At 71.7% G+C, this 57,671-nt stretch carries 47 protein-coding genes and 2 pseudogenes (2 of these 49 cut by a window edge); 18 read left to right on the forward strand and 31 right to left on the reverse strand.

Annotated elements, in window-relative coordinates; translation table 11 throughout:
* Positions 1-133, forward strand: the 3' portion of a protein-coding gene (locus JMF97_RS10400; RefSeq protein WP_203221353.1) for a hypothetical protein. 1,370 nt of this gene lie to the left of the window's left edge; only the last 133 of its 1,503 coding nucleotides appear in the window; the start codon falls outside the window, past its left edge; its stop codon occupies positions 131-133.
* A gap of 22 nt (positions 134-155) precedes the next feature.
* Here the strand turns inward: JMF97_RS10400 and JMF97_RS10405 are convergent, their stop codons facing one another.
* The 12 genes from JMF97_RS10405 to JMF97_RS10460 all read right to left on the reverse strand — a co-directional run bounded on the left by JMF97_RS10405 (position 156) and on the right by JMF97_RS10460 (position 12,576).
* The gene (locus JMF97_RS10405) at positions 156-653 is read right to left on the reverse strand and encodes a DinB family protein (protein WP_203221354.1); all 498 of its coding nucleotides are present in this window, start codon (positions 651-653) and stop codon (positions 156-158) included.
* A gap of 166 nt (positions 654-819) precedes the next feature.
* Complete coding sequence (locus tag JMF97_RS10410; RefSeq protein WP_203221355.1) at positions 820-2,190, reverse strand: glycosyl hydrolase family 18 protein; 1,371 nt, start codon at positions 2,188-2,190, stop codon at positions 820-822.
* Between the two features lie 183 nt (positions 2,191-2,373).
* Positions 2,374-3,360, reverse strand: coding sequence for an LLM class flavin-dependent oxidoreductase (locus JMF97_RS10415; protein ID WP_203221356.1), 987 nt, complete (start codon positions 3,358-3,360; stop codon positions 2,374-2,376).
* Positions 3,357-3,701, reverse strand: coding sequence for a TIGR04076 family protein (locus JMF97_RS10420; protein ID WP_013733581.1), 345 nt, complete (start codon positions 3,699-3,701; stop codon positions 3,357-3,359). The genes JMF97_RS10415 and JMF97_RS10420 overlap by 4 nt, the downstream gene beginning before the upstream one ends.
* Complete coding sequence (locus JMF97_RS10425; protein WP_013733580.1) at positions 3,698-4,072, reverse strand: nuclear transport factor 2 family protein; 375 nt, start codon at positions 4,070-4,072, stop codon at positions 3,698-3,700. The genes JMF97_RS10420 and JMF97_RS10425 overlap by 4 nt, the downstream gene beginning before the upstream one ends.
* A gap of 32 nt (positions 4,073-4,104) precedes the next feature.
* Positions 4,105-5,760 carry a DUF885 domain-containing protein gene (locus JMF97_RS10430; RefSeq protein ID WP_203221357.1) on the reverse strand — a complete coding sequence of 552 codons (1,656 nt, stop codon included), beginning with the start codon at positions 5,758-5,760 and terminating at the stop codon, positions 4,105-4,107.
* Complete coding sequence (locus JMF97_RS10435; RefSeq protein ID WP_203221358.1) at positions 5,757-6,995, reverse strand: amidohydrolase family protein; 1,239 nt, start codon at positions 6,993-6,995, stop codon at positions 5,757-5,759. Before JMF97_RS10435 ends, JMF97_RS10430 begins: the two co-directional genes overlap by 4 nt.
* Before the next feature lie 10 nt (positions 6,996-7,005).
* Positions 7,006-7,971 (reverse strand): ABC transporter ATP-binding protein, encoded by a 966-nt coding sequence (locus tag JMF97_RS10440; protein ID WP_203221359.1) that lies wholly within the window; start codon positions 7,969-7,971, stop codon positions 7,006-7,008.
* The gene (locus JMF97_RS10445) at positions 7,968-8,948 is read right to left on the reverse strand and encodes an ABC transporter ATP-binding protein (protein ID WP_126712037.1); all 981 of its coding nucleotides are present in this window, start codon (positions 8,946-8,948) and stop codon (positions 7,968-7,970) included. The genes JMF97_RS10440 and JMF97_RS10445 overlap by 4 nt, the downstream gene beginning before the upstream one ends.
* Positions 8,949-8,950: 2 nt before the next feature.
* Positions 8,951-9,865: an ABC transporter permease gene (locus tag JMF97_RS10450; RefSeq protein WP_203221360.1), complete on the reverse strand. Its 915-nt coding sequence runs from the start codon at positions 9,863-9,865 to the stop codon at positions 8,951-8,953.
* Positions 9,862-10,953 carry an ABC transporter permease gene (locus tag JMF97_RS10455; protein WP_203221361.1) on the reverse strand — a complete coding sequence of 364 codons (1,092 nt, stop codon included), beginning with the start codon at positions 10,951-10,953 and terminating at the stop codon, positions 9,862-9,864. The genes JMF97_RS10450 and JMF97_RS10455 overlap by 4 nt, the downstream gene beginning before the upstream one ends.
* 12 nt (positions 10,954-10,965) lie before the next feature.
* On the reverse strand, positions 10,966-12,576 hold the full coding sequence (locus JMF97_RS10460) for an ABC transporter substrate-binding protein (protein ID WP_203221362.1): 1,611 nt from the start codon (positions 12,574-12,576) through the stop codon (positions 10,966-10,968).
* A 280-nt stretch (positions 12,577-12,856) separates the two neighbouring features.
* On the opposite strand from JMF97_RS10460, the gene JMF97_RS10465 reads away from it, so the two are divergent.
* Together JMF97_RS10465 and JMF97_RS10470 are read left to right on the forward strand one after the other, a co-directional pair.
* Positions 12,857-13,393, forward strand: a complete 537-nt coding sequence (locus JMF97_RS10465; RefSeq protein ID WP_013733572.1) for a cupin domain-containing protein — start codon at positions 12,857-12,859, stop codon at positions 13,391-13,393.
* A 47-nt stretch (positions 13,394-13,440) separates the two neighbouring features.
* Positions 13,441-15,000, forward strand: coding sequence for a glycoside hydrolase family 43 protein (locus JMF97_RS10470; RefSeq protein ID WP_203221363.1), 1,560 nt, complete (start codon positions 13,441-13,443; stop codon positions 14,998-15,000).
* A gap of 124 nt (positions 15,001-15,124) precedes the next feature.
* Here the strand turns inward: JMF97_RS10470 and JMF97_RS10475 are convergent, their stop codons facing one another.
* The 3 genes from JMF97_RS10475 to JMF97_RS31215 all read right to left on the reverse strand — a co-directional run bounded on the left by JMF97_RS10475 (position 15,125) and on the right by JMF97_RS31215 (position 18,927).
* Positions 15,125-15,517, reverse strand: coding sequence for a YybH family protein (locus tag JMF97_RS10475; protein ID WP_203221364.1), 393 nt, complete (start codon positions 15,515-15,517; stop codon positions 15,125-15,127).
* A gap of 163 nt (positions 15,518-15,680) precedes the next feature.
* A complete protein-coding gene (locus JMF97_RS10480) occupies positions 15,681-17,048 on the reverse strand; it encodes an endo-1,4-beta-xylanase (protein WP_203221365.1) in 1,368 nt (455 codons plus the stop codon).
* Between the two features lie 244 nt (positions 17,049-17,292).
* The gene (locus JMF97_RS31215; protein ID WP_307816854.1) at positions 17,293-18,927 is read right to left on the reverse strand and encodes a glucuronyl esterase domain-containing protein; all 1,635 of its coding nucleotides are present in this window, start codon (positions 18,925-18,927) and stop codon (positions 17,293-17,295) included.
* A gap of 413 nt (positions 18,928-19,340) precedes the next feature.
* Here JMF97_RS31215 and JMF97_RS10490 point away from each other — a divergent pair, with 413 nt between their 5' ends.
* From JMF97_RS10490 to JMF97_RS10500, 4 genes and pseudogenes are all read left to right on the forward strand, one after another.
* Positions 19,341-19,946, forward strand: a complete 606-nt coding sequence (locus JMF97_RS10490) for a DUF4956 domain-containing protein (RefSeq protein WP_203221366.1) — start codon at positions 19,341-19,343, stop codon at positions 19,944-19,946.
* A complete protein-coding gene (locus tag JMF97_RS10495; protein WP_203221367.1) occupies positions 19,943-20,770 on the forward strand; it encodes a polyphosphate polymerase domain-containing protein in 828 nt (275 codons plus the stop codon). The genes JMF97_RS10490 and JMF97_RS10495 overlap by 4 nt, the downstream gene beginning before the upstream one ends.
* A gap of 197 nt (positions 20,771-20,967) precedes the next feature.
* Positions 20,968-21,171, forward strand: a pseudogene (locus JMF97_RS32325) (chitobiase/beta-hexosaminidase C-terminal domain-containing protein); the annotation flags it as partial.
* Positions 21,172-21,300: 129 nt separating this feature from the next.
* A complete protein-coding gene (locus tag JMF97_RS10500) occupies positions 21,301-22,860 on the forward strand; it encodes a CotH kinase family protein (RefSeq protein ID WP_438803750.1) in 1,560 nt (519 codons plus the stop codon).
* Between the two features lie 109 nt (positions 22,861-22,969).
* Here the strand turns inward: JMF97_RS10500 and JMF97_RS10505 are convergent, their stop codons facing one another.
* The 4 genes and pseudogenes from JMF97_RS10505 to JMF97_RS31230 all read right to left on the reverse strand — a co-directional run.
* The gene (locus JMF97_RS10505) at positions 22,970-23,323 is read right to left on the reverse strand and encodes an arsenate reductase ArsC (protein WP_238359193.1); all 354 of its coding nucleotides are present in this window, start codon (positions 23,321-23,323) and stop codon (positions 22,970-22,972) included.
* Positions 23,324-23,445: 122 nt separating this feature from the next.
* Positions 23,446-24,585, reverse strand: a complete 1,140-nt coding sequence (arsB, locus tag JMF97_RS10510; protein WP_203221370.1) for an ACR3 family arsenite efflux transporter — start codon at positions 24,583-24,585, stop codon at positions 23,446-23,448.
* 1 nt (position 24,586) lies between these two features.
* Positions 24,587-24,922 (reverse strand): ArsR/SmtB family transcription factor, encoded by a 336-nt coding sequence (locus JMF97_RS31225; RefSeq protein ID WP_307816875.1) that lies wholly within the window; start codon positions 24,920-24,922, stop codon positions 24,587-24,589.
* A 15-nt stretch (positions 24,923-24,937) separates the two neighbouring features.
* Positions 24,938-25,285 (reverse strand): annotated as a pseudogene (locus JMF97_RS31230) (ArsR/SmtB family transcription factor); the annotation flags it as partial.
* A gap of 357 nt (positions 25,286-25,642) precedes the next feature.
* On the opposite strand from JMF97_RS31230, the gene JMF97_RS10520 reads away from it, so the two are divergent.
* The gene (locus tag JMF97_RS10520) at positions 25,643-26,962 is read left to right on the forward strand and encodes an FAD-dependent oxidoreductase (RefSeq protein ID WP_203221486.1); all 1,320 of its coding nucleotides are present in this window, start codon (positions 25,643-25,645) and stop codon (positions 26,960-26,962) included.
* Between the two features lie 197 nt (positions 26,963-27,159).
* Here JMF97_RS10520 and JMF97_RS10525 read toward each other — a convergent pair whose 3' ends face one another.
* The 5 genes from JMF97_RS10525 to JMF97_RS10545 form a co-directional block, all read right to left on the reverse strand.
* Entirely contained in the window at positions 27,160-27,831 is a 672-nt protein-coding gene (locus JMF97_RS10525) for a hypothetical protein (RefSeq protein ID WP_203221372.1), read from the reverse strand.
* 171 nt (positions 27,832-28,002) lie between these two features.
* Positions 28,003-28,269, reverse strand: coding sequence for an acyl carrier protein (locus tag JMF97_RS10530; RefSeq protein ID WP_203221373.1), 267 nt, complete (start codon positions 28,267-28,269; stop codon positions 28,003-28,005).
* Positions 28,270-28,272: 3 nt separating this feature from the next.
* On the reverse strand, positions 28,273-31,488 hold the full coding sequence (locus JMF97_RS10535; protein WP_203221374.1) for a non-ribosomal peptide synthetase: 3,216 nt from the start codon (positions 31,486-31,488) through the stop codon (positions 28,273-28,275).
* Complete coding sequence (locus JMF97_RS10540; RefSeq protein WP_238359060.1) at positions 31,485-32,984, reverse strand: class I adenylate-forming enzyme family protein; 1,500 nt, start codon at positions 32,982-32,984, stop codon at positions 31,485-31,487. Before JMF97_RS10540 ends, JMF97_RS10535 begins: the two co-directional genes overlap by 4 nt.
* A 1-nt stretch (position 32,985) precedes the next feature.
* On the reverse strand, positions 32,986-38,481 hold the full coding sequence (locus JMF97_RS10545; protein WP_203221375.1) for a non-ribosomal peptide synthetase/MFS transporter: 5,496 nt from the start codon (positions 38,479-38,481) through the stop codon (positions 32,986-32,988).
* A gap of 137 nt (positions 38,482-38,618) precedes the next feature.
* Here JMF97_RS10545 and JMF97_RS10550 point away from each other — a divergent pair, with 137 nt between their 5' ends.
* Together JMF97_RS10550 and JMF97_RS10555 are read left to right on the forward strand one after the other, a co-directional pair.
* The gene (locus JMF97_RS10550) at positions 38,619-41,456 is read left to right on the forward strand and encodes a condensation domain-containing protein (RefSeq protein WP_203221376.1); all 2,838 of its coding nucleotides are present in this window, start codon (positions 38,619-38,621) and stop codon (positions 41,454-41,456) included.
* Between the two features lie 58 nt (positions 41,457-41,514).
* Complete coding sequence (locus tag JMF97_RS10555; RefSeq protein ID WP_203221377.1) at positions 41,515-42,042, forward strand: DinB family protein; 528 nt, start codon at positions 41,515-41,517, stop codon at positions 42,040-42,042.
* On the opposite strand, the gene JMF97_RS10560 is transcribed toward JMF97_RS10555, so the two are convergent.
* On the reverse strand, positions 42,024-42,509 hold the full coding sequence (locus tag JMF97_RS10560) for an SRPBCC family protein (protein ID WP_307816856.1): 486 nt from the start codon (positions 42,507-42,509) through the stop codon (positions 42,024-42,026). The genes JMF97_RS10555 and JMF97_RS10560 overlap by 19 nt on opposite strands.
* A gap of 241 nt (positions 42,510-42,750) precedes the next feature.
* Between JMF97_RS10560 and JMF97_RS10565 the strand changes: the two genes are divergently transcribed.
* Positions 42,751-45,567, forward strand: a complete 2,817-nt coding sequence (locus tag JMF97_RS10565) for a M36 family metallopeptidase (RefSeq protein WP_307816857.1) — start codon at positions 42,751-42,753, stop codon at positions 45,565-45,567.
* Between the two features lie 155 nt (positions 45,568-45,722).
* The gene (locus JMF97_RS10570; RefSeq protein WP_307816858.1) at positions 45,723-48,545 is read left to right on the forward strand and encodes a M36 family metallopeptidase; all 2,823 of its coding nucleotides are present in this window, start codon (positions 45,723-45,725) and stop codon (positions 48,543-48,545) included.
* Positions 48,546-48,604: 59 nt separating this feature from the next.
* On the opposite strand, the gene JMF97_RS10575 is transcribed toward JMF97_RS10570, so the two are convergent.
* Positions 48,605-49,063, reverse strand: coding sequence for an SRPBCC family protein (locus JMF97_RS10575; RefSeq protein WP_203221378.1), 459 nt, complete (start codon positions 49,061-49,063; stop codon positions 48,605-48,607).
* 38 nt (positions 49,064-49,101) lie between these two features.
* Between JMF97_RS10575 and JMF97_RS10580 the strand changes: the two genes are divergently transcribed.
* From JMF97_RS10580 to JMF97_RS32215, 6 genes are all read left to right on the forward strand, one after another.
* Complete coding sequence (locus tag JMF97_RS10580) at positions 49,102-49,476, forward strand: ArsR/SmtB family transcription factor (RefSeq protein WP_203221379.1); 375 nt, start codon at positions 49,102-49,104, stop codon at positions 49,474-49,476.
* Positions 49,477-49,515: 39 nt separating this feature from the next.
* Entirely contained in the window at positions 49,516-49,836 is a 321-nt protein-coding gene (locus JMF97_RS10585) for an ArsR/SmtB family transcription factor (RefSeq protein WP_203221491.1), read from the forward strand.
* A complete protein-coding gene (locus tag JMF97_RS10590) occupies positions 49,836-50,561 on the forward strand; it encodes a cation efflux transmembrane domain-containing protein (RefSeq protein ID WP_203221380.1) in 726 nt (241 codons plus the stop codon). Before JMF97_RS10585 ends, JMF97_RS10590 begins: the two co-directional genes overlap by 1 nt.
* 87 nt (positions 50,562-50,648) lie before the next feature.
* Positions 50,649-50,729, forward strand: a complete 81-nt coding sequence (locus JMF97_RS32210; RefSeq protein ID WP_350697899.1) for a putative leader peptide — start codon at positions 50,649-50,651, stop codon at positions 50,727-50,729.
* 122 nt (positions 50,730-50,851) lie between these two features.
* Positions 50,852-53,296 (forward strand): M14 family zinc carboxypeptidase, encoded by a 2,445-nt coding sequence (locus JMF97_RS10595; RefSeq protein ID WP_238359061.1) that lies wholly within the window; start codon positions 50,852-50,854, stop codon positions 53,294-53,296.
* Between the two features lie 65 nt (positions 53,297-53,361).
* Complete coding sequence (locus JMF97_RS32215) at positions 53,362-53,619, forward strand: DUF6767 domain-containing protein (protein ID WP_368856431.1); 258 nt, start codon at positions 53,362-53,364, stop codon at positions 53,617-53,619.
* On the opposite strand, the gene JMF97_RS10600 is transcribed toward JMF97_RS32215, so the two are convergent.
* The 5 genes in view from JMF97_RS10600 to JMF97_RS31235 are tightly spaced (at most 8 nt apart) and all read right to left on the reverse strand, a layout consistent with a single transcriptional unit that may run on beyond the window.
* Positions 53,505-54,479: an amidohydrolase family protein gene (locus JMF97_RS10600; RefSeq protein WP_203221382.1), complete on the reverse strand. Its 975-nt coding sequence runs from the start codon at positions 54,477-54,479 to the stop codon at positions 53,505-53,507. The two genes, JMF97_RS32215 and JMF97_RS10600, sit on opposite strands and share 115 nt — an antisense overlap.
* Before the next feature lie 8 nt (positions 54,480-54,487).
* Positions 54,488-55,423 carry an MBL fold metallo-hydrolase gene (locus tag JMF97_RS10605; RefSeq protein ID WP_203221383.1) on the reverse strand — a complete coding sequence of 312 codons (936 nt, stop codon included), beginning with the start codon at positions 55,421-55,423 and terminating at the stop codon, positions 54,488-54,490.
* Positions 55,420-56,220 carry an ABC transporter ATP-binding protein gene (locus JMF97_RS10610; RefSeq protein WP_307816859.1) on the reverse strand — a complete coding sequence of 267 codons (801 nt, stop codon included), beginning with the start codon at positions 56,218-56,220 and terminating at the stop codon, positions 55,420-55,422. Before JMF97_RS10610 ends, JMF97_RS10605 begins: the two co-directional genes overlap by 4 nt.
* The gene (locus tag JMF97_RS10615) at positions 56,217-57,014 is read right to left on the reverse strand and encodes an ABC transporter permease (RefSeq protein ID WP_203221385.1); all 798 of its coding nucleotides are present in this window, start codon (positions 57,012-57,014) and stop codon (positions 56,217-56,219) included. Before JMF97_RS10615 ends, JMF97_RS10610 begins: the two co-directional genes overlap by 4 nt.
* A protein-coding gene (locus JMF97_RS31235; protein ID WP_203221386.1) for an ABC transporter permease crosses the window boundary here: on the reverse strand, positions 57,011-57,671 show its 3' portion. Its footprint extends 155 nt past the window's final position; only the last 661 of its 816 coding nucleotides appear in the window; its start codon lies beyond the right edge, outside the window; the stop codon is at positions 57,011-57,013. The genes JMF97_RS10615 and JMF97_RS31235 overlap by 4 nt, the downstream gene beginning before the upstream one ends.

Genomic DNA, 57,671 nt, shown 5'->3' on the forward strand with positions numbered 1-57,671 from the left:
GACCGTCCTGGTCGGAGGCGGTTGGCTGCTGGCCGGTCCGGCCACCGCCGCCTACCTGCTGGCGTTGATCGGCAGCTACCAGCTGTGGGGTGGTGGCGCACCCTGGCGCGGCTTCCACGCCCTGCGCCGCTGACGTCTTCCGGTGGCCGACCGGTTCACTCGGCCAGGATCTGCTCGCGCAGGATGTCGGCGTGCCCGCAGTGCTGGGCCAACTCCCGCAGCACGTGCAGGTACACCCAGCGCAGCGGCAGCGGGCCGCGCCGGTTGCCGTACACCAGGTCGTCCAGGTCCAGCGACGCGGTGGCCCGGCGGGACTGCTCACAGACCTGCCGATGCCGGCGTTGCACGTCGGCGATGGTGTCGGCGTCGGTGAGCACGAAGGACTCGTCCGGTGTCGCGGGAATACCGATCTCGTCGCGCGAGCGGCGGGTGATCGCCTCGTCGAACCAGACCTGTTCGACGAAGGTCGCGTGCTTCACCAGGCCCAGCAGGGTGGTCCGGGACGGCACCAGCGAGCGGCGGGCCTGCTCCTCGGTGAGCCCGTCCAGGCAGCTGTTCAGCGCGGCGCGGTGCTGGTCGAGGAAGACCTCGAACTGCGGCCGGATCGGCTGGTCGCGCACGTCATCGACGGATGTCGTCGGCAGAGAGGACATGCGGTCAGCATCCCAAGCCCGCTCGCCGACGGCAACGGACCGCGCCGCAGCGGGCGACGGCGACGGACCGGGCCGCGGCCGGGGGCGGTCGGCGGGCGTTACGCCGCAACGGTGGGGTCCGGGTCGGCGGGACACCGCCGTTGCGGCGTAACGGGGTCGGGCACGGTCAGGCCGGTAGGCGCCAGACCTGGTTGGCCCCGCCGAAGCAGTCCCAGATCTGCAACCGGGTGCCGTCGGCGGAGCTGTTGCCGGTGGCGTCGAGGCACCGGTTCGACGCCGGGTTGCGCAGCGTGCCGTTGGACTGGGCCTGCCAGACCTGCGCGCCGGTGCCGTTGCAGTCCCACAGCTGGATCGGGGTGCCGTTGGCGGTGCCGGCGCTGGTGATGTCCAGGCACTTGCCGAGGGCGCGCAGGGTGCCGTCGCCACCCACGGTCCACCGCTGCGCGTTGGTGCCGTTGCAGGTGTAGAGCTGGATGGCGGTGCCGTTGGCGGTGCTCGCGGCGGCGACGTCCACACACTTGCCGGCGATGCCGGTGATCTGGCCGGTACGGCCGGACGGCGTACCACCCATGACGGTGTCGTAGATCGCGCTGACCAGCGAGGTCGCGCCGCTGCTGTCCTGGGTGAGTTCCCAGTTCATCATGCCGCCGGCGTTGGCCAGCGCCCACTGGGTCTTGCGTTTGACGGTGGGGATGCCGTTGTAGCACTGCTGAACGCCGCCGACGCTGGTGCAGTCCCGGTTGGCGTTCGCCGGGTCCATGCCGACCAGCTGGGTGTACGTGTAGTAGCCGGGTCGGCTGTAGAACGGCACGCCGAGCACCGCTTTGCTGGCCGGCAGGCCACGGGCCTTCCACCCGTTCACCGCGTTGATCGACCAGTCGTAGTTGGCGTGCGGGCTGCCGCCGTCGTACGCCATGATGTTGAGGAAGTCGACGTGATTGAAGACCGACGTCGGCACCCCGTCGCGGTAGTAGCCCTCGGCGACCACGGCGGCGGTGAGCAGCTTGCCCTGCGGGCGCAGGGCGTTGCTGAGCTGAGACATGAGCAGGCTGTAGTTGGTGGCCGAGGCGCCCGGGTCCGGGTACTCCCAGTCCATGTCGACGCCGTCGAGGCCGTACTGGTTGACGAAGCTGACCACGCTGTTGACGAACGTGGTGCGGGTGCCGGCGTTGGCGGCCAGGGCCTCGAAGGCCGAGTCGTCGCCGTCGTTCCAGCCGCCGATGGCGATGGAGACCTTGACGTTGTTGGCCCGGCCCAGTGACACCAGCGAGGACAGTTTGCTGGGGTTCTCCACCGGTCGCAGGGTGCCGTTGCTGTTGGGCAGCACGAACGCGTAGTTGATGTGGGTGAGCTTGCCGTACTGGACCGCGTTGACGTTGCCGGTCCACGACGGCAGGTAGCCGACGCTCTTGAAGTTGTTCGGCAGGACCACGGCCTGCGCGGCGGTCGGGGTGACGGCGAGGGTCGCGGCGGCGGTGACCAGGGCGAGCAGGCCGGTGGTCAGGGCCGAACGGGGCCGCAGACGTGGTGAGGACATCGAGGGCCTTCCCGGGGCAGAGGGCGACACCGTGTCGTCCCGGCCGGCGCCGATGACAGCGCCGGTCGGGGCGTACGGATGTGCAGGGTCGGTTACCTCGAGGCAGCCAAATCTTAAAGAGTGTTAACGGTTTTGGTCAACGATGCTTCTCGATACGAGGTGCTCCGTTCGGGGTAGCGCTGGTCAGCCGCGCAGCAGCGGCAGCACCCGCTGACCGAGCAGGTCGATCCCGCTACGCGGAGTGAGCCCGTGCGGAGTGCCGAACTCGACCCGACTCGCTCCCGCGTCGAACACCGCGGCGGCCTGCGCGGCGACCTGCTCGGGGGTGCCGGAGAAGGCGAACAGGTCGAGCAGGTCGTCGCCGATCAGGGCACCGGCCGCGTCGTCCTCCCGGCGGGCCACGTGCTCCTTGATCCGGGCCAGCAGCTCCGGATCGACCTCGACGGTGGGATCGAGGGCGGCGACCACCGCGAGGTACATCGCCACCTCGGTACGGGCCACCCGCCGGGCCAACTCCCCGTCCAGGTCCACGACCGTCACCGCGCCCAGCACCACGCCCGTGCGGTCACCCCCCGCCTCGTCGAGCCAGGCACGCATCGTCTTGGCCATCGCCGGGTTCGCCGAGCCACCGACCTTGACCTCGGCGGCGTACCCGGCGGCGGACCGGGCGGTCTGCTGCCCCCAGGTGCCGACCAGCACCGGCACGTCCGGCCGGGCCGGCGCGTAGCGCAGGCTGGTGCCCGGCGCCACGGTGAACTCCCGGCCCTCGAAACCGCTGTCGTCGCCGCCGAGCAGCCGACGGACGATCTGCACCGTCTCGGCGATGCGCCGCAGCGGCCGGGCCTGCGCCACACCGATCTCCTGCAACCAGGTGCCCCGGGCCAGGCCCAGGTACGCCCGGCCGTGCGAGGCCAGGTCGAGGGCGGCGACCTGCCCGGCGACCTCCACCGGATGCAGGGTGAACGGGTTGAGGCAGGCCGCGCCGAGCCGGATCCGGCGGGTGTGCCGGGCGGCCACCAGCAACGGGAAGATCGGCGGCTGGTACATCAGGTCACCGAAGACCGACAGCACGTCGAAGCCGTACCGTTCGGTCAACTCGGCCAGCTCCGCGTACTCGTCGGCGGACTTGTCCGATTGCAGGCCGATGCCGACCAGGCGGTCGTCGGTCACGTCAGCTCCTCGGTGGGGATCTGCCGCAGGGCAGTGCGTTCGATGCGCATGATGACCCGCTCCTCGGGGTCCGGACAGGCCACGTGGCTGTCCCGGGCCATCCAGTCCCCCTCGGCCAGGGCCCGCTGCTTGGCCGGCAGCAACGGCAGGCAGGCGGCCAGCGCGTACATGCAGAAGTGCTGGCCGGCGGGGATGCTCAGCCGGCAGGACTCGGTCAGGTCGATCTGGTCGCCCACCTTCATGCCGCACACCGAGCGGCCCTCGATCCGCTCGACCACGACCCGCAGGTCGTACACCTCGGTGGTGGGTTCGTCGGTGGTGGTGGGTTCGTCGGTGCTCATCGGACTGCCTCCGCGTGGTGGTGCACGATGCGCCAGCCGGTGTCGTCGCGGCGCAGGACGTCGGTGACCCGGAAGCAGGTGTCCGGGCGGTCGTCGGCGAAGCGGGCCCGCAGCACGTAGCGGACCAGGCCGGTGTCGCCCCAGCTCTCGGCGCGTACCTGCTCCGGGGCCACGCTCACCGGCGCCGGGCCGGTCGCGGCGGCGGCCCGGGTGTCGCGCAGCGCGTCGAGCGCGGCCAGGCCGGTCAGCAGGTCGTCCGCATCGGACTCCCAGATGGTCAGGTCGGGGTGCAGGTGGGCGTCGAACGCCGGGCGGTCGCCCAGCGACCGGTACATGTCGCTGATGGTGGTGCTGAGTTCGTCGATGCTCATCCGTCACTTCCGGGTGCTCAGGTCGCGGGTGCTCAGGTCGCGGGGGGCAAGGCCTCGGCGAGGCGGGCGCGTAGCGGGTCCAGGCCCATCGGCCCGAGCGCCAACGCGGTGTGGTGGAACCGTTTGCGGTCGAAGGCGGCGCCGGCACGGCGTTCGGCGTCGCGGCGGGTCTGCTGCCACAGCCGGGCCCCGACCTTGAACGCCAGGGCCTGCGCCGGCCAACCGAGGTAGCGGTCGACCTCGAAGCGGGCGGTCGCGGCGTCCAGCCCGGCGACCCGGGTGAGCAGGTCCACGGCCACCGCCGGGGTCCAGCGGTCGGCGTCGGTGAAGCCGGTGCCGGCCGGGATCGGCAGGTCGAGGTGCAGGCCGAGGTCGATGACGACGCGGGCGGCCCGCCACATCTGCCCGTCGAGCATGCCGAGGCGTTCGCCGGGGCCGGCGTAGAGGCCGATCTCGTCGGCGAGGCGTTCGGCGTAGTGGGCCCAGCCTTCGGCGTACCCGTGCACCTGGCACAGGTGGCGCTGCCAGGGGTGCAGCTCGGCGGTGGTGAGGGTGACGGCGTGTTGCAGGTGGTGGCCGGGCAGCCCTTCGTGGCAGAGCGTCCCGACGTGCCGCCACACCGGCACGCTCGACTCCCCCGGCGGCACCGACCACCAGATCCCGCCCGGGCGGGTCAGGTTCGCGTCCGGCGGGGTGTAGTACATGACGCCGGAGGCGGCGGGGCTGATCCGGCACTCGACGTGGCGAGTGGCCGCCGGGATGTCGAAGTGGACGCCGTCGAGCTGGCCGGTGAGCAGGGCGGTGCGCTTGCGCAGCCACTGTTCCAGGGCGGGACCGACCGACACCCGCCCGGCGGGGTCGGCGTCCAGCGCGGCCCGGGCGCTCGCCGGGTCCGGGTGGCCGCAGTCGGCCGCCGCGGCGTGCAGTTCGACGTCGGTACCGGCCAGCTCCGCCCAGCCGTACGCGTACAGCTCGTCGAGGTCGACGTCGGCGCCGAGGAAGGCGCGGGAGGTGACCTCGTACAGGTCGCGCCCGACACCGTCCACCTCGGTGGCGGCGGGGGCGAGTTCGGTGCGCAGGAACGTGGCGAACGCCTCGGTGGCGGCGCTGGCGAGCCGGGCACCTTCGGTCAGCCGGTCGGTGAGCGGGCCGCCGGGGCAGCTGGCGACGAGCCGGCCGTAGAAGTCGCCGGCGGTCCAGCTCTGGCACTGCGCGGCGACGACGAGCACCTGCCGTCGGGCGACCAGGTGGCCGCGCTGCGCGGATCGGCGCAGCGTCGCGGCGTACTGGTCCAGGGTGGTCGGCAGCCGGTGCAGGTGCTCGGCGACGGCGGCCCAGTCGTCGGCGGTCTGCCGGGGCAGGTTGTCGAAGACCTGGCGGGCCAGGTGGGCCGGGGTGGCCAGCGGGGCGAGCAGCCGGGTGGTGAACCCGGCGTCGTACAGCGCGACCTCGCTGGCCAGCCGCTCGGCCAGGGCGCCGGCGAGGGCACGCTGCGCCGGGCCGTCGGCGGTGGCCGAGGTGGCCGCGGACGCGGTCTGCCGGGCCAGTGCCGCGCGGGCGTCGAACGCCTCCGGGGACAGGTCCGTCAGCTGCGAGTCGGGGGTACGCCCGGCCGCCTCGGCGGCCTGCGGGTCGAGGTCGGCGAGCGCGGCGAGGTAGTCGTCGGCGACCGCCGTGATCACGGTCATCGTCGGGTCCGGGTGCGGCCGTGGTCGTCGCGGTAGACGACGCCGCCCTTCATCACCACGTGCAGGGTCCGCAGGGCGGAGACCGACCGGGTCGGATCGTCGCGCAGCACCAGCAGGTCGGCGTGCTTGCCGGCGGTGATGCTGCCCAGCTTGTCGTCGGCTTCGAGCCACTCGGCCGGGCGGATGGTGGCGGCCTTCAGCGCATCGGCGACGGGCATCCCGGCGTCCACCATGAACTCCAGCTCCCGCACGGTGGCGCTGGTCTCGTCGTAGTCGGCGTGCGGCGGCATGTCGCTGCCCAACGCGATCGGCACGCCGTTGCGGATGGCGTGCTGCAGGCTCTCCCAGTGTCGGGGGCCGGCGCCGAGGGCGCGCTCCATCAGCCAGCCGGGCACTCCCGAGTCGCGGAAGAACTGTTCACAGCGGCTGACCACGATGGTCGGGACGTACCAGACGCCCCGTTCGGCCATCAGCCGGGTGACCTCGTCGGTCAGCTCGTAGCCGTGCTCGACGCAGTCCAGGCCCAGCTCCACCGCCCGGCGTACGGTGTCGGCCGGGCCGGCGTGCGCGGTGACCTTGCGTCCCCAGTCGTGGGCGACCCGGATGACGGCGGCCATCTCGTCGTCGAGCAACTGCGGGGTGTCGATCGCCTCGTACTGGCCGGCGATGCCGCCGGAGATGCACACCTTGATCAGGTCGGCGCCGGCCCGGATCTGGGCGCGGGTGAGTTGCCGGAACCCGTCGGCGCCGTCGGCTTCCAGGGCGTCGGCCTCCCAGCCGTGGCCCCCGGTGCAGCACAGCGCGTGCCCAGCGGTGAAGATCCGGGGTCCGTCCACCGCGCCGGCCTCGATGCCCTTGCGCAGCGCGAAGTCGGCGTAGCGGCCCTCGCCGACCAGCCGGGCGGTGGTGACCCCGGCGTGCAGGGTGCGCCGGGCGGAGTCGGCCATCAGCAGCACCAGTTCGGCCAGGTTGGACCGGTGCACCTCGTCGGCGAGGTGGCCGGGCAGGCCGAGGGAGAGGTGCACGTGCATGTTCGTCAGGCCGGGCATCACCACGTCGCCGCCCAGGTCGACCACCGGGACGTCGCCGGCCTCGGCGAGCACGTCGTCGACCGGCCCGACGGCACGGATCATGCCGTCGGCGCCGATCCAGATGCCCTGGTCGGCTTGGAGGTGGTCGGTGAGGCCGTCGTAGAGGGCGAGGTTGACCAGGACCTGTTCGGTGGCGCGATGCATGTCGGCGTCCTCAGGGGGCGGCCACGGCGGCGGGGGCCGTGGCGGGGTCGTTGAGCCAGCAGGCGGCGCTGCGTCCGCCGAGGTCGAGGGTGGGTGGCTGGTCGCCGCAGGGGGCGAAGGCGTGGGCGCAGCGGGGCCGGAACCGGCAGCCGGTGGGGGCGTTGGCCGGATCGGGCACCTCCCCGGCGAGGGTGGCGGGCAGCCGTGGGGTGGGCCCGATCTGCGGTACCGCGTCGATGAGCGCCCGGGTGTACGGGTGGCGCGGGTCGCGCCACAGCTCGCGGGTGGGTGCGGTCTCCACGATCCGGCCCAGGTACATCACGGCGGTGACGTCGGCGATCTCGTGGACCAGGGCGAGGTCGTGGGAGATGAACAGCATGCCCATGTCGAGTTCCCGGACCAGCCCGACGAGCAGGTTGACCACCTGGGCCTGCGAGGAGGCGTCCAGGGCGGTGACCGGCTCGTCCGCGATGATCATGCGGGGTTGCGGGGCGAGGGCGCGGGCGATGGCCAGCCGCTGCCGTTGACCACCGGAGAACTGGTGCGGGTAGCGGTCGGCGGCCTCGGCGGGCATGCCGACCCGGTCGAGCAGTTCGATCACCCGGGCGTTGCGGGCCGCGCCGGTCACCGTGACCGGTACGCCGTCGAGCAGCTGGGCGCCGATGGTGCGCCGGGGGTTGAGCGAGGCGTACGGGTTCTGGAAGACCATCTGGAGACCGATCTCGGTCTCCGGTCGACGTCGCCAGCCCAGCGGGGTGATCGGGCGGCCGGCGAAGCTGACCTCACCGGCGCTCGGCGGGGTCAGTCCGACGGCGACCCGGGCCAGCGAGGACTTGCCGCAGCCGGACTCGCCGACCAGGCCGACGATCTGGCCGGGTGCCACGTCCAGGCTGACCCCGGCGACCGCGCGGACCCGACCGTTGCCCCGGGAGCGGTACTCGACCTGCACGTCGCTGATCCGCAGCAGACTGCTCATCGGGCTGCCACCTCCAGGTGCGGGCGGACCACGCAGGCCACCGACCGGTGCGCGCCGGCCGGGGTCAGCGGCGGCGGGCTGGTGCCGCAGGCCGGTTCGGCGTACCCGCAGCGGGGTTGGAACGGGCAGCCCGGCGGCGCCTGGCCGGGCGCCGGTGGGCCGCCGGGGATCGGCCGCAGCGTGCCGACGGCCTGCGTGCCGTGCGGGCGGGCACCGAGCAGCGCGGCGGTGTACGGGTGGGTGGGTGCGGTGAGCAGTTCCCCGGTCGGTCCGGTCTCCACCACCCGCCCGGCGTAGAACACGTAGCCCCGGGTGGTCAACGCGCTGAGCACCCCGAGGTCGTGAGTGATGAACGCGACGGCCAGACCGGTCTCGGCGCGCAACCGGTCCAGCAGGGCGAGGATGCCGGCCTGCACGGTGACGTCGAGGGCGGTGGTGGGTTCGTCGGCGATCAGCAGCCGGGGGCGGGCGGCCAGGGCGATGGCGATCGCCGCGCGTTGGCGCATGCCGCCGGAGAACTGGTGCGGGTAGGAGCGCAGGGCACGTTCCGGGTCGGGGATGCGTACCTGGTCGAGCAGTTCCACCGCCCGCCGGTTCGCGGCCCGGCGGTCCATGCGCAGATGCACCCGCATGTGTTCGGTGAGTTGGCGGCCGATGGTGAGCATCGGGTGCAGGGCGGCGGTGGGGTCCTGGAAGACCATGGCGATGCCGGCGCCCCGGACCCGCTGCCAGCCGCGCTGGTCCAGGCCGAGCAGGTCGGTGCCGGCGAACCGGGCCGACCCGCGGACCGTGGCGCCGGGCGGCAGCAGGCCGAGCAGGGTCTGCGCGGTGAGGCTCTTGCCGCAGCCGCTCTCCCCCGCGATGCCGACCAGTTCACCCTCGTCGACGGTCAACGACACGTCGTGCAGGATCGGCAGCGGGCCGCGCGGCCCGGGCAGGGTGACGGCGAGGGAGTCGACGTCGAGCAGCGGTGCCATCTCTAACGTCCCTTCGCGTAGCGGGGGTCGAGCCGGTCGCGCAGCGCGTCGCCGAGCACGTTGAACGCCATCACGACGGTGAGGATGGCCAGGCCGGGGAAGACGCTGACCCACCACATCGACAGGTCCTGGGAGCCGAGGGCGACCATCGAACCCCATTCGGCGGCCGGTGGGCGGGGGCCCAGGCCGAGGAAGGAGAGCGCGGCCAGCAGCAGCACCGCGTTGCCGAGTTCCAGGGTGGCCAGCACGATCGCCGGGCCGATGCTGTTGGGCAGCACGTCGCGGCGCAGCGCCTTGACCGGTCCGACGCCGAGCAGCCGGGCGGCGTTGAGGTAGTCGTCGCCGCGCATGCTGAGCACGGCGCTGCGGATGACCCGGGCGTACACCGGCCAGGAGACGATGACCAGGGCGAGGACGGCGTTGCGGGTGTTCGGGCCGAACGCGGCGGTGACCGCCATCGCGAGGATGATCTGCGGGAAGGCGAACACCAGGTCGGTCAGGCGCATCAGCGCCTCGTCGGCGAACCGGCCGAGGTAGCCGGCGAGCAGCCCGAGCAGGCCGCCGATCAGCAGGGCCAGCGAGACGATGGCCAGCGCCAGCGGGATGGACAGCCGGGCGCCGTGGATGACCCGGCTGAGGATGTCCCGGCCGAGGGAGTCGGTGCCGAACCAGTGCGCTGCCGACGGCGACGCGTACGCGTCGGGGCTCTGGGCGAGCGGGTCGTAGGGGACGATCAGGGGGGCGAAGATGGCCACCAGCAGCCAGCCGCCGAGGATGACCAGGGCCGCCAGGGTGACCGGCTGCCGCCAGACCGGCCGAGTGCCGCCACCGCGCAGCCGGCCGAGCCAGCGGCGTCGGCTCAGCGCCCGGTCCACCTTCGGATCCGGGGCCACCGGATCGGGTGCGATCGTGGTCATGACAGGCGGATCCTCGGGTCGATGAGCCCGTAGAGCAGGTCGACGGTCAGGTTGACCAGGGTGTAGACCAGCGCCACGAAGAGGCTGACGCCGAGGATCGACGGCAGGTCCAGCGCGGTGGCGCTGCGGTAGGCGTACTGGCCGAGGCCGGGCCAGCCGAAGATGCTCTCCACCAGCACCGTGCCGGACAGCAGGGAGGCGAAGGCCAGGCCGGAGACGGTGACCACCGGGACCAGGCCGGCGCGCAGCAGGTGCCGGCGCAGCACCACCCGGGCCGGCAGACCCTTGGCGTACGCGGCGCGGATGTAGTCCTGCTGGAGCACTTCGAGCATGGCGGAGCGGACGAAGCGCACCAGCAGCGCCACGGTCAGCGAGGTCAGCACCAGCACCGGCAGGACCAGGTGCTGGGCGGCGTCCCAGGCCACGTCCCACTGCCCGGCCAGCGCCGCGTCGACGGTGTACATGCCGGTGACGGTGGGCGGTGGGCTGAACGCGGTGGAGAGCCGGCCGCCGCTGGGGGCCAGGCCGAGTTTGTAGAAGAAGACGTAGAGCACGACGAGCGACAGCCAGAACGGCGGGGTGGACAGGCCCAGCAGGGCGCCGACGCGGACCAGTTGGTCGGTGAACCGGCCGTTGCGGACCGCGGCGAGCATGCCGATGCCGGTACCGATCAGCAACGCCAGCACCATGGTGGGGATGGCCAGTTCCATGGTCGCCGGCACGTACCGGACCAGGTCGTCCAGGACCGAGCGGCCGGTCTGCTGGGAGATGCCCAGGTCGCCGGTGAGCAGGTTGCCCAGGTACTGGAAGTACTGCGCCCAGAGCGGCTGGTCCAGGCCCCACTTCTCCCGGAACGCGGCCACCGTGGCCGGGTCGTTGAGCGCCTGGTCCGACAGGTTCGCCGTGACCGGGTCGCCGGGGACCACGTTGACCAGCGCGAACGTCACCACGGTGACGCCCAGCAGCAGACCGGCGGTGATCGTCAGCCGCTTGGCCAGGAAGACCAGCAACGGATGCGCGCGGCGCGGCCGGGGCCGGGACGCGGTCGTGGTGACCGCGCCCGGCTTCCCGTCGTGAACTGTCGTCATCTGTGCTGCCGGCTACTTCCGGCCGACCGCGGCGACGTCGACCTGCCAGCCGGCGGCGGTGTAGTCCGCGCCGGTCAGGTCGGCGGTCGCCACCACCGTGGAGGAGTTGCTGGCCAGCACGATGTACGGCGAGGACTGGTTCATCAGTCGCTGCCACTCCTGCATCGCGGAGGCCCGGGCGGCCAGGTCGAGGGTCTCGGTGACCTTCTTGCCGGCGGCCACGACCGCGGCGTCGGCCCGGTCCACGGTCCAGCCGGAGCGCAGCGCGGTCGGCTGTCCGGGGGCCATGTTGTTGATCAGCGAGTCGGCGACCGGATAGTTCAGGCTCTGCGGGGTGAAGCCCATCGGCATCTTCCCGCCGCGCATCTCGTCCAGGAAGGTGGTCAGCGGCTGCGGGTTCAGCTCCAGGGTGATGCCGGCCTCGGCGGCGTCGCCCTGCACCTTGGTGGCCACGGTGCCGAGGTCCACGCCCTTGTAGGTGATGGCCGGGTAGCTGAACTTGACCTTGGGGTTGGTCAGGCCCGCCTCGGCGAGCAGCGCCTTGGCCTTGGCCACGTCGCGGGTCGACGCCTCGCCCTCGGGCAGCGCGCCGGGGAAGGCGGGGGCGACCAGACCGGCGCCCGGTGCGGCGCCCTGCCCGTAGAGGGCGGCGATGCCCTGGTAGTCGATGGCGGCCCGCAGCGCCTGGTTGAACTTCGCGTCGGCGGTCACCGCGGAGACGGCCGGGTCGGCGTTGAGGAACAGGAAGTAGACGGTGTCCTGCACGCCGGAGGTCTGCAGGGTGCTCGGCAGTCCTTCGAGCAGCTTGCCGGAGATGTCCAGGGAGATCTCGTTGGCCTCGGCGCGCTGCATGGTCAGCTTCTGGGTCTGCACGTCCATGTTGCGCAGCACGACCCGGTCGAACTTCGGCTTGTCACCCCAGTAGTCGGGGTTGGCCTCCAGCACCACCTGGGACTCCGGCTCGTACGACTTGAGCACGTACGGGCCGCTGCCGATGGAGTTGGTGTCGAGGTACTGCTGGGCGGTGTCGCCCTGGGCGGCGTCCTGGCCGTCCTTGGCGCCGTTCTCCTGGGCGACCTTGGCGTTGATCACGGCGGTGGAGGGCATGGAGAGCACCACCGGGACGTTGGGGTTGGCCGTCGCCGAGGTGACCACGACGGTGCTGTCGTCGGTCTTGCTGACGCTCAGCTCGCTGACGGTGACCGCTGGGCTGGCCTTGATGTTCTTCAGCCGGTTGAGCGAGAACACCACGTCGTCGGCGGTGAGCGGGCTGCCGTCGGAGAACTTCACACCCTGCCGCAGCTTGAAGGTGAAGGTCTTGGCGTCCGGGGAGACCTCGTACGACTCGGCCAGCGCGGGGACCGGCTTGCTCACGTCCGAGCCCTCGAAGGTGAGCAGGGTGTCGTAGAGGGCGTGCACCGCGGTCAGGCCGGTCGCCTCGTAGACGCGGCCGGGGTCGAGGGTCTTGAGCACGAACGAGGTGTTGACGGTGAGCGTGGTGGCGCCGCTGCCACCGCTCGCGTTTCCGCCGCCACCGCCGGCCGTGCAGGCGGCGGTGGAGATGATGGCCAGCGCCGTCAGAGCGGATGCTCCGACGCGAAGCCGGCGGGGGGACACCGACATGCTGTTCCTACCTTCGTATGGCGCGGTCCGCTTCCGCGTGGGCCGCAGGTTGTCGACGACCTGGGACGTGAACGCCGGTGTCTCCGGTCGTGGTGTCTCGGGTTTTCAGGGGCGGCATTTCAGGGTTGGATGTAGCCGGACTTACGTTCGTCCGGTTCGTGCCTGGACGCGACGTGTCTACCAGTACCAAACAACGCCACGAGTTGTTTGACCACCCTAAACAGGGCCGTGTAGCTTGGTCAAACAATTTCAGCCACACTGTTATCGGATCGAGGTTTAGATGCTCGGTGATCGACTCCGCGATCTTCGGCAGCAGCACTCCATGACGCTGCGCCAACTCGCCACGGCCGCCGACGTGTCCCCCGCGCTGCTCAGCCAGATCGAGAACGGCGCGACCGATCCGAGCCTGTCCACGCTGCGCAAACTGGCCCAGGTCTTCGACACCTCGATCGCCGAACTGTTCTCCGAGCCCGAGGCGCCCGCGGTGCACCTCAGCCGCGCCGGCAACCGCAGCCGACTGACCGCTCCCCCCGGCCAGATCACCTACGAACGACTCACCCCCGGACGGGGCGACCTGGAGGTGTTGCAGGCCCACCTCGCGCCCGGCGACGCCAGTTCGGCCGAACCGTGGGCCCATCCGTCGACCGAATGCGCCATCGTCATCACCGGCGAGGTCGTCGCCGAGATCGGCGGCGAGAAGCACGTCCTGGCCGCCGGCGAGGCGGTCACCTTCGACTCCCGGCTGGCCCACCTCTACCGCAACGCCAGCGACGAACCGGCCCACCTGATCATCGCGGTCACCCCACCCACCCCCTGAACACCAGGGGTACGCGCGGGCCACCGCGCCGCCTAGCATCGGTGCACATGACCGATTCCGCCACCTTCGGCAACCCCGTCGTGCCCGGCTTCCACCCCGATCCCAGCGTGTGCCGGGTGGGCGAGGACTACTACCTGGTCTGTTCCAGCTTCGAGTACTTCCCCGGCGTACCGATCTTCCACAGCCGGGACCTGGTGAACTGGCGGCAGATCGGCAACGTGCTCGACCGTCCGAGCCAACTCGAACTGCCGCCGGACACGCACGCCTCCGCCGGCATCTACGCCCCGACCATCCGGCACCACGACGGCCGCTTCTACATGGTCACCACAAACGTCACCACCGGCCGCCACCTGCTGGTCACCGCCACCGACCCGGCCGGCCCGTGGTCGGAGCCGGTCCACCTCGACGTGCCGCACATCGACCCGTCGCTGACCTGGGACGACAACGGGGACTGCTGGTTGACCGTGTCGGGGGTCGAGTCGTACCGGATCGATCCGGAGACCGGCACGGTGCTGGAGGGGCCGGTGCCGATGTGGTCGGGCACCGGCGGGCAGTACCCGGAGGCCCCGCACCTGTATCGGATCGGCGACTGGTGGTACCTGCTGGTCTCCGAGGGCGGTACGCACACCGGGCACGCCGTCTCGATCGCCCGGTCGCGCAGCATCCGGGGCCCGTTCGAGCCCGGCCCGGTCAACCCGTTCCTGACCCACCGCAGCACCGATCGGCTGGTGCAGGCCACCGGCCACGCCGACCTGGTGCAGGCCACCGACGGCAGCTGGTGGATGGTGCTGCTGGGCATCCGGGCCAAGGGCCAGTGGCCGCCGTACCACGTGCTCGGCCGGGAGACGTTCCTGGTGCCGGTGCGCTGGGTGGACGGCTGGCCGGTGGTGGATCCGGTCGAGGAGACGATGGCCGCGCCGGCCGGCAGCCCGCCCGCCCTGGCCGCGCCCCGCGACTCGGGGGCGTACCGGGACGACTTCGACGCCACCGACGCGCTCGCGCCGGAGTGGATCTCGCTCCGGGAGCGGCCGAAGGACAGCTGGTCGTTGACCGAGCGGCCGGGCTGGCTCACCCTGCACGCGGCCGGTACGACCCTGGACCGCTCCGGCGCCACCCTGGTCGCCCGCCGGCAGCAGCACCACGACTGCCGGGCCAGCGTGCACGTCGATCCCGGCGCGGGTCGGGCCGGGCTGACGTTGCGCATCGACGAGGCGCACCACTACGGCATCGAGGTCGCCGACGGGCTGGTGCAGGTGATCGGCCGCGTCGGGCCGTTCCGGCAGGTCTTCGGCGAGCTGTCGGTGCCGGCCGGCCCGGTCACCCTGACCATCGCCACCCGTACCGACGATCTGCTGCCGCCGACGGTGACCGTCGCCGACCAGGTGGCGGCCCCCGGCACCCCCTTCGGCGTACGTCCCGCCGCCTGCGACACGGTCAGCTTCGAGGTGCTGACCGACGGCGGGCCGGTGGTCCTCGCCGAACTCGACGGGCGGTACCTGTCCACCGAGGTCGCCGCCGGTTTCACCGGCCGGGTGTTCGGCCTCTACGTCACCGAGGGCAGCGCGGCCTTCGACTGGTTCGACTACCACCCGAGCGCCCGCTCCTGACCCGCTCCCTGCTCGCGGGCGTCCGCCTCCGGTGTGCCGGACGGACGCCCGCGGCGCAGGGCGGCGTGCCCGCCGAGGCCGCGTTCCTGCCCGGCGGGTGACGATCGTGGGCGGCGGTGTCGCGTCAGCTTTCGGTGGGGTGGATGGCGGTCGGCTGCGGCGGCCAGAAGGGCCATTCCTCGAAGGATGCGCATCGCCCGTCCGCGGCGAACCGCATGATCCACAGATCGCGGTACTCCTGGTCGACGGGGGCGCCGTAGCGGACCTCCAACCGCGCCACCGCGGTGTCGCCCTCGACCGCGACCACCTCGCTGGTCATCTCGAACGCCTCGTCCGGACCGTCCCGCTCGGCCTCCCACATCCGGGCTATCGCCGGCAGACCGACGACCGGTTCCCGGTACGGCCCCTGCCGGTAGCTCGCCTGCTCGGTGAAGATCGCGGTGAGCGCTTCCGTCCCCGGCGTACGCCAGGCCCGCTCGTAGGCCGCGATCCAGCCGGTCACCTGCTCCCTGTCCATGGCTGTCAGCCTGCCATGTGCCGTGGACCGGTGCGTGTTTCGGCGGGATGGCGGTGTCCGGTCGGGCGGGAGAGCGCCGGATCGCCGAAACGGCGACGAGCACGCGACGAGCCGTCGGCCGTGCGGGAGAACCCGCACGGCCGACGGCCGGTGGTGGTGTGAATCAGCCGGCGGTGCAGGACACGATCTGCGGTCGGGCCGAGGAGTTGCCGTTCATCATGGTGGTGAAGCCGAACGTGTTGCCGCTGCCGTTGGAGCGCATCGTCATCACGTTGCCGCTGCCGTCCCAGGTGGGGTTGCCGCTCCAGGTGGCGGAGATGCGCTGCGGCGGGGTGATGTTGACGACCACCGACCAGGTGCTGGCGCCGCTGACGGTCACCGAGGTGTTGTAGCGGTCGCCCCAGACCTGACCGGGCGTCATCGACGCGGTGCAGCCGCCGGGGTTGGTGGGCGGCGGGGTGGTGCCGGGCGGCGGGGTGGTCGGGTCGCCGCCGCCGGGCGCGGCGCTGTTCAGCGCGTTGAGCACGGCGTTGTAGGCGGCCTTCTTGTTGCCGCCACCGTCGAACAGCAGCGGGCTCTCGTTGGAGCGCCACGAGTCGGAGTCACGGATGCCCCAGACGGTGATGCCCTTGCAGCGCGGGACGGCGAGGCAGTCGTTGACCGTGTTGCGGTACGCGTCGCTCGGCGCGTTGCGGATGTCCAGCTCGGTGATGTGCACGTCGACGCCGAGGGCGGCGAAGCTGGACAGCGTGGTGCGGTAGTTGCTCGGGTAGTTCGAGCCGCCGGTGAAGTGCGACTGGAGACCGACGCAGTCGATCGGGACACCGCGCTGCTTGAAGTCGCGCACCATCCGGTAGACGGCCTGGGTCTTGGCGTCGTTCCAGTTGTCGATGTTGTAGTCGTTGTAACACAGCTGCGCGTTCGGGTCGGCGGCGCGCGCGGCGCGGAAGGCCGCCTCGATCCAGTCGCTGCCGGTGCGCTCCAGGTTGGAGTTGCGGCGGGCGCCGCTCGATCCGTCCTCGAACGCCTCGTTCACCACGTCCCACCAGGCGATCTGGCCGCGGTAGTGGGTGGCGACCTGGGTCACGTGGTTGAGCATGGCGTTGCGCAGCTGTTGGCCGGACATGTTCTGCATCCAGCTCGGCTGCTGCGAGTGCCAGGCCAGGGTGTGGCCCCGGACCTGCATGTTGCGGCTGCGGGCGTGCTGGACGAGCCGGTCACCGTTGGCCCAGTTGAACTGCCCCTGGTTCGGCTGGAGCGCGTCGATCTTCATTTCGTTCTCGGCGGTGACCTGGTTGAACTCGCGGTTCAGGATGTTCGTGTACGCCGAGTCGTTGAGCCGGTTCACCGCGACGGCGGTGCCGAAATAGCGTCCGCTCTGCGCTGCCGCGGCACCGAGGGTGGTCTCGGCGGCGCTGGCGTTGCCGGGCAGCACCACCGCGCCGGCCGCTGCCATCAGGCCCACGGCAGTCAGCGCCAGGGCCGCCCGCAGCCGTCTCGGCCGTCCGGGTGCTCGGGATTCCTTGCTCATCTGATGCTCCTTCCGGGTCCGGTGGCCCGAGTGCGGGCAGCATGAATCCGGACTCGCGGGATAGGGACGATGCCCGCGATTCCCTGACAAAGGGATCGCATCGGCCTTGCTGGCCGGAAGTATGTCCATGCGGTTTCACGGACGTCAATGACTTCCGGAAGTTTTCCGGAAGTCTCATCCTCATCCTGGGTGCGAAGACTGCCGCTTCGCACCCAGGTGGCGCAGGAGCGCGGGGAACCGGAAACTACCGAGCGGTGCAGGTCGGGGACAGTCCGGTACCCGTGCCGGAGCCCTGGAAGCCGAACTCCGTCGACTGGCCCGCGGCGACCGATCCGTTGTAGCCGACGTTTGTGAAGACGACGGTGCCGCTGCTGCCGCTGGGCGTGGCGTTCCAGGCGTTCGTGACGCTGGCACCGGGCGGCAACGGTACCGTCACCGTCCAGCCGTTGAGCGACGCGGAGCCGGCGGTGACCCGTACCGTGGCGACGAAGCCACCGTTCCACTGGTTGATCGACGCCGTCGCCGTGCAACCCCCACCAGCCGGAGGCGGCGTGGTGGCCGGAGGCGGCGTGGTGGCCGGAGGCGGCGTGGTGGCCGGAGGCGGGGTCGTCGGGCCGTCGGCGAGGGTGGGGGTCTGCCAGTCCCGCCATTCGGCGAGGTTGCCGGCCTTGCGGCTGGAGATCCGGAACGCTCCGGTACTGCTGCCCGTCTTGTGCAGGAACTTCTGGATGTGCTGTGTCAGCGGGGCCCGCCACTCGGACCTGCTGGCACAGTGCGTGCCGTCCTGTACGTCGGACCAGTAGGTGATGTTGTCCGCCGCGCCGAGCGCCCGGTAGACCTCGGCGCCACCCAGGGCGGCCACGCTGCTGGAGCGGGCGGCCAGCCAGTCGATGTGCGGGTTGTCCATGATGAACAGTCCGCGCGGTGCCACCAGGGCCAGCGTCTGATGGGTGTCCACCGGCAGGTTAGCGGGGTTGCCGGTGAACGAGCCGAAGGCGTCACCGAGCCAGGGCTGTTCGCCGTACGCGCTGCTCAACGGCTGCGCGCCCGATTCACCGGGGATGCCGCGGAAGATCGGAGTACCGGCGGAGCCCGACTCGATCGGCATGGTCAGCGCGATGCGCTGGTCGAGCGCGCCGGTGACGAGGGCGCCCTTGCCGTACCGGGAACAGCCGGTGACGCCCGTCGCGTCCGCGCGGAGGATGCCCCGCGACTGTTCGAGAACGTCGATGATCCGGCTCACTCCCCAGGCCCAGGCGGCGAGCAGCCCGGTGCCACCGGAGGAGCCGTAGATGCTGTAGAAGGCTCCCTGCTTGTTGTTGCGCGGCGTGCCCTCCCGTCCCACGACGAGCGGGTCGTAGTTGATGACGGCGGCGCCGGCTGCCCTGATGGTGGCCGTGTCGACGCCGAGTCCACCCAGGACGACGACGGCCGGGAACGGCCCGGTGCCGCTGGGCAGTTGCACGCTCGCGGAGAAACTGGCGCTGCGGCCGTTGTCGGTGACGTTCACGGTGATGCTGGTGTTCGTGACCGTGCCCGACACTGTCTGCGGTCTGCCCGGCTTTTCGCCGTAGACGTACCGCTGCGCCAACCATTTGGTTTGCGCGCGCAGGCAGCGCCAGTCCGATTTCGTGGAGATCCGGGTGTTGTCGATCCGGCGGAACGGATCGGGCAGTCTCGGGTTCGCGGTCAGCTGACCGGGGTTGGTCACGGGACAGTCGGCACCCTCGTCCTCCACGGACGCGGCCACCAGGACCTCGCTGCCCGCGGCTTGGGCGATCCGATGGTGTGCCGTCACCGTCACCGATGCCGCGACCACCAGCGCCGCCACCAGGGCGACCGTCCACTGGAACGCGGGGCGACCCGTGCGCTTGATCACCGAAGGTCTCCTTAGAAGGCGGAGTCACGCGGCAGCTTTGATCGGTGTACATCGATGCATGTCTGGCGAGTTTCCGTCCAGGGAACGATAGATGTCAATATGTTTCGGTAAAATTTCGGAACCGGATCTCTCCGATGCGTACGGCAGCTGATCCACAGGCCGCGAGATCATCCGTAACCCGCAATGGACGGAAGCGTTGTCCCTGGCAGTGGGCACACCGATGCGGCGCGACGCATTCGGCGTACGCGAGTGGAACAGTGATTGACCCTGCTCAATGCAATGGCTACTATTCTCGCAAGTTTCCCGCAAGTTTACCGGAAGTTTCGGCTGCGTTCGGCTGCTCGTCCACGGGTCGCGGGACCGCGTGAACGGCGCCCGGCCGGCGCGGCGGCGACCCAGGAGGAACGAACGAGATGCCGCAGCTCGTCCTGTTCGCAATCGACATCTGCGCGGTGGTGCTGCTCGTCTTCGGGCTCTACTTTCCGCGCCACCGTCGCCGCGATCTCGTGGTCGCCTATCTGGGCGTCAACGTCGGTGTCCTCGCCGTCGCCAGCGCGCTGAGCGCCAGCAATGTCGGTGCGGGACTCGGGTTGGGGTTGGCGCTGTTCGGCGTACTGTCGATCATCCGGCTGCGGTCGACGGAGCTCGACCAGCACGAGGTGGCCTACTACTTCTCCGCGCTGGCCCTGGGCATCCTCGGCGCGCTGAGCACCACCTCGGTCTGGCTCAGCGGCGGACTCATGGGTCTCATCCTCGTGGTGATGTTCCTCGGCGACCATCCCCGGCTGCTGCGCCACTACCGGCACCAGATCATCGTGCTCGACTCCGCCGTCACCGACCAGGTCACGCTCGTCGCCCAGCTGGAGCAGCTGCTCGGCGCCCGGGTGCACACCGCCACCGTGCAGCGACTCGACCTGGTCAACGAGACCACCCTGGTCGACGTGCGGTACTCGGTGCGGGGCCGGGGTGGCGCTCCGGTCGCGGCCGGTAGGCCGGCGCAGGCGGGAGCGGGTCGATGACCCCGATCACCTCGTCCGTGGCGGGACTCGCGCCGGTCGGATTGACCGAACTCATCGACCAGGCCGCCCTGCAGACCCGCGTCGACCGCAAGTACGTCGTACCCCTCGACGAGCTGCCGCCCTTGCTGGCACAGCTGTCCGCGTACGCCCGGGTGTTGGACATCGACGGCGCCCGCGCGTTCCGCTACGAGTCGGTGTACTTCGACACCCCGCGGCTGGCCAGCTACCACTGCGCGGCCTACCGGCGGCGCAGACGCTTCAAGGTCCGCACCCGCAGCTATCTGGACTCGGCGCAGTGCTGGCTGGAAGTCAAGCTCAGTGGAGCGCGGGGCAGCATCACCAAGCACCGGTTGCCCTACCGGCCACAGGACCGTGCCACCGTGCATCCCGGTCGTGCCTTCGTACAGGAGGTCCTGGAGCGCGAGGCGGTCTGTGCGCCCACCGACAGCGCGCTGGCGCCGGTGTTGGTGACCACCTACCGGCGGGTGACCCTGCTGCTGCCCGCCACCGCCAGCCGGGTCACCGTCGACACCGAACTGACCTGGCAGGACGGCGACCGGACGCTGCGGCTGCCCGACCTCGCCGTGGTCGAGACCAAGACCAGCCGGGCCGCCTCACCAGTCGATCGACTGCTGTGGCAGCAGGGCAGGCGACCCGTGCGCATCTCCAAGTACGCCACCGGGCTGGCCGCCCTGCGCCCGGACCTGCCGGATTCACCGTGGCGACGGACGCTGCGCCGCCACTTCCGGGACAACGCACCGCCGGCGGGCACGGCACCGTTCATCACCACCCCTCGATCAGAGCAGGAGGCATCGTGCGTCTGACACTCCGCAGCACACGCATCGTGGCCACCCCGGTGCGAGCCATCGGCGTCGTCGCCGCCGCCGTGCTGGTCGCCGGACTCCTCGTGCCGGCACCGCCACCGGCCGGCGCCGAACCCGCCACCGCCGGCATCAGCGACCGTTCCGCGACCGCCCGGTCCACGGCCGACACCGTCGCGGCCACCGCCGCCGACGAGCTGGTGGGTGACATCACCTTCTCCGTACCCAGCGGCACCTTCGCCGGCGAGGTCACGGTGTCGCTGGGCACCACCGTCGGCGGCGCGCAGATCCGCTACACCACCGACGGTCGGCTGCCCACCGCCGCGTCGTCGGTGTACTCCGGCACGCCGCTGCGGTTGACCCGGACCACCCAACTGCGCGCCCAGTCCTTCGTCGGGCAGACCGCCACCGGCGCGCCCGGCACCGCCATGTACGTCGCCCGCAACACCACCACCGCCCACGACCTGCCGGTGATCCTGATCGACTCGTACGGGGCCGGGCGTCCCCAGCGGGACTACTTCGACGCCGCCACCATGATCTTCGAGCCCGGTGGGGGCAGCACCTCGCTGGCCGCCGCGCCCACCGTGGCGACCCGCGCCGGGTTCCGGCTGCGCGGGCAGTCGTCGTCGAGCTTCGACAAGACGCCGTACCGGATCGAGTTCTGGGACAACGACGACGATGACGCCGATTATCCGGTGCTGGGCATGCCCGCCGACTCGGACTGGGTGCTGCGCGGCCCGTTCACCGATAAGGCGCTGATCCGGGAGGCGTTCGTCTACGACCTGGGTCGGGAGATGGGCCTGCCCGCCCCCCGGTACGCCTTCGCGGAGTTCTACCTCAACACCGACGCCGGGCCGGTCGGCGCCGACGACTACATGGGCGTCTACATGATCGTCGAGACGATCAAGAACTCGAAGAACCGGCTCGACCTCAAGCAGTTGCGCGCCGACGACCGGACACTGCCGAGGATCACCGGCGGCTACATCTTCAAGTTCGAGTGGATGGCCGCCGAGGAGCCGACCCTGCCGTGCACCGGTCCCGCCGCCACCTGCTGGAACTACCTGGAGGTCGCCGACCCGTCCCCGCTGCAACCGGAGCAGCGGGACTGGCTGCGCAACCACATCCAGGAGTTCCACAACGTGCTGCGGGCACCGAACTTCGCCGACCCGACGACCGGTTATCGCGCGTACATCGACGTGGACTCCTTCATCGACCAGCTCATCGTCAACGAGTTGAGCCGGGAGATGGACTCCTACGTCCGCAGCGCGTACTTCTACAAGGACCGGGACACCAAGATCTTCGCCGGGCCGCTGTGGGACTACGACCTCAGCTTCGGGGTGGGTGGCTACTTCGCCAACGACCAGACCTCCGGCTGGCAGCATCAGCAGGGCCGGCAGCCGCTGGCCAACGACTGGTTCACGCAACTGCTGCGCGATCCGGCCTTCGTCAACCAGGTCCGGCTGCGCTGGCAGACGCTGCGCCGCGGCCCGCTGTCCGACGCGGCGTTGCAGTCCCGCCTCAACGCGCTCAGCGCGCCGCTGACCAACGCGGCGCAGCGCAACTTCCAACGCTGGCCCAACCTGAGCACCCGGATGATCGGCCCGTTCATCACCCCGACCGCACCCACCTGGCAGGGACAGGTGCAGTACCTGCGGGACTGGATGCTGCGCCGCGCCGCCTGGCTGGACTCGACCGCCGGTTGGGGTGGCCCCACCACCACTCCCCCACCGACCACCCCGACCCCCGGGCCCACCACCCCACCGCCGGGCCCGACCACCCCGCCGCCGGGCGGTGACGCCTGCACAGCGACGTACGCGGTGACCAACCAGTGGACCGGTGGCTTCCAGGCCGAGGTACGGGTCACCGCCGGCCCGGCCGCGATCGGCAACTGGACGGTGACCTGGACCTTCGCCAACGGGCAGACGATCAGCCAGGCGTGGAACGCGACCGTCACCAGCCAGGGGTCGGCGGTCACCGCCCGCAACGTCAGCTACAACGGCACCCTGGCCGCGGGCGCCAGCACCACGTTCGGCTTCCTCGGCACATTCGCCGGCACGAACACCGCGCCGAGCCTGCGCTGCACGACAAGCTGACCGACCGGTACGTTCCCGGCACCGGAGCAGCGCCGCGCCCCGGTGCCGGGACCACCTGTGAACCAAGCGGTGTCCCGGTGCCGGCACCAGCCGTGAGCCGTGCCGGGCTTCAGGGAGTCGTCGGCAGGAGGTCGGCGAGCAGTGTCTCGACGCGGGTTCTGATCGCGTCGCGGATGGGGCGTACGGCCTCGACGCCCTTGCCGGCCGGGTCGTCGAGCTGCCAGTCCTCGTAACGCTTGCCGGGGAAGGCGGGGCAGATGTCACCGCAGCCCATGGTGATGACGACGTCGGAGGCTTCGACGGTGTCGTACGCCAGGAGCCGGGGCGTCTGGTCGGTGATGTCGATGCCGACCTCGCGCATGGCCTCGACGGCGGCGGGGTTGATGGTCTCGGCCGGGGCGGACCCGGCGGAGCGGACCTCGACGGTGTCACCGGCGAGGTGACGCAGCCAGCCGGCGGCCATCTGGGAGCGGCCGGCGTTGTGCACGCAGACGAACAGGACGCTGGGCTTGTCGTCGGACACGGAGCTGTTCCTTCTCGCTCGGTGGGGTCGGTTCGGGGTGCCGAGGCCCTGGCACGGCCAAATCATCGCCGGCGAGGCATGCCGGATCGGACAACATCCGGTGCAGGATCGTGCCGCGCGGTGGTCGTGATCTCGGCCGGGAACAGGCGTCGGCGCAGGGCGAGGCTGACGTAGACCAGGGCGACCAGCACCGGAACCTCGATGAGCGGGCCGACGACGCCGGCCAGCGCCTGGCCGCTGGTGACGCCGAACGTGCCGACGGCCACCGCGATGGCCAGCTCGAAGTTGTTCCCGGCGGCGGTGAACGCGAGGGTGGTGGTGCGCGCGTAGGTCAGGCCGATGGCCCGGCCGAGGGCGTACGCGCCGGCCCACATGACCGCGAAGTACACCAGCAGCGGCACCGCGATCAGTACGACATCCCAGGGCTGCGAGGTGATGGCGTCGCCCTGGAGCGCGAACAGGATGACGATGGTGAACAGCAGCCCGTAGAGGGCGACCGGGCCGATCTTCGGCAGGAAGCGGCTTTCGTACCAGGTGCGGCCCTTCGCGCGTTCGCCGAGACGCCGGGTGAGGTAGCCGGCGAGCAGCGGGATGCCGAGGAAGATCAGCACGTTGACCGCGATGTCCCAGCCGGAGACCTGCAACTGCGCGTCGCTGAGGTTGAGCCAACTCGGCAGCACGGACAGGTAGAACCAGCCGAGCAGGCCGAACGCGAGGACCTGGAACACCGAGTTGAGGGCGACGAGGACGGCGGCGGCTTCGCGGTCGCCGCAGGCCAGGTCGTTCCAGATGATGACCATGGCGATGCAGCGGGCGAGACCGACGATGATCAGGCCGGTGCGGTACTCGGCGTGCTCGGCGAGGAAGATCCAGGCGAGGGCGAACATGAGAGCCGGGCCGAGGACCCAGTTGAGCAGCAACGAGGAGAGCAGCAGCCGGCGGTCGCCGGTGACCGAGTCGAGCCGGTCGTAGCGGACCCTGGCCAGCACCGGGTACATCATGATGAGCAGACCGAGGGCGATCGGCAGGGAGATCCCGCCGATCGTGACCGCGTCCAGGGCGGTGTTCAGACCGGGGACGAGTCGGCCCAGCAGCAGGCCGACGGCCATGGCCAGACCGATCCACAGCGGGAGGAAGCGGTCGAGGCGCGACAGCCGCGCGACGACTGCCGGCGGTGTCGCGCCGGCCGGGGTGGTCGTCACGTCAGCAGGTCCGGAAGTTCTCGGAGTGGGTCCGGGCCTGCGCGGCGAGGTCGGCCAGGTGCAGCGCCGCACCCTGCAGGACGTCCGGGACAAGTCGGTAGTAGGTGAAGCGTCCGCGTGGCTCGGCGGTCACCACGCCGGCCTCGCGCAGCAGCTTGAGGTGTCCGGACACGTTGGGCTGCTTCGCTGCGGTGTTTACGACCAGGTGCGACGTGGTCGCCGGGCCGTCGGCGAGGATCTGCACGATCCGCGCCCGCAGCGGATCCGCCAACAGCCGCACCACATCAGGATTGGCTGATATCAGCGGCTGCTGATCCGTTTCGGGTCGCACCTGCACCGGTGCGACCCGGCTCGGCGTGTCGGTGCTGCCGGTCAGCAGGTTGCCGAGCAGGTCAAGGGCCTCCCGGCGGACCCAGTAGTAGACCCAGGTGCCTCGGCGTTCACTGTCGACCAGGCCGGACTCGCGCAACACCCGCAGATGATGCGAGATGGTCGCGCCGGTGACGTCGAAGGCCTCGGTCAGCTCGCAGACGCACACCTCGGTGCTGGAGGCGATCAGCGACAACAACCGCAGTCTGACCGGGTCACCGAGGGCCTTGAACAGCGGCGCCAGTTCGCCGGCGACCGGTGGCGTGAGCGGCTGCACGGCCAGCGGCGGGCAGCAGCCCGCCGCGGCGTCCAGTACGGGAAGGACCGACATGCGTCTAGCTTGACAGTCGTCTAGCCAGGATGCAAGGTTGGGGCACCGGTTCGACAGGTTTCGAGCAACTGATCGATTACCGCTGATGCGCCGGAATCCGGGGCACTGCCACGGCCGTCGAACGGATCACCCGGTCGCCGGACGCGACGCCCGGCGATGCGCGTCCGCCCACGTCAACAAGCAGAGGAAGTCGTGATCATGAGCGAGGAGCAGGCCACCGCAGCATGCTGCGGTACCGATACGAACGCCGGACAGGCCGACACCGGCTGCGGCCCGGACGAGAACGCCGCGGCGGACGCGGGCTGCTGCGCTCCGGGCGACACATCAGTCACACCTGATGTGAGCGCGACGACTGCGATGGCCGGGCGGGTCGACGGGCCGTACCCGGTCGTGGTGATCGGCGCGGGGCCGGTGGGGTTGGCCGCGGCGGCCCACCTGCACGAGCGAGGGCTGTCCTTCACCGTGTTGGAAGCCGGGCCCTCGGCCGGAGCGGCCGTGGCCGAGTGGGGCCATGTGCAGCTGTTCTCGCCGTGGCGGTACAACGTCGACCACGCCGCCCGGCGGCTGCTGGAAGCCGCCGGCTGGGTCGGCCCCGACCCCGATCTGCTGCCCACCGGCGCGGAGCTGGTCGAGGCCTACCTGCGGCCGCTGGCGACGCTGCCGCAGATCGTCCCGCACGTCCGCTACGATGCCCCGGTCGTGGCGATCGGCCGGGTCGGCGTCGACCGGGTCCGGACCGCCGGCCGAGAGCAGGCGCCGTTCGTCGTACGCCTGGACACCGGCGAGGACGTCCTCGCCGCCGCAGTCGTCGACGCCTCCGGCACCTGGCGCACCCCGAACGTGCTCGGCGCCAACGGACTGCCCGCGCACGGCGAGACCGACCCGCAGACCAGGACGTTCGTCGACCCGGCGCTGCCCGACGTGCTCGGCGTCGACCGTGACCGGTACGCCGGCCGGCACATCGTCGTCGTCGGCGCGGGACACTCCGCCGCGAACACCCTGCTCGCGCTCGCCGAACTGGCGGCACAGGAACCCGGCACGACCGTCACCTGGGCCACCCGGAGCGGTTCCATCGACCGGGCGATCGGCGGCGGGGACGCCGACGCGCTCCCCGGCCGGGGGGCGCTGGGCACCGGAGTCAAACTGCTCGTCGACTCCGGTCGGGTCCGGTTGGTCACCGGCTTCGCGGTGCACGCCGTCACCGCCGTCGACGGGCACATCCAGTTGACCGCCGCCGACGGGCGTACGGTGACCGCCGACCGGATCATCGCCGCCACCGGCTTCCGACCCGACCACCGCATCGCCACCGAACTGCGCCTCGACCTCGATCCCGTGCTGGGCTGCACCCGGGCCCTCGCCCCACTGATCGACCCGAACGACCATTCCTGTGGCACCGTCCGCCCGCACGGCGTCGACGAACTCACCCAACCCGAACCCGGCTACTTCGCCGTCGGCATGAAGTCCTACGGTCGCGCCCCGACCTTCCTGATGGCCACCGGCTACGAGCAGGTCCGCTCCATCGCCGCGGCGCTCGCCGGGGACTGGGTCGCCGCCCGTGACGTGCAGCTCGACCTGCCCGAGACCGGCGTCTGCTCCGCCACCCCAAGCGTGGACCTGCCGCGCGCCGAACTCGGTCTGGTCACCGTCTCCGCCGGGGGCAACTGCTGCGGGGGGTGACCAACCGCCCCACTACCCGGCCGAGCCGGAGCGGTCGTTCCGCCGGCCCGGCCCGCGAAGAAGCCAACTGCCAGAGTCAGGCCGCCCGGATCCCCCGCCGGACCGATACCGGCGGGGGATCCGGGTGTGGGGCTGCGGCAGGGCTGCGGACCGCGGCACCCACGGCCGCCGCAACCCGGAAGTGGGCCGACGGTGGATCAGCCGCCGTGGCCCTCGGCCGCGCCGTCGGGCGTCAGTGCGCCGTCCGCGCCGCCGGTGTCCAGGTGTACGTGTCGGTGGCCCTGCCCGGCGTCGATGTTGATCTGGTCGAGTTGGGTGGCGGCCACCGACCAGGTGGTCACGGCGACGGCCGCCTGCCGCGCGGCCAGCGCCAGCCGTTCGTCGGCCGCGTCCGCGGCAGCGGCCAGGGCGAGCGTGTCGACAGCGATGGCGGCCTGTTCCACCGCGCTGCGCAGCCCGCCACGGGCGACGTTGGTGGCGGTCGTACCCGACGGCGGGTCGGCGAACCGCTCGGTCAGCTGCCGCATGGTCTGCTGCCACTGGCCGACCTGCGCCGCCTCGGGCGGTCGGCCGGCGTCCGACGCCTGCCGGATGGCCGTGAGGATGGGTGACAGCTCGTCTCCGGTCCGGTGGGCCAGGTCGGTGAGCTCGATGATCTGCTGCGCGTCGCGCTCGGCGTCGGCCTTCTGCAGCCGCGCGATGCTCGCCTCGGTCTCGCTCGGCCGTCCCACGGAGTAGCCGATCAGCCCGCCGAGCAGGCCGGTGGCCAGCGCCGCCGCGGCGATGCCGGCGACCAGGCGGGTCCGGGCAGAGGCCTTGCGGGCGGGCGGATCGAGCAGGTAGGAGGGCCTTCCGGTCTTGGGGGACATCACGCTCCTCGCATCGACGACCATCTGGCTGGGAGATTAGCGCACCTGCCGCCGACCGAGACGGTCATCGACCTCCGGCCGGAGATCGCCGTTACGCCGCAATGGCGGTATCCCGCCCCAGCTGATGCCGCCATATCGGCGATACGGCGGCGCCCAACCCCGGGCAGCCGGTCAGGCCTGGTCGGCGGCGGGCGACGGGCGGGTGGCGGTCAGCAGGGCCACCAGGTCGTCGAGGGTATCCAGGGGTGGTCCACCGTTCAGGTCGATCTCGACGCCGTACTCCAGCTCGATCGCGTCGACCAGGCGCAGCAGGGCGAGCGAGTCGACGCCGAGGGCGATCAGGGAGTCGCCGGCCAGTACGTCGGCCGCCGCAACCTCGCCCGCCGTGGCCTCGCCCACCAGTGCCGCGACCCGCTGGCGCAGTTCAGTGTCATCCATGTCTCAGGACTCCTTCTTCACCTGTCGGACGATGTCGGCGATCTCGGCGATGGTCGGGGTGTCGAAGAAGGCGTCCAGCGGTACGTCGACGCCGAGCCGTTGCTGGATGCGACCGCTGATCCGGGTGATGGTCAGCGAGTGTCCACCCAGGTCGAACAGGTCCTCGTGCACGCCGATGTCGGGGATCCGCAGCACCTCCTGCCAGATCAGCCGCAGCTGCGCCACCAACGGATCGTCGTCAAGCGACCCGGCCACATCGACCGGCCCAGCGGCGTCGACCGCCCCGGCCGCCCCGGCCGCCCCGGCCGCATCGAGCGCAGCGGCGGCAACGGCGGTCGGCACGGCGGCATCGGCCGGCCGGGCGGCATCGAGCGCCCCGGCGGCAGCGGGAGTCGGCCGGGCGGTCGGGGCGGGCAGCGCGGCCCGGTCCACCTTGCCGTTGGCGTTCAGCGGCAGCCGGTCGAGGATGACGTAGTCGCTGGGCAGGGCCGCCTGCGGCAGGCTCGACGCGAGATGGTGACGCAGGTCGGCCGGCTCCGGCACCCCGCCCGGTCGGGGCACCAGGTACGCGACCAGGCGCGGCTCGTCGGCGTCCTGCCGGAGTACGGTGACCGCCTCGGCGACCCCGGGATGGTCGAGCAGCCGAGCGTCGATCTCCCCCAGTTCGATCCGATGGCCCCGGATCTTGACCTGGTGATCGGTGCGGCCGAGGAACTCGATGTGCCCGTCCGACCGCCACCGGCACCGGTCACCGGTGCGGTACATCCGCTCGCCGACCGGACCGTACGGGTCGGGTACGAACCGTTGCGCGGTCAGGTCGTCGCGCCCCAGGTAGCCGAGGGCCAGCCCGGCACCGGCCAGGTGCAGCTCACCGGGCAGGCCGATGGGCGCGGGCAGACCGGCGGTGTCCAGGATGTACGCCCGCACGTTCGGCAGCGCAGTGCCGATGGTGACGTCGACGGGGTCGGCGGGGATGTCGGCCATCGTGGCGTACACGGTGGCTTCGGTCGGGCCGTACCCGTTGATCAGCCGGGTGGTGCGGGCCCGCAACTCCCGGGCGAGGGTGACCGGCAGCGCTTCGCCGCCGGCGACCGCGACCAGCGGTGGCGTGGGGTCGCCGGGGGCGCCGAGGCCGGCTTCCAGCAGCACCCGCCAGCCGGACGGGGTGGCCTGGGCGTGGGTGACGCCGGCGGCGCGGATCAACGCCAGCACGGCTCGGCCGTCGAGGGCGCTGACCGTCGAGGCGACCACCACCTGCCCGCCGGTGATCAGGGGCAGGAAGACCTCCACCGTGGAGATGTCGAACGACAGCGACGTCAGGTGCAGCCAACGGTGCGTCGGCTCGCTGCCCAGCAGGTCCCGGACCCCGAACAGCATGTTCGCCAGGGACCCGTGGCGGATCGCCACACCCTTGGGACGGCCGGTGGAGCCGGAGGTGTAGAGCACGTAGGCCAGCGCGTCGACGTCGGGTCGCTCGTCGGGGTCCGTCGGCACCGGGCCGTCGAGCAGGGCGACGTCGTCCAGGGTGAGGGTGGGCCGGTCCGAGGTGGTTCCGGTGGCGGTCACCACCAGGGTCGGGGCGGCGTCGGCCAGCACGGCCTCCTGCCGGGCGGCCGGGTGGGCCGGGTCGATGGGCAGGTAGGCGGCGCCGCAGCGCAGCACCGCCAGCATGGTCACCACCGCCTGCCAGGACCGTTCCAGTGGCATCGCCACCAGCGATGCGGGGCCGATGCCGCGCTGCCGCAACGCCCCGGCGAGCCGCCGGGCGGCCTCGTCGAGTCGGCGGTAGCTCAGCGTCAGGTCGCTGTCGACCAGGGCCGGGGCGTCCGGGGTCGCGGCGACCCGGGCGGCGAACAGGTCCGGCACGGTCGCCACCGGATAGCTGCGGGTGGTGTCGGTGCCGGCGCGGGTGATCTGGTCGAGTTCGTCGTCGGGCAGCAGCGGCAGCCGCGCCACCGGCCGGTCCGGGTCGGCGATCACGGCGGTGAGCAGGGTGTGCAGGTGTCCGCCGATGCGGTGGACCGCGTCGGTGTCGATGGCGGTGGGGCTGTGTTGAAGGCTCACCGTGATGCCGGTGGGCGCGTCGACGATCTGCACGTGCAGCGCGTTGCGGGCGGCGCCGCTGAACAGGGTCCACTCCACCTGGCTGGGCACGCCGGGGAAGACCGGCTCGGCGGCGCGTCGTCGGTAGCCGACGCTGACCGGGGTGAGCGCCGGTGCCGGCCGCAGGCCGGGCACGGCATGGGCCAGCGGCACGGCCCGGTGCCGGTACACCTCCCGCAGCCGGGCCCGTAGCGCGAGGGCGTGGTCGCGGAAGGTCGCCGTGGCGGCGTCGGCGGCGACCGGCAGTTCGTTGACGAAGAGCCCGACCAGGTCGGCCTGTTCGGCGGTACGGGTGGACAGCGCCACCCCCACTGGGACGCCCTGGTTGCCGTAGCGGGCGAGCAGGGCGTGCAGCGCCGCGAAGAGCACCTCGAAGCGGGTCACGCCCAGCGTTGCGGCCAGCCGGTCGACCCCGTCGACCAGGTCGGCGGGCAGGTCCGCCGCGACGGCGGCACCGGGTTCGGCGGCGGTGGGCAGCCGACGCAGACCGGGCAGGACCACGTCACCGGGGCCGGACCAGTGCCGGGCCCAGTAGTCGCGGGCGGCGGGCAGGTCGGCGGCGATCCGCTGCTGTTCGGCCGCGGCGAGGCCGCTGTAGTCGTCGGCACGGGTCGGCGGGTCGGTGGGCGCGTCCGTGCGGGCGGCGGCGTACGCGCCAGCGAGGTCCCGGGCGAGGATGTCCTTGGAGGTGCCGTCGAAGACCACATGGTGTGCGGTGACCAGCAGCAGGTACTCACCCTCGACGCCGGTGAGCAGGGTGAACCGGGCCAGCGGTCCGGTGTGCAGGTCGAACGGACGGGCGATCTCCTCGGCGATCCGGGCGTCGGTCAGGTCGCCGAAGCCGACCGGCGGGCGGGTGTCGGCCGGGGCCAGGCGCGGGATGCCGTCGTCGTCGCCGGTGATCCGGGCGGACAGGATCGGATGCCGCGCGATCACGCCCGTGCAGGCCGCGACGAGGGACTGGGTGTCGAGTTCGGCGCCGAACCGTACGCCCAACGCCATGTGATACGCCGTGCCGGCGGACCCGGCCTGCTCGGTGAACCAGACCGCGTGCTGTGCGTACGTCGCCTCGGCGGTGCCCACATCTGCTCCCCTGGTCGTGCTGGCGGTGGTCATGTCTGGAACAGGTCGGTGAGCTGCCGTTTGAGCACCTTGCCGCCCTCGTTGTGCGGCAGCCGGTCGAGCACCAGCAGGCGGGCGGGCAGCTGGTAGTCGGCGAGCCGGTCGGCGAGGAAGCCGCGTGCCACGGGCAGGGTGAGGTCGTCCGGGCCGGCCGGCGGGCGGAGCACGACGGCGGCGGCGACCGCCGAGCCGAGCACCGGGTGCGGTATCCCGACCACGGCGGCCTCGGCGACCAGGGGGTGTTCGTGCAGTGCCGCTTCCACCTCCAGGGTGGAGACCTTGAACGCGCCGGTCTTGATCACGTCCTGGTGCCGATCGGTGAGGTACAGGTAGCCGTCGGCGTCGAGGCGGCCGACGTCGCCCATCCGCACCCACCCGTCGCGGAAGGTGGCCCGGTTGGCGGCCTCGTCGCGGTAGTAGGCGCGGGTGAAGGGGGCGCGCAGCCACACGTCGCCGGTGGTGCCGACCGGCAGCGGGTTGCCGTCGACGTCGGCGACCATCAGCTGCCCGCCGACCGGTCGGCCGACGGCGTCGCGTCGCGCCGGGTCGTAGATCATCGTGGTCTGCGCCGGGGCGGCCTCGGTGGAGGTGTAGTAGTTGACGATTGTCGCCGCCGGGAAGGCCTCGGCCAGCCGGGCGGCGACCGCCGGTGCCAGCGGCGCGGCGGTGGACCCGATCAGCTGTACGCCGCTGGTGTCCCGCCCGCGCAGCGCGCCGGAGTCGAGCAGTTCGACGGCGATCGACGGGACCACGAAGACGGTGCCGGTGCCGGGGGCCTCGACCAGCCGGGCGAAACGCAGTGGGGTGAAGCGGGGCAGGGTCAGCGCGCCGGCCTTGGCGGTGAGCGCGTTGACCAGCATGGTCTGCCCGGCGTTGGTGCCGATGGCGAAGGCGTGCAGGAACCGTCGGGAGTGGGCCAGGGCCAGCCGGCGGGGATGCTGCGGTGCCCCGACGGTCAGGTTGGCGTGGCTGGCCGCCACTCCCTTGGGCCGCCCGGTGGTGCCGGAGGTGTAGAGGATCTGGGCGAGGTCACCGGGGCGGGCCGTGGCGGCGTCGAGGTGCTCGGAGGCCGCCTCGGTGAGCAGGTCGGCGCAGGTCCAGACCGGCAGTCCGGCCGGTACGGGCGGGGCGGGGGTGTCGTCGCCGTGCAGTACGGCGGTGGCCGCGCAGTGGGTCAGCGCGTAGTCGAGTTGTCCGGCGGCGAGCCGGTCGGACAGGGGTACGGCCACCCCGCCGGCCCGCAGCACCCCGCAGTACGCGACGGCGAAGCGGGTCCAGTCGCGGGCACCGAAGAGCAGGCCGACCCGGTCACCTCGGCGCAGTCCCCGGGCCCGCAGGGCGGCGGCGAACCGACTCGACTCGCCGGCCCAGTCGGCGAAGGTCAGGGTGGCCACGCCGTGCACCTCGACGGCCACCTGTTCCGGGTGCAGGTCGGCGCGCCAGTCCAGCAGGTCCGGCACCGTACGGGGTGCGGGTGTCGTCGGGGGCATCTCAGGCCGCCTTCCGGACGGCCGGTACGGGGGTGACGGCGGCGGCCCGGGCCTGGCGTTCCTCGATGCCGACCAGGTCGTCCGGCGGGGCGTCGGGCACCTGGTCGTCGAAGCGGGCCAGCACCGGCGTGATCAGCGAGACCAGTGCCGTGATCGCGATGCAGAGCCCGAACAGCACGTAGAGCAGGCCGTGGCCGCGTCCCGGGCCGACCCCGAGGACGACGCCGACCGTGCCGGCCAGCACGCCGTCGGCGAGCAGCATCGGCTCGGCGATCCGGGCGGCGGCCGGGGCGATCAGACCCCAGCCCAGCGGCAGGGTGGACTGCGCGACCATCTGGTTGAGTGCGAAGACCCGGCCGTGTACGCGCGGCGGCACCTTGGTCTGGATGATCGTGGCGTAGACGCCGTTGACGATGGCCAGGGACACGTACATGCCGAAGGCGCCGGCGGCGATCAGCGCCAGGTTCGGGCGTAGCCCGGTCAGCATGGCGGCCGCCGCGATGCCGAGGGTGCCCAGCAGCACCGCGCGCATCCGGCGGTGCCGGGGACCGCCCCAGACCAGCATCACCAGGCCGCCGGTGGCCGCGCCGATCCCGCCGGTGAGGGCGACCTGTGCGACCTCGTCGAGGCTGGCGAAGCCGAGCACCAGCGGGGAGAGCAGGAACAGCACCGGGAAGAGGAAGAGGTTCAGGGCGGCGAAGAAGGTCAGCATGGCCCGGAACTCCCGGCGGCGTAGCGCGTACCGCAGGCCGGCGAGGATCTCCGCGCCGATGCTCTCGCGGCGTTGCAGGGCCAGGGTGCGGGGGAACTTCACCACCGCCAGCACCGTGATGGCGAAGAGGTAGCAGGCCACGTCGACGAGGAGGATGCCGCGCAGTCCGACGGCCTGGAGCAGGGCCACGGCGGCCAGCGGCACCACGAACTGGGTGAGGCCGACGGCGGTCTGGGCCAGCCCGTTGGCGTGACCGAGGAACCGTTTGGGCACCAGTTGCGGCACCGCCGAGACGAAGGCGAGGCGTTGGAAGGCCAGCGCCACCGACAGCCAGGCGGTGAACGGGTAGAAGTGCCAGATCTCGACCCGGTCGAGGAGCACCAGGACGGCCAGCGCCGCGTTGCCGCCGCCGGCGGCGGCGCAGGCCGTCAGCAGGACGGCCCGCCGGCTGAACCGGTCGATCACCGCGCCGGCCAACGGCGCGATGAGCAGGCCGGGCAGCAGCGCCAGTACGGCGAATAGCGCGAACCGGGCCAGTGAAGCGGTCTGCGTGTAGATCCACAGTGGTACGGCGAAGGTGGTCAGCGCGGTACCCAGGCCGGAGGTGATCTGCCCGGCGGCGACCATGCCGAAGCGTCGCATGCTCGGCGGGGGCGCGGTGTCCGTCCTGCTCCGGCCGGTCGACGGCGGTTCGGGACCACGGTGGGAGACGGCGGCGAGCTGCCAGGCCGGCTCGGGGGCGGCGGTGGGGGTCTCGGCGACCGCCGGGGTGGGGGTGTCGATGCGCCGGTGCACGTCGGTGACGATCTCGGCCAGTTCGGCGGCCCGGTACTTGAGGAAGTAGTGGCCGCCTTCGTCGATCACGGCCAGGGCGGTGCGGTCGCTGAGGAAGTGCCACTCGCGGTAGCGCTCCTCGTGGAACTCGGTGCCCCGGTCCCGCTCCCCCACCACCGAGATGATCGGCGCGCGCAGTGGGGTCACCCGCCGGCGCATCAGCTCGGTGAAGTACTCCTCGGACACCTCGGCGTCGTGGCGCATCGCCCGGATCAGGAACCGCACCTCGTCGGGCGCGAGTTGCCCGATGTTGGTGCCCTGCGCCTGGAGCCAGGTGCGGTAGATCCGGTCGCTGCGCAACCGTTCGGCCAGCCGCAGCCGCAGCAGCGGGCCGAGCAGCCCACCGGCGGGTCGGCCGAAGGGGAAGACCGCGCCGAGATACACCGCCTCCAGGTCGCGGCCGGCCGCCTCCAGCCGCCGCGCCACCTCCACCACGAGAGCCCCACCGGGACCGCAGTGTCCGTAGAGGATCAGCGGGCCGCTGACCCGGTCCAGGATCTCCGCGACGACGTCGGCGGCGACCTGGTCGATGGGCGCGGGGTCGTCGGCCACCCCGATGTCATGTCCGGGTACGGCCACCGACAGCAGCCGGTGTCCGGGGGGCAGCGCGTCGGCCAGCGGCTGGTACACCACCGCGCTGCCGCCGCCGTACGGGACGCAGACCAGGGTGGCGATGCGCGCTCCGGCGGGCAGCGGCGGGGTCAGCTCGTGCAGCAGCCCGCTGCTGTCGGTCGCGTCGCCGCCGACCAGGTGCGCCAGTTCGCGTACGGTGCGGTGGCGGAACAGGTCCATCACGCTGACCGTCGGCGCGGCGGCGCCGAGCACCTCGGGCAGTTCCCGTCGCAGCCGGGCCACCACCTGGGTGGCCAGCAGCGAGTGCCCGCCCAGGTCGAAGAAGTCGTCACCGGCGCCGACCTGCGCGATTCCGAGCACCGCCTGCCAGATTCCGGCGATCAGGGTCTCCACCGGCCCGTCCGGCGCCACCCGATCGGCGTCGGTGGTCGGCTCGTCGGTCGGGGCGGGCAGGGCGCGCCGATCCACCTTGCCGTGCTCCTGCAACGGCAGCCGGTCCAGCAGCACCCAACGGCTGGGCAGCATGTGTTCGGGCAGCCGTTCGGCGAGCCGGCGGCGTAACTGGGCCGGTTGGGGTGGGTCCGCTTCGGTGGCCGGTTCCAGGTAGGCGACCAGCCGGTCGTCGCGCAGCAGCACCGCCGCCTGCCGGATCTCGGGACAGTCCCGCAGCGCGGCCTCGATCTCCCCCAGTTCGACCCGGTAGCCGCGGATCTTCACCTGGTGGTCGCGTCGGCCGAGGAACATCAGCTGCCCGTCGTTGCGCCAGCGGGCCAGGTCGCCGGTGCGGTAGAGGCGGGCGCCGGGTGGGCCGTACGGGTCGGGCAGGAACCGCTGTGCGGTCAGCTCGGGCCTGTTCAGGTAGCCGCGGGCCAGCCGGTCGCCGCCGAGGTACAGCTCGCCGGGCACCCCGACCGGCACCGGGCGCAGCCGCTCGTCGAGCACGTAGGTCCGGGCGTGTGGCAGGGGCCGCCCGATCGGCACCGGACCGGTACCGGCCTCGGTGGCGGGTACCTCGTAGGTGGCCACGCCGACGGTGGCCTCGGTGGGGCCGTAGTGGTTGAAGATCCGGGCCGGGCCGGCGGCGAGGGGCGCGATCCGGTCCAGATCGGACGCCTCACCGCCGAGAATCAGCGCGCGGGCCGGCAGCAGGTCACCCGGTTCGGTGTCGGCGGTGAGCGCCGTCAGGTGCGACGGGGTGATCTTCAGGTAGTCGATGTGTCGCGCCCGCTGCCGCTCGGCGAGTTCGGCGCCGGTGCATCGGCGGGGCAGCAGGTGCACCGCACCGCCGGTGGCCAGCGCGAGATAGAAGACGGTGACACTGAAGTCGAAGGACATCGACTGCGGCAGCCCGTATCGGGCGGCCGGGACGACGGCGAACCGGTCGGCGACCCCGTCGAGGTAGCGCAGCACCTGCCGGTGGGCCACCGCCACTCCCTTCGGGGTGCCGGTGGAGCCGGAGGTGTAGATGACGTAGGCCAGGTTGTCACCGGTCGCGGTGGCCCCGGGTGCGGTGTCCGGGCCGGCGGCGATCTCGGCGGCCACCTCGTCCAGGCAGGCCGTGGGCAGCTCGGCCGGCAGCAGGTCCCGCAGGTCGGCGCTGGTCAACACGATGCTGGGGCGGGCGTCGGCGAGCATCAGGCCCAGCCGGGCGGCGGGCTGCTCCGGATCCAGCGGCAGGTAGGCCCCGCCGGCGCGGAGCACCCCGAGCAGCGTGGCCGCCAACTCGACCGACTGTTCGAGCAACACCCCGACCAGGGTGTCGGGGCCGACGCCCTTCCCGCGCAGCCAGGTGGCGAGCTGGTTGGCCCGCCGGTCCAGCTGGCGGTAGGTGAGGGTTTGCGACTCTTCACCGACGACCGCCGGGGCGTCCGGGGTGGCGGCGACGTGCCGGTCGATCAGGTCGGCCAGGGTCGTCGCGCCGCCGGTGACCCCGGTGCTGTCGTCGGTGTCGGGTCGCCCCAGCGCCAGGGTGCGGTCCCGCTCGGTCGGGTCGAGCAGGTCGAGGTCGACCACCGGGCAGTCCGGTGCGGCGACCGCGCCGCGCAGCAGCGTCTCGAAGCTGGCCGCCAGTCGCCGTACGGTGGCGGCGTCGAACAGGTCGGTGTTGTAGACGACCATGCCGCGCAGCCCGTCGGCGCTCTCCCCGACGTACAGCGACAGGTCGAAACGGGCGGTCCCGGCGTCGGTGCCCACCCCTTCGGCGCGCAGCCCGGCCGGCCAACCGCTGCCGCCCTGGTCGTAGTTCTGCAGGGTGAACAACACCTGGAAGACGGGGGTACGACTGACGTCGCGCGCCACGTTGAGGTCGGCGACCAGCCGCTCGAACGGGATCTCCTGGTGGGCCAGCGCCCGCACGACGGTGCCGCGGGTGCGCTTGAGCAGGGCCGCGAAGCTCGGCTCGACGGGGCCGTCCGGGCCGGTGGCGATCGGCGACAGGTCGGCGCGCAGGGCGAGGGTGTTGACGAACAGGCCGACGAGTCGTTCCAGCTCCGGCACGACCCGGCCGGCGACCGGTGAGCCGATGGCGAAGTCCCGCTGGCCGCTGTAGCGGAACAGCACGGCTTGCAGGCCGGCGAGCAGCGTCATGTACAGCGTGCTGCGGTGGGCACGGCTCAGGCGGCGCAGCCCGTCGGTCAGCTCGGCGTCGAAGGCGAAGCGGTGGGTGCCCCCGGCGTACGACAGCACAGCCGGTCGGGGCCGGTCGGTGGGCAGCTCCAGCGGCGGTACGTCGGCCAACGCCGTACGCCAGTAGGCGAAGCCGTCACCGCTGGCCGGGCCGTCCAGTCGAGCCCGCTGCCAGGCGGCGTAGTCGAGGTAACCGGTCGACGGGGCCGCCGGGGCGGTGCCGCCGTCGCGCAGCGCGCCGTAGGTGGCGGCGACCTCGCCGAGCAGGATGTCCAGTGACCAGCCGTCGCTGACGATGTGGTGCATCGCCATATGCAGCAGCTGCTGTTCGTCGTCGATGCGTACCACCAGGGCCCGCAGCAGCGGCGCGGCGGCCAGGTCGAACGGGGTGTCGACGGCTGCGGTGACCAGGTCCCGGGCGGCCTGCTCGGATTCGGCGGTGGTGACCGTGACCGGTACCCGGACCTCGGGCAGCACCTGCACGACCGGTTCGCCGTCGGCGTTCTCGGTGAACCGCATCCGCAGGCTGTCGTGTCGGGCGGCGGTGGCGTCGAGGGCGGCCCGGAGCAGATCGATCTCCAGCGCTCCGTGCAGCCGCACCGTCGCGTAGATGACGTAGGCGGCGGTGCCCGGGGTCAGCTGTTCGGTGAACCAGATCCGTTCCTGGGCGAACGACAGACGCGGCCGATCGGTGGATCGGCGTAATTCCGGCGAGTCGGTACGACTCCAGGCCGGCGCGTCAACGTTCGTCACGCAGCGCCTCACTCCGATGACGGATGGGAGTCAGTAGTGTGCACGGCGTATCCAACAGCGCGGATCGGCTGATCGGTCCACTGTGTAAGACTCGATCGATCGATCCGGCATCCGTACGGCCCGGTCTACGGTCGGGAATGCCATTCACGGACGTCGTCATTCCGGTCGAGTGGGCCTCGGAGCCCCTGGCACCCGCCGAGTTCACCGGTGCCGGAGCCACCACGGCGCCACTGACCTGGGCGCAGCAGGTGCTCTGGCGCTCGATCAGCCGGTTCGGCTCCAACCACCGTTTCCTCAACCTGCGGCGTACCGTCGGCGTCTCGGCGCGGGCCGCCACCGACGTGCCCACCGCGCTGCGGGCGGTGGGTGCGCTGGTCGGCCGGCACGCCGCGCTGCGCACCCGGCTGCCGCTGCGCGACGGCGAGCCACGCCAGGAGGCGGCGGCCGCCGGGGTGCTGCCGGTGCTGCTCTGCGCCGGGGTGGGTGACGGCGCCGAGGCGGCCCGGGCGGCCGCCGGCCGGCTCGGCGACGTCGCGTTCGACCACGCCGCCGAGTGGCCGCTGCGGGTGGCGCTGGTGACGGTGGACCGACGGGTACGCCAGGTCGTGCTGGTGTTCAGCCACACCACCGTGGACGCGCACGCCGCCGAGGTGGTGATGCGTGACCTGCGGCTGCTGTTGCTGCGCGGGCGACTGCCCACCCCACCCGGCCCGCAGTCGACCGACGTGGCCCGGCTCCAGCACGGCCCGGACCGCCGACGCTCCGACCGGGCGGCGGCGTACTGGCTGCGGGAATACCGGCGGCTGCCGCCGCAGCCGTGGGAGCAGACCGGCCCCGGGCTCGACCCGCCGGCGCGGCGCGGCGTGCTGGTCTCCTCCGCCATCGACACGGCCGCCCGGATGGTCGCCGCCCGACACCGGGTCAGCGCCTCCGCGGTGCTGCTGGCGGCCTATCACGCGGTCGCCGCCCGACACAGCGGCCGTACGCTCGTCGGCCTGTTTCCCATGGCGCACAACCGGTTCCGCACCGAGTACGCCGACGCCGTGGCGAACCTGGGTCAGGTCGGCTTCTGCGTGGTGGACCTGACCGGCCGTCCCGACTTCACCGAAGTGCTCTCCCGTGTCTGGATCGCCTCGCTCAACGGCCTGCGGCACGCGTACTACCACTCGGCCTCGCTGCGTGGGACCTTCGAGGAGCAGGGCATCGACTTCGACTCGTTGTTCGGGCCGCACTACTACTTCAACGACGTACGGCTGTCGGTCGGTGGTGGCCCGACGCCACCGGTGGCGACGCCCGCCGACCTTCGGGCCGCCATGGCCGCCAGCACCTTCTCCTGGACGGAAGGCCTGGAGCAGACGGCCTGGCACATGTTGGCCCACGTCGTGGACGAACCCGGCGGGGTGGGCATCACGCTTACCGCCGACACCCGGCACATCGCGATGGACGCCGTGCAGACGCACCTGCGCGAGATGGAGGAACTGGTGGTGGCCGCCGCCCACACCGACGTGCCCTGGCCCTGGTCACCGCCCGTCACCGGCGCGCCTTCCGCCACCGACGCGCCAGCCGAGGCGGGTGTCGTGACGGTCGTCGCCGACGGCGAGGAGATCGTCTCCGCGCCGTTCGCCGGTGGGCGCGCCGCCAACGCGCCGCTGACGTGGGGGCAGCGGGCGATGTGGCGCAGCCTGGACGAGTTCGACTCCCCCGCCGGGTACCGGGCGCTGTGCCTGCCCCGTCAGCTGCCCGTCCCCGCCCGCACGGAGCTGACCGTGGCACGGGCGGTCACCGCGATCGGCGCGCTGCTGGGCCGGCACGAGTCGCTGCGCACCCGGTTCCGCCGCCGCGACGACGAACTGCACCAGGAGTCAGCAGCCGCCGGCCGGCTGCCGGTGCTCGTCCACCCGGTGCCGCGGCCCGAGGACGACCCCGACGGCCGGGAGGCCGCGACCGGGTTGACCGCCCGGCTGGGTACGCCCCGGTTCGACCACGTCGCCGAGTGGCCGCTGCGGGCCGCGCTGGTCACCGTCGACGGCCGGGTACGGCAGGTGGTCGTGGTCTTCAGTCACGCCACCGTCGACTTCCACGCCAGCGACCTGGTGCTGCGCGACCTGCGGGCGTTGCTGGCCGGCGCGACTCCCGCCGCCGCCGGCCTCCAGTCGCTGGGCCTCGCCGGACGGGAGCGCGACGTCGAGCAGCGGCGCTCACAGCGGGCGATCGCGTACTGGGTGCGGCAGTTCACGGGCCTCACGCCGAGCCTGTCCGACCCGGTCGGGCCGGCACCGCAACCCCGCTTCCGACGCGGCTCGCTGGTGTCCACGGCGGCGCACCACGCGGTGCGGCTGCTCGCGGCCCGGAACCGGACCAGCACCGCCAACGCGATCCTGGCGGCCACCGCCGCCGGGCTGACCGGCGACGGCGACCAGCGGACGTGCGGGATCGTGGTGATGGCCAACAACCGTTTCCAGCCCGGGCACGCCGAGGCGATCGGCACCCTCAACCAGATCGGGTTGTGTCGACTCGACCTGTCCGGCCGGCCCGGCTTCACCGAGCTGCTGTCGCGCACCGGGCGGGCGGCCTTGGACGCCTACCGGCACGCCTACTACGACCCGGCGGTGTGGGAGCGCACCTTCACCGACCTGGGACACGATCACCGGACCTTCCTGGCGCCCTACTGCTATCTGAACGACGCCCGGCTGCTCCGCGAGGTCGGCCCGGCGCGGTCGGGCCCGGACGGAGCCGGTCTGCGAGCGATGCTGCCGGAGAGTCGCTTCCGCTGGTTGACCGAACTTGATCAGTTCCCGTGGCGGTGCCGCCTGCAGGTGCTCGACGCGCACGAGGGGATCGAGTTGGTGATCACCGCCGACACCCGGTACTTCCCGGCGCAGCGCGTCGAGCCGTTCCTGCGCGGCATCGAGTCGCTGCTGGTCGAGGCGGCCCACCGGGACGTGCCCTGGCCGTGGACGCCAACCGCCGGATGACACGCACGTGCACCGAAAACCGTTCGGCCGGTACGGCTTCGGATGCGATGATCCGGCGATGTCCTCCTCGCGTCGTGACCTGCTGCGCTGGCAGTTCGACCTGACCTGGTCGCTGTTCGACTACCACCTCCAGCGGTTGACGCCGGAGCAGTTCCGCTGGGAGCCGGTCGCGCACTGCTGGACGGTGCGCCGGGACGCGGCGGGCCGGTGGGTGCCGGACTGGGCCGACACCGAGCCCGATCCGGTGCCGGTGCCCACCGTCGCCTGGCTCACCTGGCACATCGGCTGGTGGTGGAGCGTCGCCCTCGACCACCTGACGGGCCGGCCACCACGCGCGCGCACCGAGATCCACTGGCCCGGCGACGGTACGCCCACCATCGAGTGGCTGGACGAGCTACGGACGCAGTGGCACGACGTGCTGGACCGGCTCACCGACGCCGACCTCGACCAGGTCGCGCCGTTCCCGTGGCCGTACGACCCGGAGCACACCGTGGCCCATCTGCTGGCCTGGGTCAACGCCGAGTTGATGAAGAACGCCGCCGAGATCGGTCAACTCCGACTCCTGCATCAGGCGGACTCGGCCTGACCGTTCATCCGGCGGGTCAACTCGGCCGCCCGGTACGCCGCGACCTGACGTGCCTGGCCGGCCACGAAGCGCCGCAGCAGCGCCGGGGCGGTGGCCGTGACCTGCTCCTGCACCCGCGTCCCGGTCTCCGCCGCGGTCAGGTCCACCGCCGCGCGTAGTCGCACCCGTGCGGGACTGACCACGTCGCTGACCAGCTGGGCACCCGGCCGGGTGGTGACCATGCGTACCCGGATCCGGTTGTCCCAGCGCAGCAGGCGCAGGAACCGGAACCGCTCCACCGCGACGTAGTCGGTCACCGTGCGCCCCTCGGCGTCCCGGCTGGTCCGCACGTCGTCGACCGCCACGATCAACGGCGACAGTCCGATGTAGCTGTGTGGATCACTCAGATGAGCGAACACCTGATCCACAGAGGAGGAAACCAGGAAGGTTGTCACGAAAGCGATCTCGGGAGTGGGGCTGTCGAGCACGCTCTCATCCTGCCATCGACGACCGTGAACCGACATCTGTATAAGCGAATCATCGAAATGTTTGGTCAACCGTCGGATGACCGGCCGTGAGCTGCGCCGTAGCGTCAACGCGATTCACCTCGCACGGGCTTGGTCACACACCGTGACTGCCGGGCGAGTGTCGCGGACAGCCGTGACGGACCGCCTCGGCGGTGGTGGATCGGAGCCCGCGCTGTCCTTTCAACCCCCAAAAGGAGCAAAGGTGCCCCTACAGCCCCGACGATCTCGTGGCCGACGCGCCGCAGGGGTGGTGCTCACCACCACCCTCGTCGCGTCACTGACCACACTCGCCGCCAATCCCGCCTCGGCCGCGCCCGAGGAGGCCCCGGCCCAGTCGAACCCGCTCTTCCTGACCGGCCCGAACGACGGCGCCGCCGAGGACATCGCCATTCGCTACCTACGCGGCAACGCCGCCGCGTACGGGGTGAACGCCGCGGATCTCAGCGACCTGAGCATCCTGTCCAGCTACACCAGCCGGCACAACGGCGTCACCCACGTCAACCTGGCCCAGCGCCACCAGAACCTGGAAGTGTTCGGCGCCGCCGCCACGGTGAACATCGCCAAGGACGGCAGCGTCATCCTGGTCGGCGACACCCTGGTCGCGGACCTGGCCAAGGGCACCTCCGGCACGGCGGACCTCAACGCCGTCGACGCGGTCGAGGCCGCCGCCGACGCGCTGGATCTGGCCGCGCCGAAGAGCCCGAAGGTCCTCAGCCGGGCCGGTGGCGCGGCGCAGAAGACCGTGGTGTCGGAGAGCGGCATCTCCGACGAGCCGATCCCGGCGAAGCTGGGTTGGCAGCCGACCGAGGACGGGCTGCGCCTGGCCTGGCAGCTGGTCATCGACGACTCCTCGGACTCGCACCTGTGGAACGCCACCATCGACGCGGAGAGCGGCGAGCTGCTCGACGTCGACGACTGGACTACCCAGCACGAGGCCCACGAGGTCGCCGACAACCTGGACGCCCTCGCCCCCAACCGGTCCAAGACGCTGAACAGCGCGGCGTTCCACACCCACGAGCCGGTGCAGGACGGCTCCAGCTACCGGGTGTACGCCGGACCGGCCGAGAGCCCGAACGACGGCCCCCGCACCGTGGTGACCAACCCGGCCGACCGGGTCGCCTCGCCGTACGGCTGGCACGACACCGACGGTGCTCCGGGCGCGGAGTACACCACCACCCAGGGCAACAACGTCCACGCGTACCAGGACACCGACAGCAACAACGCCCCCGACTTCGGCAGCAGCCCGGACGGCGGGTCGAGCCTGACCTTCGACAACCCGGTCGACCTGAACGAGCACGCGCAGAACTACCGGGACGCGGCGACGGCGAACCTGTTCTACTGGAACAACATCATCCACGACGTCACCCACCGTTACGGGTTCGACGAGGCGTCGGGCAACTTCCAGATGAACAACTACGGCCGTGGCGGCGTGGGCGGCGACTACGTCCGGGCCGAGGCCGCCGACGGTAACGGCACGAACAACGCCAACTTCTCCACCCCGGCCGCCGACGGTGCCGCCCCGCGGATGCAGATGTTCCTGTGGCCGGGCAACCAGTTCGGTGCCCAGAACCAGGTCGTCCTGGACGGCGTGGGCTCGTTCGACGCCGGCTGGTCGCGGTTCAGCCCCGCCCCCACGGTGGCCGGCCTGCCGGGTCACCGCTACGTCTACGGCGGCACCGGCTGCACCACGGCCACCTACCCGGCCAACCTGCCGGCCGGCAACTGGATCGCGGTCGTCGACGGCGGCACCGCGGCCTGCACCTACCTGCTGCGTACCCAGGTCGCCCAGTCCCTCGGCGCCAAGGCCGTCGTGGTGGCGCACAACGCCGCCGGGGCCGCCCCGGTGCTGACCGGCGCCATGACCGGCACGCCGGTCGCCATCCCGGCCGTCGCGGTCACCCAGGCCGACGGCAACGCCATCAAGGCCGCCATCGCCGCCGGTGACGTCACCGGTTCGGTGCGCAAGCACCCGAGCCACCCGGGCATCCGCGACGGTGACTTCGACGCCGGCATCATCATCCACGAGTACGGTCACGGCATCTCCAACCGCCTGACCGGTGGTCCGAACATCAACTGCCTCAGCGGCAACGAGCAGATGGGCGAGGGCTGGAGCGACTACTTCGCCGTCACCATGCTGCTGGACCCGAGCGTCGACACCGCCGACGGGGTGCGCGGCATGGGTCCGTACGCCCTGTTCCAGGAGGACCGCAGCGGCGCCGGCATCCGGCCGCGTCCGTACTCGCGGAACATGGAGATCCAGCCGTTCACCTACGACAGCATCAAGACCCGGGGCTGGCTGAACGGCACCTCCCTCGCGGCGCCGCACGGCATCGGTCACGGCTGGGCCGCGGTGCTGTGGGACATGACCTGGGACCTGATCGACCGGCACGGGTTCAACCCGAACGTCTACGACTCGTGGAACACCGGCGGCAACAACCTGTCGCTGCAGCTGGTCATGGACGGCCTCAAGATGCAGGGCTGCGGCCCCGGCCTGGTCGCCGGCCGCAACGGCATCATCGCCGCGGACGCCGCCCTCACCGGTGGCGAGAACTCCTGCACCCTGTGGGCGTCCTTCGCCCGCCGGGGCCTCGGCTACAGCGCCGTGCAGGGCACCACCAACCGCGACGACAACACCGAGGCGTTCGACACCCACCCGTCCTGCCGCGGTGACTTCCTCAACCGCTCGGGGATGAACACCCTGGACGCCGGTGACGCTGCCCCGATGCAGTTCCAGCTCGCCAGCAACCGGGGCCTGGACATCCTGGCCAGCAACTCCCCGTACTCGCGGCTGGTGGACTGCGACACCCTGCAGACCGTCAACCCGGACGACACCATCACCCCGCGGCCGACCCCCGTCAAGGCGGTCAACCCCGGGAACTCGAAGATGTCGGTCAACGCCAAGGGTCGGTACAACTACGTCTGGAAGACCGACCCCGCCTGGGCCGGCACCTGCCGAGAGTTCGTGCTCACCCTCGACAACGGATTCCAGTACCGCACCTACTTCAAGTTCATCGGCTGAAGCCCTAGCAGCTGATCCGAAGTAGAGCCGGAGGGAGCGTCCCGCACGACGGAACGCTCCCTCCGGTGCGTTCAGCCCCTGACACCGTGGCTGACCACGGCCGCGGTCAATCGCGGTGACAAGCCGCCGTACCCCGTACAGCGAAGGAGCCTTTGGTGTCCTCATCCCCCCGGAGATCTCGTGGTCGACGCAACGCCGCGTTGGTGTTGTCCACCACCCTCGTCGTGTCCCTGACATCGGTTTCCGCGCCCGCCTCGGCGGCGCCCGAGGAGGACGCGGGTACCTCGAACCCGATCTTCCTCACCGGCCCGAACGAGGGCGCCCCGGAGACCGTCGCCGTCAACTACCTGCGGGCGAACCCGGCCCAGCACGGTGTCGGCGCGGCCGATCTCAGCGACCTCGCGGTCGCGTCGAAGTACACCAGCCGGCACAACAGCGTCACGCACGTGAACCTGGCCCAGCGGTACCAGAACCTGGAGGTGTTCGGGGCCACGGCCACCGTGAACCTCGCCAAGGACGGCAGTGTCGTCTTCGTCGGCGACAGCCTGGTGGCCGACCTGCGGGAGAACGCCGCAGGCGTTGCGTCGCTGGACGCGGTCGAGGCGGTCCAGGCCGCCGCCGACGCCCTCGACCTGGCCGAACCGAAGAGCCCACGGGTGATGAGCCGGGCCGGTGGCGCCGCCCAGCGCACCGTGATCTCCGGTAGCGGCATCTCCGACCAGCCGATCCCGGCGAAGCTGGGCTGGCAGCCGACCGAGGACGGGCTGCGGCTGGCCTGGCAACTCGTCATCGACGACTCGTCGGACCCGCACCTGTGGAACGTCACGGTCGACGCCGAGACCGGCGACCTGCTCGACAGCGACGACTGGACCACCCACGACAGCCCGAAGGACCTGGCCACCACGCTGGGTCGACCGGAGCAGCAGGCGGCCACCGTCGCCACCCCGAACATCGAGATCCCGACCGTCCTGCCGCGGAACCAGGCCCTCGACGGGTCCAGCTACCGGGTCTTCGAATTCCCGAAGAACGACGCCAACGAGGGACCGCGCAACCTGGTGACCAACCCGGCCGAGGGGACCGCCTCGCCGTACGGCTGGCACGACACCGACGGGGCGCCGGGTCCCGAGTACACCATCACCCGCGGCAACAACGCTCACGCCTACACCGACCGGGACGCCAACAACCAGGTCGACCCGGGCAGCTCCCCGGACGGCGGGCCGGGTCTGACCTTCGACTTCCCCGCCGACCTGGACGAGCACCCGCAGACCTACCGCGACGCCGCGGTGGTCAACCAGTTCTACTGGTGCAACGTCGTCCACGACCTCACCTACGGCTACGGCTTCGACGAGCCGTCCGGCAACTTCCAGGTCAACAACTACGGACGTGGCGGTGTCGGCGGCGACGACGTGATGTGCGAGGCGCACGACGGCTCCGGCCAGAACAACGCGAACTTCTCCACGCCGGCGATGGACGGCGGCCGGCCCCGGATGCAGATGTTCCTCTGGCCGGGCAACCAGTTCGGCCTGCCCAACGCGGTGACTGTCGGGTCGGGTGCCGGCGCCGCCACCTACCAGGCGGAGTACGCCCGCTTCACCCCCGCGCCCACCCGCGCCGGCTTCGCCGGTGCCCTGGCGCTCGTCGACGACGGTGTCGGCAACACCGCCGACGGCTGCACCGTGTACAGCCTGCCGGCCGGCGCGATCGCCGTGCTCGACCGCAGCAGCAGCTGCAACTACTACACCCAGGTCAGCAACGCCGAGCAGGCCGGCGCGGCCGCCGTGGTGGTGGTCAACAACGTGGCCAGCGCCCCGGTGGTGATGAACGGGTCGATGAACCCGGCGGTCGGCATCCCCGCGGTGATGGTGAGCCAGGCCGACGGCAACGCCATCAAGGCCGCCCTGCCGTCCTCCGCACGGGTGCACCGCAACCTGGACCGCCCGGCCATGCGGGACGCCTCGTTCCGCGCGGAGACCATCTTCCACGAGTACGGTCACGGCGTCTCGCTGCGGCTCACCGGTGGCCCGACGGTCAACTGCCTGACCGGTAACGAGCAGATGGGCGAGGGCTGGAGCGACTTCCTCGCGATCGTCTCGCTGATCAACCCCTCCCTCGACAACCCCGAAGGCCCGCGTGGCTACGGCCAGTACGCGCTGTTCCAGGACAGCCGTACCGGTGACGGTTTCCGGCCGCGTCCGTACTCGCGGAACATGGACATCCAGCCGTTCACCTACGACAGCATCAAGACCGGTGGCTGGCTCAACGGCACCTCCCTGGCCGCGCCGCACGGCATCGGTCACGGCTGGGCCGCCGTGCTGTGGGACATGACCTGGGACCTGATCGACCGGCACGGGTTCAACCCGAACGTCTACGACCCGTGGAACACCGGCGGTAACAACCTCGCCCTGCAACTGGTGATGGACGGGTTGAAGATGCAGGGCTGCGGCCCCGGCTTCGTCACCGGCCGCAACGCCATCATCGCCGCGGACGCCGCCCTCACCGGTGGCGAGAACTCCTGCACCCTGTGGGCGTCCTTCGCCCGCCGGGGGCTGGGCTACAGCGCGGTGCAGGGCACCACGAACCGCGACGACAACAGCGAGGCGTTCGACACCCACCCGTCCTGCCGGGGTGACTTCATCGGTCGTACGGCGATGAACACCGTCACCGCCGGATCGGCTGCGCCGATGCAGTTCCAGCTCGCCAGCAACCGGGGCCTGAACATCCTGGCCAGCAACTCGCCGTACTCGCGGCTGGTGGACTGCGACACCCTGCAGACCGTCAACCCGGACGGGCCCGTCACGCCCCGACCGACCCCGGTCAAGGCGGTCAACCCGGGCAACTCCCAGCTGTCCGCCAACGCGAACGGTCGGTACAACTACGTCTGGAAGACCGACCCCGCCTGGGCCGGCACCTGCCGAGAGTTCGTGCTGACCCTCGACAACGGGTTCCAGTACCGCACCTACTTCAAGTTCGTCGGGTAACCCCTGACCGAGAGCCGGGGAGCGTTCCGAGCCACGGAACGCTCCCCGGTCGGCATCGGTCAGGCGTAGAAGCCGGTCCGCAGCTCGATGCCGTGCTCCAGCCACGCCTTGAGGCAGCAGAGCATGTTCGTCCACCCCTCGCAGTTGCCGTACGACGCCCGCTGCCCCTGCGGGGTGGGGCGCCACCCCTCCTCGGCGATGGTGACCAGGGTGCGGTCCTCCCCCAGCGGCTCGAACTCCATGGTGACGGTCGTCTGGTAGGCCCCGGTCGATTCCTCACCGTCGTCGGCCGCCCAGCGCAGCACGATCCGTCGGTCCTGCTGCACCTCGACGACCTCGACCGGGAAGGCTCCGGGGAAGTCGGCGAAGTCCCAGCTGACGGTGGCGCCGGCGGCCAGGCGTCCCTTGGCTCCCCCGGTGGTGAAGTAGTGGGAGAGCTGCTCCGGGTCGACGACGGCCTCGAACACCTCATGCACCGGACGGCTGATCCGGCCGGCGATCTTGAACCGCAGGTCCATGCTGATCTCCTCACGCTGACATGTTGTATTTTTATAACATGTCAGACGGTCGCGCCGAGCCCGACAACCCGGACCAGGATCTGGACGAGGTGTTCAAGGCGCTCGCCTCACCGACCCGTCGGCACCTCCTGGACCTGCTCAAGGACCAGGCCCGCACCACCGGCGACCTGTGCGAACGGCTGGCGCCCCTGGACCGGACCACGGTGCTGCAACACCTACGGGTGCTGGAGGCCGCCGGGCTGGTCATCGCCCACCGCAAGGGGCGCGAGCGGTGGAACCACCTCGACCCGCTGCCGATCAAACGCATCCACGACCGGTGGATCGGGGCGTACGCCAGCGCGGCGGTGGACCAGCTCGCCGCTCTGAAATCCGCCCTCGAAGATCCGGCGTCGGATCAGCGGTCCACCGCCTGACAGTTCAGTGGGCGCTGTACTATCTGCCGGGTGAGCACCATGACCCACGGAGGCGTCCTGTCCCGCTTCGGGCATGCCCTGTCCGACCCGGTCCGGGCCCGACTGCTGCTCGCCCTACGGGAGAGCCCCGGCTACCCGGCCGAGTTGGCCGACCTGCTCGGCACCAGCCGGCAGAACCTCTCCAACCACCTGGCCTGCCTGCGCGGCTGCGGCCTGGTCGTGGCCGTGCCGGAGGGCCGTCGCTCCCGTTACGAACTGGCCGACCCACGGCTCGCCCACGCCCTCGGCGACCTGCTCGACCTCGTCCTCGCCGTGGATCCGACGACCTGCGCGCAGGCCGGCACGGACGGTTGCTGCTGATGGCCAGCCCACTGCCGATCGTCCCGGCCGTCGTGGACGGGCCACCGGCCGACCGTCGGGCGGTGCTGATCCGCCGGATCCGGTGGCTGGTCGCCGCGACCATCACCTACAACGTCGTCGAGGCGGTCGTCGCGATCGCCGCCGGCACCATCGCCTCGTCCACGGCCCTGATCGGCTTCGGCCTCGACTCGATCGTGGAGGTGGCCTCCGCCGCCGCCGTCGCCTGGCAGTTCACCGCCGCCGACCCCGGGCGTCGGGAACGGACCGCCTTGCGGGTCATCGCCGTCTCGTTCTTCGGCCTTGCCGCGTACGTCAGCGTCGAGTCGCTGCGGGCGCTGTTCGCCGGCACCCAGCCGGAGCACTCCACGGTCGGCCTGACCCTGGCGGCGCTGTCGCTGGCGATCATGCCGATTCTCTCCCTCACCCAGCGTCGGGCCGGACGTGAACTGGGTTCGGTGTCGGCGGTCGCCGACTCCAAGCAGACCCTGCTCTGCACGTACCTGTCCGCGGTGCTGCTCGTCGGCCTGGCCGTCAACTCGCTGTTCGGCTGGTGGTGGGCCGACCCGGTCGCCGCCCTCGTGATCGCCGCGGTCGCCGTCCGGGAAGGCTGGGACGCGGCTCGCGGCCGAGCCTGCTCCTGCACCCCGGTCATCACCGGTCAACTCGAACCGGCCGGTGGTTGCGCCGACAGCGGCTGCGCCGCCGACGGATGCGGAAACGACTGACCACAGAGCACCGATGATCATCGCCGTACGGTGACTGTCGGCTCATGGCTCTTGACACTCCGACGTGCCTCCATAAAGATCATTGTCGTGCGAAGCGCCTACCTGACGAAGCGAGGTCACATCGACCTCCTGCGCGTCGCCAGCGCTGCCTGTCGACCCTGCCGCTGACGCCGGGTCATCCCCCTTCCTGCCCGCACGGGCGATCCCCTGCCGTAGGTCTCCGGCCCTACCGGCACGCCCGTATACGGCATTCGCTTCATCCGACAGGAGAGCTGTCCATCGTGCACACCATGTCCGTACGCCTGGCCACCGCCGGGCTCACCCTCGCCCTGCTGGGTACGGCGGCCTGGGTCGCGCCGGCAAACGCCTCGGCGTTGCCGGCGGTACCCCCGTCGTCGCCCGGCCTCCACCAGATCACCGGTTACCCCCGGCAGAACGTGCTTCCGGTCTGGCCGGCCAACCCCGCCGACGCCTCCATCCCGATCGGCGTCGTCCCCTACCACGAGATCGCGCCGAAGCTGAACGCGTTGCAGGCCGCCAGCAACCGGGTCTCCGCCCGGGTGGCCGGCACCTCCAGCGGCGGCTACGACCTGTACGCGGTCGTCGTCACCGCCCCGGAGTCGCGGCAGCAGGCCCGCCAGCAGGAGGAGTGGAAGCGCCTCATCGAGGAGGACCCGGTCCGGGCCCGCACCGACCGCAAGCTGCTGGCCGGGTACAAGACGCCGTTGTTCGTCAACGCCAACATCCACGGCAACGAGTGGGAGGGCACCGACGCGGCGCTGCGGGTCATCGAGGAGTTCGCCACCAGCCGTGATCCCGAGGTGACCCGGCTGCTGGAACGCAACCGGCTGATCTTCAACGTGACGGCCAACCCGGACGGCCGGATCGCCGGCACCCGGGCCAACGGCAACGGCTACGACCTCAACCGGGATCTGACCATCGTCTCGCAGCCGGAGACGAACCTGATCCGCGAGCTGATCATCGACACCAAGCCGATCATCACGCTCGACCTGCACGGCTACGTCAACCCGACGCTGCTGCACCCGAGCACTCCGCCGCACAACGTCAACAACGAGTACGACCTGTTCATCAAGCACGCCCTGCCGAACGCCCTCGGCATCGAGGAGGGCCTGCGGGCGCTGGGCTACGCCGAGACGCAGCGGGCCCGCATCCCGTTCCGCGACGACGCGCCGGGGGTGTGGGACGACTTCCCGCCGATCTACGTGCCGTCGTTCGCGTTGTTGCAGAGCAGCATCCCGTACACCATCGAGGCGCCGCTCAACCCGCGCGGGACCAACCTGACCCCGCAGGAGCGGGTACGGCGCTCGGGCATCAACACCGACGTGCACGAGGTGGCGATCAAGTCCTCGCTGCGCTACATCCAGGACCACCGGAACCAGCTGATCTTCGACCAGGCGGAGGTCTACCGGCGCGGCTGGGCCGGTGAGCCGCTGCGGGACATCCCCGACGGCTACGTGCCGGGCTGGGGCCCGGAGGACAACTACCAGACGGTCTTCCCCCGGGCGTACGTGATCCCGACCGGTGCCGGGCAGCGGTCCGAGCCGGCCGCCGCGCGCCTGGTCGACCTGCTCATCGGCAGCGGTGGCCGGGTGTGGCGGGCCAAGCACGCCTTCCGGGCCAACGGCACCAGCTACCCGGCCGGCTCCTACGTCATCGACCTGCACCAGCCCAAGCGGGGCCTGGTCAACTCGCTGCTGGAGCCGGGCATCGACCTGACCGACCGGGTGGACGACCTCTACGCCGGTCCGGCGGCCTGGAGCCAGGGGCTGACCTGGGGCGCCACCGTCGACACACTGTGGGACAAGAAGCTGCCGAAGGTGCAGCTGACCCGGGTGTACGACGGGGTGGCCACCGGCACCCTGCCGCCCGCCAACACCGACGTACGGCTCGACATCCAGGACGCCGCCGACCTGCTCGTGGTCAACTCGCTGATCCGCAAGGGTCTGCGGGTGCACCGGCTCGCCGACGGGTCGGTGGTGGTGCAGGCCACCCCGGGCAGCCGCAAGCTGCTCCAGGACGCGGTCCGCACCCACGGCGTCACCTTCGAGCGGGCCCCGGCCCGCTGGCGGGGCACCCCGCTGGGCGAGATCGTCGTCGGCTACCTGGGTGGTGTCGAGGCACGGGACACCCTGGCCGCCCTCGGCTTCGCGACCCGGGCGGTCACCGCCGCCACGCTCGCCGACACGCTTACCGACGAGGTCGACGTGCTGCTGGTGGCGGGCAACCTCAACGTGGCGAACCTGACCACGGCCAACCGGGCGGCGCTGGACGCCTTCCTGGCCCGTGGTGGTGGCGTGGTCGGCCTCGGCACCGCCGGGGCGAGCTTCGGCAACGCCACGTCGCTGCTGAGCGTCACCGCCACCGCCGGGCCGTCGCTGGCCAGCGGGGTGGCGAACGTGGTGAACCGGGGTGGTCCGGTCACCGCCGACGCCAGCCCGTACGCCTTCATCAGCCAGCCGGTCTGGTTCACCAACCTCGGCGCCGGGGTGAGCGTGGAGCAGTCGTACGCGGCGGATCCGCTGCTGGCCGGCTGGTGGGCGACCACCGGGGCGAACGGGCAGGGCGCTGCCGCGAACCAGGCAAGCGTCGTGCGCAGCGTGAGCGCCGGCGGCAACCCGGTGGTGCTCTTCGGCACCAACCCGACGTTCCGGCTGCACCCGAAGGGGCTGCAACCGCAGTTGGGCCGGGCCCTGCTGTGGGCCGCGCAACCGTGAGTTGACAGCGCGGGCCCCGGCGATCTCGCCGGGGCCCGCGTCGCCGCCCCCGTAAGAGGGGCCGAATGGCCTGGTCACCGGGGGTGGGCAGCGGACATCATGGGGACATGACGGGCCGTAGACCGGATGCCAGGTGTCCGCTTCGCCCCGGGCAGCCGTGCACGCTGTGTCAGCTGGACGTGACCGGGCCGCAGGACTGCCCGCTGGTCTACCTGGTGATGACCGACGAGGAGTTGCGCGCCGGCACGCACCGGGCGTCCACCAGCCGCAGCGCGTTGGCACCGGCGACCAGCCGGCGCTCCGCTTCGTCGAGCCCGGCCTGAGTCAGGGCCGTCTCGACCCGCTCGCGGCTGGTCTCGCGCGCACCGATCGGCCAGTCCCCGCCGACGAGCACATGATCGGCGCCGAGCAGGTCGGTGGCGAACCTGATCGCCGCCGGGACGAACCCCATCGTGTCCAGGTAGACGTGGGCCCGCTGCGACGCCGGGGCAGCGGCCGTGATGTGCTGCCCCTCGTCCGTCGCGGCGGCCAGCGCCAGGCCGGCCACCCCGAGCATCGGGAACACCACGTGCAGCCCGGGCAGTTCGGCCAGCACCCCGTCGGTCAGCAGCGACAGCAGCGCGGCGGCGTTGATGGTGCCGCGGGCCAGTGAGGTGCCGAACCGGTCGAGACCGGCGAAGGCGAGGGTCATCGCCGCCGGGCTGATCGGGTGGGCGAAGACCGGGACGCCGAGTTCCGCCGCGACGGTGAGGGTGGGCCGGGCGGCCGCCGCGCCGAGCAGTTGCCCGTCCGTGGCGCAGTCGACCACCAGGCCGGACAGTCCCAGCTCCCGCACGGCGCGGACGGCCTCGTCGGCGGCGGCGTCACCGGCGAAGGCGTCGACGGTGGCCAGGCCCCGCAGCCGCTGCGGTGCGGACGCCACCGCCTCGGCGAGATGGTCGTTGAGCCGACGCAGGTCGTCCGGGTGGGTGCGTTCGCCGTACGGGGTGACCAGGGCCGGTGGTGCGCTGAGCACCCGCAGGTCGACGCCGCACCGGCCGGCCTCGGCGAGCAGGCCGTCCAGGTCGGCGATGCGGCGGGCCAGCCTGTGCCAGCGCCGCACCAGTTCGGGCGCGGCCTGGTGCGGGGGCAGGGCCGGGTAGGCCGGACAGGCGTAGTGGGTGTGGAAGTCGGCGACGAACATCGACGGCATCACAGGTCGACGAAGGTGTACGTGAAGCCGCGCTCGGCCCGGTGCACGTATCCGGCGGCCGGGAACGGGAAGTGCGTCGGCACCAGCAGGTCGCCGGAGTCGGCGACCCGTTCCAGCAGGCGACGGCGCTGGTCGGCCGAGTCGCCCGGCACGACGCAGTACCGGATGCTCCACTCCGGACGTTCCAGTTGCACCCCGTGGTGCAGCATGTCGCCGGCGAACAACGCCCGCCGACCGGCCGACTCGACCACCAGGTAGACGTTGCCGGGGGTGTGCCCGAACGCGGGCACCAGATGGATCTCCGGGCTGATCACGTGATCGGCGGGAATCAGGTCGAGCACCCCGGCGTCGCGCAACGGCAGGATGCTGTCGGCGAGGTAGTCACCCGTGCGGGCCATGGCCGCCGCGCCCTCGGGGCCGGTCCACCAGTCGTACTCCTCGCGGACGACCAGGTAGCGGGCGTTGGGGAAGGTGGGCACCCAACCACCCGCGCCGTCGGAGCTGGTGGCGAAGCCGACGTGGTCGACGTGCAGGTGGGTGAAGACCACCGTGTCGATGTCGTCGACGCTGACTCCGGCCCGCGCGAACTGTTCCAGGAAGGGCCGGTCGGCGCGGTCGAACACGCCGCCGTTGCGCGGCTTGCCGTTGCCGCCACCGGCGTCGACCAGGATCAGCCGGTCACGGGTCTTCAGCAGGTGGGCCTCCTGGTTGAGCACGATCCGCCCGTCACGGGTCCAGGGCTCGGCCGTGTAGAACGCGCCGTCGGTCCAGGACTCGGTCGCCAGCTGGGGGAAGAAGTCCGTCGGGAGGGGGAAGTAGTCGACCTCGCGGATCGGGAACACCTCGACGTCGCCGACGGAAAACGACCAGAGCGGGCCGTCGCCGCCGCCGGTGTCCTGCCAGCGGGGCGTGGTGTCGGGCTGCGGGCTGGTCATGGGGCCACCTCTTCCAGTTGCGGTGTGCGGCGTACCTGCGCGTAGACCTGGGCGCGCAGTTCGCCGAAACGGGCCGATGAGCGGGTGCCGAGCTGGTCGCGCTCGGCCGGCAGGTCGATCGGGAACTGGGCGATCACCCCGGCCGGTGAGGCACCGAGGACGACCACGCGTTGGCCCAGGTAGACCGCCTCGTCGATGTCGTGGGTGACGAACAGGACGGTCATCGCGTACCGGTGCCAGAGGCGGGCCAGCAGATCCTCCAGGTCGGCGCGGGTCTGGGCGTCGACGGCGGAGAACGGCTCATCCATCAACAGCAACCGGGGCCGGTACGCGACGGCCCGGGCGATGGCGACCCGCTGCTGCATGCCACCGGAGAGCTGCCACGGGTACGCGTCGGCGGCCGGTCCCAGGCCGACGGCGTCGAGCGCCTCGGCGACCAGTTCGCGACGTTCGGCGCGGCCCACACCCCGGCTGCGCAGCGGCAGCTCGACGTTCTGCCGGACGGTCTTCCAGGCGAACAGGCTGCGCCCGTACTCCTGGAAGACCACGCCCAGGTCGGCGGGGGGTTCGGTGACCTGTCGTCCGGCCAGGAAGACGTCCCCGGTGGAGGCGGGCAGCAGCCCGGCGATGATCTTCAACAGGGTGGTCTTGCCGCAGCCGGAGGGGCCGACGACGGCGACGAACTCGCCGTCGTCGACGGTCAGGTCGACCCGGGCCAGGGCCTGCACGGTGCGTTCCCGCGCCCGGTAGGACTTGCCCAGGTCGACGATGCGCAGCAGGGCGTCGTCGGAGGTCACCACGACTCCTCTCGTCCGGTGGCGCCGCGATGCCACCGCAGGGCACGCCGCTCGATGATTTCGAAGACTTTTGCCAGGCCGAAGCCGAGCAGGCCGAGCAGGAGCACACCGCTCCACATCTCGGGGATGGCGAAGGTGCGCTGGAAGCGGATCACCGTGAAGCCCAGCCCGTCGGTGCTCATCAGCATCTCGCTGACCACCATCACGATGAGCGAGATGCCGAGGGCCTGCCGGGCCCCGGCGAAGACCTGCGGGGTGGCGGCGCGCAGGATCAGCCCGTGCCGGCTCCAGGCCCGCAGCCGGTAGGCGGCGGCGGTGTCGAGTTGGACCTCATCGACAGCGCGTACCCCGTCGGCGGTGTTGAGCAGGATGGGCCAGACCGCGCCCGACGCGATGACGATCAGCTTGGTGGCGTCGCCGATGCCGACGGCGACGAGCAGCACCGGGATCAGCACCGGGGCGGGCAGCACCCGGAAGTAGGCGAGGATCGGGCTGGTCAGGTCGCGTACCACCGACCAACGGCCGACCAGGTAGCCGACGCCGACGCCGACCAGCAGCGCCGCCGCGTATCCGACAGCGAGCCGCCGCAGGCTGGGCAGCACGTCGCGGAAGAACACGTCGGAGAACCACACCTGACCGAACGCCTCGACGATGCGGCTCAGCGGCGGCAGGAAGATGGTGGTGCTGTCCGCGCTGAGCACCCACCAGGCGGTGAACAGCAGCACCGGCAGGCCCAGGGCGAGAGCGACGGTGCGGGCACCCCGGTTCAGGCCGGCGACGACGGCTGCCTTCATCGGGCCGCCACCTCACGCCGGGTCGCCACGTGCCAGTGCAGCAGCCGTCGCTCGGCCAGCCGGGCGGCCACGTCGAGGGTGATGCCCACCCCGCCGGTCAGCAGCACCAGCGCGTACATGCCGGTGAACTCGCCGGACTCCTGGCTGGACCAGATCAGCTCGCCGAGCCCGGCGGCGCCCATCACCAGCCCGCCGGTGATGGCGAGGGCGAGGGCCACCGAGACGATCAGCCGCAACGCCGTGCCGAGGTACGGAAGCACGCTCGGCCAGGTGACGTGGACGACCCGACCCAGCCGGCCGATCCCGATGGTGCGGGCGGTGTCCACGGCCACCTGGTCGACGTCGCGCAGACCGTAGAGCACCTGGAACAGCACGATCCAGAAGCAGGAGACGGCGACCAGCAGGACGGTGATCTGCGCGACGTCGAGCACCAGCACCAGCACCGGGATCAGCACGATCGACGGCACCGGGCGCAGGAAGTCCAGGGTGGACGAGGCCGCCCGCAGCAGCCACGGCACCGAGCCGACGGCGAAGCCGACCACGACTCCGGCCACCAGCGCGATCAGCAGGCCGACCGCCGCGACCAGCAGGGTGCGGCCGGTCGCGGTCCAGAAGCGCGCCTCGGTGAGCAGTTCGGCGGCGCGCGGCACGATGGCC

The organism is Micromonospora fiedleri, from assembly GCF_016774385.1.
GTDB classification, from domain to species: Bacteria; Actinomycetota; Actinomycetes; order Mycobacteriales; family Micromonosporaceae; genus Micromonospora; species Micromonospora gifhornensis.

Excerpts from the sequence above, each read along its gene's own strand:
- JMF97_RS10405 (WP_203221354.1), bottom strand. The coding sequence starts at position 653 with ATGTCCTCTCTGCCGACGACATCCGTCGATGACGTGCGCGACCAGCCG.
- JMF97_RS10410 (WP_203221355.1), bottom strand. The coding sequence starts at position 2,190 with ATGTCCTCACCACGTCTGCGGCCCCGTTCGGCCCTGACCACCGGCCTG.
- JMF97_RS10420 (WP_013733581.1), bottom strand. The coding sequence starts at position 3,701 with ATGAGCACCGACGAACCCACCACCACCGACGAACCCACCACCGAGGTG.
- JMF97_RS10425 (WP_013733580.1), bottom strand. The coding sequence starts at position 4,072 with ATGAGCATCGACGAACTCAGCACCACCATCAGCGACATGTACCGGTCG.
- JMF97_RS10430 (WP_203221357.1), bottom strand. The coding sequence starts at position 5,760 with ATGACCGTGATCACGGCGGTCGCCGACGACTACCTCGCCGCGCTCGCC.
- JMF97_RS10435 (WP_203221358.1), bottom strand. The coding sequence starts at position 6,995 with ATGCATCGCGCCACCGAACAGGTCCTGGTCAACCTCGCCCTCTACGAC.
- JMF97_RS10440 (WP_203221359.1), bottom strand. The coding sequence starts at position 7,971 with ATGAGCAGTCTGCTGCGGATCAGCGACGTGCAGGTCGAGTACCGCTCC.
- JMF97_RS10445 (WP_126712037.1), bottom strand. The coding sequence starts at position 8,948 with ATGGCACCGCTGCTCGACGTCGACTCCCTCGCCGTCACCCTGCCCGGG.
- JMF97_RS10450 (WP_203221360.1), bottom strand. The coding sequence starts at position 9,865 with ATGACCACGATCGCACCCGATCCGGTGGCCCCGGATCCGAAGGTGGAC.
- JMF97_RS10455 (WP_203221361.1), bottom strand. The coding sequence starts at position 10,953 with ATGACGACAGTTCACGACGGGAAGCCGGGCGCGGTCACCACGACCGCG.
- JMF97_RS10460 (WP_203221362.1), bottom strand. The coding sequence starts at position 12,576 with ATGTCGGTGTCCCCCCGCCGGCTTCGCGTCGGAGCATCCGCTCTGACG.
- JMF97_RS10465 (WP_013733572.1), top strand. The coding sequence starts at position 12,857 with ATGCTCGGTGATCGACTCCGCGATCTTCGGCAGCAGCACTCCATGACG.
- JMF97_RS10470 (WP_203221363.1), top strand. The coding sequence starts at position 13,441 with ATGACCGATTCCGCCACCTTCGGCAACCCCGTCGTGCCCGGCTTCCAC.
- JMF97_RS10475 (WP_203221364.1), bottom strand. The coding sequence starts at position 15,517 with ATGGACAGGGAGCAGGTGACCGGCTGGATCGCGGCCTACGAGCGGGCC.
- JMF97_RS10480 (WP_203221365.1), bottom strand. The coding sequence starts at position 17,048 with ATGAGCAAGGAATCCCGAGCACCCGGACGGCCGAGACGGCTGCGGGCG.
- JMF97_RS10490 (WP_203221366.1), top strand. The coding sequence starts at position 19,341 with ATGCCGCAGCTCGTCCTGTTCGCAATCGACATCTGCGCGGTGGTGCTG.
- JMF97_RS10495 (WP_203221367.1), top strand. The coding sequence starts at position 19,943 with ATGACCCCGATCACCTCGTCCGTGGCGGGACTCGCGCCGGTCGGATTG.
- JMF97_RS10500 (WP_438803750.1), top strand. The coding sequence starts at position 21,301 with ATGATCTTCGAGCCCGGTGGGGGCAGCACCTCGCTGGCCGCCGCGCCC.
- JMF97_RS10505 (WP_238359193.1), bottom strand. The coding sequence starts at position 23,323 with ATGGCCGCCGGCTGGCTGCGTCACCTCGCCGGTGACACCGTCGAGGTC.
- JMF97_RS10520 (WP_203221486.1), top strand. The coding sequence starts at position 25,643 with ATGGCCGGGCGGGTCGACGGGCCGTACCCGGTCGTGGTGATCGGCGCG.
- JMF97_RS10525 (WP_203221372.1), bottom strand. The coding sequence starts at position 27,831 with ATGTCCCCCAAGACCGGAAGGCCCTCCTACCTGCTCGATCCGCCCGCC.
- JMF97_RS10530 (WP_203221373.1), bottom strand. The coding sequence starts at position 28,269 with ATGGATGACACTGAACTGCGCCAGCGGGTCGCGGCACTGGTGGGCGAG.
- JMF97_RS10535 (WP_203221374.1), bottom strand. The coding sequence starts at position 31,488 with ATGACCACCGCCAGCACGACCAGGGGAGCAGATGTGGGCACCGCCGAG.
- JMF97_RS10540 (WP_238359060.1), bottom strand. The coding sequence starts at position 32,984 with ATGCCCCCGACGACACCCGCACCCCGTACGGTGCCGGACCTGCTGGAC.
- JMF97_RS10550 (WP_203221376.1), top strand. The coding sequence starts at position 38,619 with ATGCCATTCACGGACGTCGTCATTCCGGTCGAGTGGGCCTCGGAGCCC.
- JMF97_RS10555 (WP_203221377.1), top strand. The coding sequence starts at position 41,515 with ATGTCCTCCTCGCGTCGTGACCTGCTGCGCTGGCAGTTCGACCTGACC.
- JMF97_RS10575 (WP_203221378.1), bottom strand. The coding sequence starts at position 49,063 with ATGGACCTGCGGTTCAAGATCGCCGGCCGGATCAGCCGTCCGGTGCAT.
- JMF97_RS10580 (WP_203221379.1), top strand. The coding sequence starts at position 49,102 with ATGTCAGACGGTCGCGCCGAGCCCGACAACCCGGACCAGGATCTGGAC.
- JMF97_RS10585 (WP_203221491.1), top strand. The coding sequence starts at position 49,516 with ATGACCCACGGAGGCGTCCTGTCCCGCTTCGGGCATGCCCTGTCCGAC.
- JMF97_RS10590 (WP_203221380.1), top strand. The coding sequence starts at position 49,836 with ATGGCCAGCCCACTGCCGATCGTCCCGGCCGTCGTGGACGGGCCACCG.
- JMF97_RS10595 (WP_238359061.1), top strand. The coding sequence starts at position 50,852 with ATGTCCGTACGCCTGGCCACCGCCGGGCTCACCCTCGCCCTGCTGGGT.
- JMF97_RS32215 (WP_368856431.1), top strand. The coding sequence starts at position 53,362 with ATGGCCTGGTCACCGGGGGTGGGCAGCGGACATCATGGGGACATGACG.
- JMF97_RS10600 (WP_203221382.1), bottom strand. The coding sequence starts at position 54,479 with ATGTTCGTCGCCGACTTCCACACCCACTACGCCTGTCCGGCCTACCCG.
- JMF97_RS10605 (WP_203221383.1), bottom strand. The coding sequence starts at position 55,423 with ATGACCAGCCCGCAGCCCGACACCACGCCCCGCTGGCAGGACACCGGC.
- JMF97_RS10615 (WP_203221385.1), bottom strand. The coding sequence starts at position 57,014 with ATGAAGGCAGCCGTCGTCGCCGGCCTGAACCGGGGTGCCCGCACCGTC.